Consider the following 55854-nt stretch of genomic DNA (forward strand, 5'->3'; position numbering starts at 1 on the left):
CCTTGCCGACGAAGATCGTCTCCACCGCCGTCTTCATGTTGTCGTAGATGCCGCGGGTGCAGGCGCCCCGGAAGAAGGCGAAGGCCTGGTCGTGGGCGTCGAACACCATCTCCTGGCTCTCGCGCGGATAGGCACGAACGAACATCATCCGGCTGTGGCAGAGCCGGACGTGCGCCACCTTCACCGTCAGCGGCAGACCGTTCATCAGCACGATCTCGTGGCTCCAGTCGAACTGGTAGGCCTCGCCCGGTGCGAAAGAGAGCGGCACGTAGGCGTCGACCTTCGCCGCCGACGTCTCCAGCGACCAGGCCCGCGCGTAGCGGCGCACCGCGTCGTAGCCGCCTTCGTAGCCGCGGCCGCGCAACTCCTCGAAGAGCCGGACCAGCGTCAGCCGCTCTCGTGCCGAGGAGGCTGCGTTCGCCGCGAGCAGCCCGTCCAGCGCCGCCTTCCACGGCCCGAGCTTCGGCAGTGGCTGGTTCCCCCGGCTGTAGGAGAAACTCGTCTCACCCGACCGCAGCACCTTGCGGACCGTGTTGCGGGCGACGTGCAACTCGCGGGCGATCTCCTTGATCGAACGCTCTCGAACGAAGAACTCGCGGCGTATCCGCGCAATCGTATCCACTGATTTCATCCCCCGACCGCCGCCCTCGACAAAAGGAACGGCAGTCTGCTCGCGGTGGCGGTAAGGGGGTCAAAATTGGACGCCGATCACCCCTCGTAGGGGGTCAAAATTCCACGCCGAAACACAGAGAGCCGCCCCATTGCGGTGTCCGGCTTCCCAGCACTCCTCGAGCCACGGAAGATGTGCGTCGAGCGAACTCTGCCGGGTGCGGAACACGTCGTTGCGCTCGCCGCGCAGAATGCGCCGAACGGTTCCTCGACTGATGCCGGTCCGACGCGCGATGGCCTTGAGCGGAACACCGGCCTGGGACAACGCGAGGACCGCGTCGTTGGCTGCGCGCCGCCCCAGCCACCCCTCATATTGCAAGCGTTCTGCGGCCGAGAGGAGCTTCGGATCGATGGGCCGGCAACTGAGGGCCGAGCGGATCTGCTTCATGGAGCCGCGCACGGCATCAAGAAACGCGCTGCTGGCGTTCTCCATGAGATGCCAACGGTCGGCGACCTGCGCGGCGTGAGGGAGAGCGCGAGAGATCGCCTCGCCGTAGACGTTGGCGCGATCCCGCGTGACCGTTGTGATAGACGCGTGAGCGGCCAACCATGCCGTGGCGGTGGCCGGCTCTCGATCCGGCAAGAGCCGCAAAGGCCGACGCTCCTTCAGATCGACGATGATCGTCCCATACCGGCAGTTTCGTCTGAAGGCGAAATCGTCGATCCCGATGACTTCCGGCGCGACGTCACGCGTGACGCGGCCGCGGCGAACCGAGCGAATGAGAGTGTCGTTGCTCACCGAGATCGACAATCGTCGTGCGAACCGGGCAGCCGGCCGACCGCCTAGCGCCAGACCGAGGTGTCTGACGAGGAAGTCGAGGCGTCCCGTCCGCCGTGCCCGAGGGGCGAGCACATCGTCGCCCAAGCGCTCGGCGAAGATCTTCCGAGGGCAGCAGGGATTTTCGCAACGGAACCGCCGAAGACGACGTCGAGTACGACGTTGCGGCGGCCGAGGGGAAGGTCGGCAGCGCGGCGTCGATAGCGGCTGTGGACATGATCGGCCGTCGAGCTGCACAGCGGGCAGCGTGCATGGCAGACGATGGAGCGAAGGACGAACGTGACCTGGGTGGCATCTACGGTCGCGCAATCGACGACGAAGCCGTTCGGTACCGCATCACGAACGCGAAGTTGTTGATCCATGACGCTGATTCCTTCTCGAACCAGAGCCGATCGGACCAGCGAACTTCATCGAAAGTGAGTCAGACCCAAAGTTCCACGCCGAAACACAGGGGAGAACGGTGATGAAGATCTTCGGACTGGCCGGGCGGAGCGGTTCAGGAAAGACGACGCTCTTGGTTCGTCTGCTCCCGGAGCTGCGTGCCCGCGGTTTGACCGTATCGACCCTCAAACACGCCCATCATGGCTTCGACATCGACCGCCCCGGCAAGGACTCGCATCGTCATCGCGAGGCGGGCGCCTCGGAGGTCATGGTCGTCTCCGGCGATCGCTGGGCGCTCCTCCACGAGATCCGCGAGGAGGAACCGTCGCTCGAGGATCTGATCCGTCGGATGACCCCCGTCGATCTCGTCCTGGTCGAGGGCTTCCACACCCATGGGCATCCGATGATCGAGGTCCATCGTCCGTCCGCCGGTCATCGCCTCATGTGGCATGCGGGCTCCGACATCCTCGCCGTCGCCTCCGACGAGCCGCTGGAGGGATGCAGTGTCCCGGTTCTCGATCTGAACGACACGGTGGCAATCGCCGACTTCGTGATGGCGAGAGCGGGCTTACAGCGCGCCAGACCTGGCCGATCGATCGTGGTCTCGTGCAACAACGTAACTCGACGAAATCATAGTTCATCGATCTCGTTCGCGTCGAAGTAACGCGCGCAAGCGTACGAAAGCGGCACCAATTTGATGTATCCGGAGGATCTTGACTAACCGTTCGCATGTTTTGCCGCGCACGCATACAGACGAATTTACCCATATTGAATGCAGTATATCCTCAAATTTTAGCCATAATGTAAAACTATTCACAAGAATTTCAATCTAGTCGACAACTTTCTGGTCGTTATGTTTAGCACACCGAAGGTAATATATATTGGCTGCGCGTTCATCGAGTTTAGCCATCCGCACTGTGGCAATTTTCGCACGACTTAATCGGTGAATATCTAGCAAGTGCAGCACTTGCTCGGCAAATAATTTTGCAATGCACCATATTCCTGATATTCAATCGATTTTTTTTGACCTCATTACGTCATAACGCATTTTAATTTCGGTCGAACGGACCTTGTCGCTACCGTTCGAAATCGATGACGGCAAGCCTTCGGACGAAGCCTGGTGAGAGAGGATGACGAAATGACCAAGCGACACATTCTTCCCGCCGCTCTTGCGTTCGGCCTGGTGTCGACCACGGCCGGAATTGCTCTGGCCGACGGTCAGCTGTCGATCATGAGTTTCGGCGGCGCCTATCAGGCCGCCCAGAAGAAGGCGATGTTCGAGACCTACACCGCCAAATCCGGCGTCAAGATCGTCGAACAGGAGTACGGCGGCGAGATCGCCAAGATCAAGGCGATGATCCAGGCTGGCAACACCACCATCGACGTCGTCGACGTCGATGCGCCGACGCTGCAGCAGGGTTGCGACGAGGGCATCTACGAGAAGATCGACTGGTCGAAGATCGGCCCGATGTCGGAATGGATCGCCGGCACCACGTCCGACTGTGGCGTCGGCACCATCGTCTACTCGACCTCGCTCGCCTACGACGGCGCCAAGTTGGCGAACGGGCCGACCACCATCGGCGATCTCTTCGACACCAAGAAATTCCCCGGCAAGCGCGGTCTGTGGAAGAACCCGGCGACCAATCTCGAGTTCGCGCTGCTCGCCGACGGCGTCAAGACGGCCGATGTCTACAAGGTGCTGTCGACCAAGGAGGGCGTCGACCGCGCCTTCAAGAAGCTCGACTCCATCAAGAAGGACATCGTGTGGTGGGAGGCCGGGGCCCAGGCGCCGCAGCTGCTCGCCTCCGGTGAGGTCACCATGACCACCGCCTGGAACGGCCGCATCCACAACGCCAACAAGGAAGGCCGCAAGTTCCGGATCGTCTGGGACAATCAGATCCTCGATTCGAACTTCTGGGCGATCCCCAAGGGCGCCAAGAACGTCGCCGCCTCGCACCAGTTCATCGCCTTCTCGGTCGAGCCCGCGGTTCTCGCCGGTCTGACCAAGTTCATCCCCTACGGCCCGGTGCGCACCACCGCCGCCAAGTTCGTCGCACCGGACGATGCGGTCAATCTGCCGACCAGCCCGCAGAACATGACCAACGCCCTGACCCTCGACAACGCCTTCTGGGGCGACAAGGGCGACGAGATCCGCAAGCGCTTCACCACCTGGCTGTCGCAGTGAGCCGACGAGACCCGGGTCGCCGCGATGGTTGCGGCGACCCGATCCCGACCGGGCCGGTCGCCGCGTGACCGCCGACGACGGCGGCCGCGCGCCTGCTCGGGTGTAGCGCCCGGCCGGCACCCGGTCGACCCGGCGCCCGCGGCCCCCGACCGAGGGTCGACCGCGACGACGGACGCGGCGGGGCGCGGCGGTTCCGACACGGGATCGCTTTTCGCGGCCGGGGATCCGGGCGATCATTCCGAGCGGACGTCACCGACCTCCGAACGTCGGACCTCGGTGCGCAGACGAGACCGAACGGGCGTCGGCCGATCGGCCGTGACGCTCGGCATGAAACGAGCGCGGATCGCGCCGGCGAAGGATGACCAGCATGAGTCTCGAGGCCCGGAACGACATCGGTCGCGCGGCGGCGGACGGTTCGCCCCCGACGACCGAGGCCCTGGTCCGCTTCGCCGGGGTGCGCAAGTCGTACGACGGCATCCACTTCGTGGTGAAGGACCTCGATCTCGACGTCCCACGCGGTGAGTTCCTCACCATGCTGGGGCCGTCCGGGTCGGGCAAGACGACGACGCTGATGATGCTCGGCGGCTTCGAGCGGCCGACCGTCGGTCAGATCATGCTCGACGGGCGGCCGGTCGAACGGTTGCCGCCGGAGCGGCGCAACATCGGCTTCGTGTTCCAGAACTACGCGCTCTTCCCGCACATGACGGTGGCCGAGAACATCGGCTTCCCGCTGCGCTACCGCGGCATCAAGGGACAGGCGGCGGTCGACAAGATCGGCCGGGCGCTCGGCATGGTGCGGCTCGGCCATCTCGCCGACCGGCGCCCGACCCAGCTCTCCGGCGGCCAGCAGCAGCGCGTCGCGCTCGCCCGCGCCCTGGTCTTCGAACCGTCGCTGGTGCTGATGGACGAACCGCTCGGGGCGCTCGACAAGCAGCTGCGCGAGCGCATGCAGGTGGAGATCAAGCACCTGCAGACCAAGCTCGGCATCACCATGGTCTACGTCACCCACGACTAGTCGGAGGCGCTGACCATGTCGGACCGGATCGCCGTGTTCCACGACGGCCGGATCCAACAGCTCGCCGACCCCAAGAGCCTCTACGACGCCCCCGCCAACCGCTTCGTCGCCGAGTTCATCGGTGAGAACAACACGGTGCCCTGTCGCTGGCTCGGCCGCGACGGGCCGCTCGCCCGGGTCGAGACGGCGGACGGCAGTCGCCTGCTGGCGGTGCCGACCCCCGGTGTCGAGAGCGCCGAGAAGGTGAGCCTGTCGCTGCGCCCCGAACGCCTCGGCCTCGGGCCGGGACGGCCGGGCAGCGACACCATCTCGGGCCGCTTACGCGAGGTCTTCTTCCTCGGCGATCACGTCCGCCTCATCGTCGAGGCGATGGGGCAGGAGATCATCGCCCGCATTCCGGCCCGTGAGGCGCGGCCCTTCCAACCCGGCGAAATGGTGGAACTGAACTTCAGCCCCAACGATTGCCGACTGCTGGGAGATTGATCATGGCCGCCATCGATCCCGCGGTGATGAGCCGGGTGGAGATCTTCCTCGCGGTCAAGAAGGCGGAACGGCCGGGACGGCGAGCGGCGTTCACGCTCGCGCTGCCGCTCCTCGTCTTCCTGCTGCTGACCTTCGTCGCCCCGATCCTGCTCCTCCTGGTGACGGCGGTCGACAACACCGAGCCGCGGGCGGTGCTGCCGCGCACGCTCGCCGCGCTCTCCGACTGGGACGGGGCGTCGACGCCGGGCGAGCCGGTGTTCGCCGCCCTCGCCGCCGACCTGAAGAAGGCGCAGGAGGACCGCACCGCCGCGCTGCTCGGCAAGCGCCTCAACTACGAGATCTCGGGGATGCGGTCGCGGATGGTGGCGGCGGCACGTCTGGCGGCGCGGCTGGACGCCGGCCCCTACCGGCCGGCCTTCGTCGAGGCCGACGCGGAGTGGGGTTCGGTCGCCATCTGGGCGGTGATCGCGCGCAACGATCGCGGCTGGACGCCCTATCACCTGTTGACCGCGGTCGATCTGCAGTGGCGTCCGGTCGGCGGCATCGGTCCGGCCGACGCCGATCAGGCGATCTTCCTCGGCGTACTCGGGCGCACCCTCACGGTGGCGGCGCTGGTGACGCTGGCGACGCTGATCATGGGCTATCCGGTCGCCTATGTGCTGACCATCGCGCCGCCGTCCGTCGCCCGGGTCATGATGCTCCTGGTGCTGTTGCCCTTGTGGACGTCGCTGCTGGTGCGCACCACCGCCTGGGTGGTGCTGCTGCAGACCGACGGCATCATCAACGACCTGCTGATGATGCTCGGTCTGACGACGTCCAAGCTGCAGCTGATCTTCACCCGGATCGGCACGGTGACGGCGATGACCCACATCCAGCTGCCCTTCACCATCCTGCCGATCTACAGCGTGATGCGGGCGATCCCGCCGACGCAACTGCGGGCGGCGCGCTCGCTCGGGGCGCCACCCTTGTCAGCGTTCTGGCGCATCTGGGCGCCGCAGACCCTGCCGGGTGTGGTCGCCGGCTGCCTGATGACCTTCATCCTGTCGCTCGGCTACTACATCACGCCGGCCCTCGTCGGCGGCCCCGGCGATCAGATGGTGTCGAACTTCATCTCCACCTACATCAACCGCGACCTCAACTGGGGCCTCGCCTCGGCACTGGGCGTGGTGTTGCTGACGGTGACGCTCGGCATCTATTGGCTGTTCCTGCGCCTCGTCGGCGCCGACAAGATCCGGTTGGGGTGACGGTCATGTGGCTTCCGTCCTATGCGACCCGTTCCGAACGCGCCGTCCGTCTGGCGGTGGTGAGCTTCGCGGTGGCGGTGCTGATCTTCCTGATCGCTCCGCTGTTCGTGGTGGTGCCGCTGTCGTTCTCGGACGATCCGTTCTTCACCTTCCCGGTTCCGAAATATTCGCTGCGCTGGTACCGGGACTTCTTCGGCAACGAGCGCTGGATCTCGGGCGTCGTCAATTCGTCAATCACCGCGGTGCTGACGACGATCTTCGCCACGGTGCTCGGCACCACGGCGGCCCTCGGTCTGGCGCGGCCTGACTTCCCGTGGCGGCGGCCGGTGATGGCCCTGCTGATCTCGCCGATGATCATCCCGGTCGTCATCGTCGCGGTCGGCGGCTACCTATTCTTCGGCCGGCTCGGGCTCACCGACACTCGGCTCGGGCTGGTGCTCGCCCACACCGCGCTCGCCACGCCGTTCGTGGTCATCACCGTGACGGCGACGCTGTCGACCTACGACACCAACCTGACCCGCGCCGGACTGAGCCTCGGGGCGCCGCCGATCGCGGTGTTCTTCCGGATCACGCTGCCGTCGATCCTGCCGGGCGTGGTGTCGGGGGCGATCTTCGCCTTCGCCACCTCCTTCGACGAGGTGGTGGTGGCGCTGTTCCTGACCGGCGCCGAACAGCGGACCCTACCGGTGCAGATGTTCGCCGGCATCCGCGACCAGATCAATCCGACGATCATGGCGGCGGCGTCCATCCTGCTCGCCCTGTCGATCGTGCTGTTCGTGGTCGCCTCGTGGCTCGGTGGACGCGGCCGGCGCGGGTCGTGATCGGGGCGGGGAGTGAAACTCTCCCCGCGTCTCGACCCCGGACGACGCCGCCCTCACGCGCCGGTGGCGCGGACTCCCTCGACGAACATGTCGGCGAAGCGCGCGGCGAAGCTCTGCGCCACGGTCGAGCGGGCGCGCGGATTGATGTAGATGCCGACCACCGCGTCGGCCAGCCGGGGCAGGCCGGCCTTGGCGCCGTAGACCTTGAGCTTGTCGGGAACGATGCGCCGCGCCAGCACGGTGACGCCGAAGCCGGTCCGCACCGCGGCGTCGATGCCGGCGAGCGACGGGCTCGAATAGACGATCTCGAAGGTGCGGCCCTCGCGCTGGAGGGCGGTCAGCATGTTGCGGCGATAGAGGCAGCCTTCAGGGTAGCAGACGATACGCAGGGGCTCGCCCGGCGTCGGCTGTCCAGCGGCCGACGGCCCGCCGACCCAGGCGAGCGGCTCGCGCCAGGTCATGAAGGCCCCTTCCGCCGGCCCGTCGGGGGTCATGGCGACGACGATGTCGAAGCGGCCCTCGCGGAGCCCCTTGAGCAGTTCGTGCGAGACGTCGCAGACCACGTCGAAGGCGATGCCGGAAAGATCGCGCGGCAGGCCGGCGATGAGCTTGGGCAGGAAATGGTCGGCGTAGTCGTTGGGGATGCCGAGACGCAGCTTGCCGCGGCTGTCGCGGGCCTGGAGGCGCAGCATCATCTCGTCGTTGAGGGTGAGGATCTGGCGGGCGTAACCGGCGACCAACTCGCCCTCCTCGGTCAGCTGCGAGCCGCCGCTGTCCTCGGCGAAGAGCTGGACGCCGAGGAGGTCGCGCAGGCGCTTCATCTGGAGGCTGATCGCCGGCTGGGTGCGGCCGAGCCGCTCACCGGCGCGCGTGAAGCCGCGCAGGTCGATGATGGTGACGAAGGCCCGGAGGAGATCCGTCGGGATCGAACGCATGGGCAGGCCTCGTGTTCTGCGGCGCACCGGTCGAACAAAGCATGCCGGCTCCGGTGGCGGCAAGTGCGACCGGGCGGCTCACCATGGCCGTCGGTCCGGAAACGCCGATCCCGACCGCCACGCGGGGGCGTGGCGATCGGGACACGGCGGAGACCGATCCGGCGATCGGGCGGTGATCGCTCGGGGGAGCGGCGCGCCCCGCGCGTGCGGGTCGGGCGGTCAGGCCGGCACGATGTTGTGCTCGGGGCCGAAGGGGAACCCGGTGATGTTCTCGGCGCCGCTCTCGGTCAGGACGAGGATGTCGTGCTCGCGATAGCCGCCGGCGCCGGGCATGCCCTCCGGGAGCGACAGCATCGGTTCCATCGACACGACCATGCCTGGCTGGAGGACGGTGTTGATGTCCTCACGCAGCTCGACGCCGGCTTCGCGGCCGTAGTAGTGGCTGAGCACGCCGAAGGAGTGGCCGTAGCCGAAGGAGCGGAAGCCGAGAAGACCGTGCGACCGGTAGATCTCGTTGAGCTCGGAGGCGACGTCGCCGCAGCGCGCGCCGGGCTTCAACAGCTCGAGACCGCGCCGGTGGACCTCGCAGTTGATCTCCCAGATGCGCAGATGCGCGTCGGATGCGTGGTCGAGGAAGAGGGTGCGCTCGAGCGCGGTGTAGTAGCCCGAGATCATCGGGAAGCAGTTGAGCGAGAGGATGTCGCCCTTCACCAGACGGCGGGTCGTCACCGGATTGTGGGCGCCATCGGTGTTGATGCCCGACTGGAACCACACCCAGGTGTCCATCAGTTCGACGTGCGGGAAGGTCGCGCCGATGTGGCGGACCATGGCGCCGGTGCCGGCGAGCGCCACCTCGTATTCCGGCACACCCTCGGCGATCGCGGCGCGGACGGCCTCGCCGCCGAGGTCGGCGGTGCGGGCGCCCTCCTTGATGAGGGCGATCTCCTCGGCCGACTTGATGGTGCGCATCCACATGGTGGCCTGGCCGATGTCGACGAACTCGACACCGGGGAAGGCCTCGTCGAGCAGCTTGCGGAACTCGAGGTTGACGTGGTCGAACTCGATGCCGATGCGGCGAGCGCCGGCGAGTTCCTGCTGGAGCGCGTAGAAGTAGTTGTCGCGGCGCCAGTCGGTATAGGTGATGTTGTCGCCGAAGGTGCGGCGCCAGGGCTGGCCGGCGTCGATGCCGGCGGAGACCGACACGGCCCGGGTGTCGGTGACGATGAAGGCGTAACGCCGCCCGAAGTAGCAGAAGAGGAAGTCGGAGTAATAGTTGATGTTGTGATACGACGTCAGCACCGCCGCATCGAGTTTCATGTCCTCAAGAATTCTGCGCAGTCCTTCCTGTCTGCGAGACATCTCGGCGGCCGAAAACGTGCCGACCACCTTCTCGCCATTGTGCATCTTCTGGAGACGAAGAAGTTCGTTTGGCATTTGGGCGTGAATCATTTGATCGATTTCCCCAGATGGACAGAGACAGTTCTTTCCGAGTGTGATCTCCTAGTTAGATCGAGTGGTTGTCGAGGTGAAATAAGAAGTGGTTATATCGCCATTTGCGGGCACTATCCGAGCGGCCGGTATCGGCGACTTCGTCACCTCTCGTCACCTGGGGTCGCGACCGCGTCGGGTCGGGCGAATTCTGGCGGAAACCGTACGATCTCAGAGGCTTCTCCGGATCTTCGGCGCGCCGCGCGACGCCTCGGCGGCGGTCGCGCGACGGGTCCGAGACGGTCGCGGGCGGGACGGGTTCGGGGTGGTCGGCGGCACGGCGCGGTGATTGCGCGGCGAGGGGCATCGGCGCACTGTGCGCGCCATGACCACTCGCTCGCCCGTCAAACCGGATGCTCCCACGGCGCGTCTCCGCGTCGGCTTCGTCCTGGCGCGTCACTTCACGCTGACGGCGTTCGCCAACTTCATCGACACCCTGCGGCTGGCCGCCGACGAGGGCGACCGGTCGCGCCAGATCCTGTGCAGTTGGACGATCATGTCGGCGACCGGGCGGCCGATCGTGTCGAGTTCCGGGGTAGCCGTGGTGCCGGGCGCCGGTCTCGTCGACCCGAAGCAGTTCCACTACATCGTCGTCGTCGGCGGGCTCCTGCATCGCGGCGAGCAGATCGACGCGGAGATCGCGGCCTATCTGCGCCGCGCCGCGGCGCTGCGCACGCCGCTGATCGGCGTCTGCACCGGCTCCTTCGTTCTGGCGCGGCTCGGTCTGCTCGAGGGGCGGAAGACCTGCGTCTCCTGGTACCATCGCCACGACTTCATCGACGAGTTCGGCGTCGCGCCGATCGCCGACCGGCTCTATGTCATCGACGGCGACCGGATCACCTGTTCGGGTGGGGCGGGCGTCGTCGATCTCGCGGCGGCGCTGGTGGAGAAGCACGTCGGGGTACAGGCGGCGAAGAAGAGCCTGCACGTGCTGCTGCTCGACGAACAGCGCGCCGCCGATTCCGCCCAGCCGACGCCGCACGTCGCGCCGGCCGCCGCCGATGCGCGGGTCCGGCGGGCGGTGCTGGCGATGGAACAGGCGATGGCCGAACCGCTCGCCATCGCGACGCTGGCCGAGCAACTGGGCGTGAGCGAGCGCCAGCTCGACCGGCTGTTCCGGCGTGAACTCGGAGCCAGCCCGTCGGAGATCTACCGCGGCATGCGGCTCGACTACGGCTACTGGCTCGTCGCCAACAGCCGCCGCAGCATCGGCGAGGCCGCGGCGCTCGCCGGCTTCTCCGACGGCGCCCATTTCGCCCGCGCCTTCCGCCGGCGGTTCGGCGTGAATCCGGCAGCGCTACGCCAGACGAACGCCGCCGCCGACACCGATGGACCGGTCGATCGTCGCCTGTTTCGGCCTTCGTCGGAGAGCGGAAAAATACCGACGACCTGACGGGTCCGTTCTCGGCGACGGCCGGGTGATGTCGCATTCTCCATCGGCAAATGGAGAACCGCCGACATGAAGTTTTCCGCGCTTTCCGTCTTCACGCAGGGCCTCGGAGGCAACCAGGGTTGGCCGGAACAATGGCGTTCGCCGGAGCCGAAATCCGCCTATGACGCGATCATCGTCGGCGCCGGTGGGCATGGTCTGGCCACCGCCTACTATATGGCCAAGGAGCACGGGATGCGAAACATCGCCGTGCTGGAGAAGGGGTGGCTCGGCGGTGGCAACACCGGTCGCAACACCACCATCGTGCGCTCCAACTACCTCTGGGAGGAATCCGAAGGGATCTACGAACACGCGATGAAGCTGTGGGCCGGCCTCGCCCACGAACTCAACTACAACGTCATGTATTCGCCGCGCGGCGTGATGATGCTGGCGCACAACATCCACGACGTCCAGGTGTTCAAGCGGCACGTGCACGCCAACCGCCTCGCCGGTATCGACAACGAGTGGCTGACGGCGGAACAGGCCAAGGACTTCTGCCCGCTTCTCAACATCGAGAAGAACATCCGTTACCCAGTCATCGGCGCCTCGCTGCAGCGGCGTGGCGGCACCGCTCGCCACGATGCCGTCGCCTGGGGCTACGCCCGCGGCGCCGATCGGCTCGGTGTCGACATCATCCAGAACTGCGAGGTCACCGGCATCCGCCGCGACGCCTCCGGCGCCGTCTCCGGCGTCGAGACCTCGAAGGGCTTCATCGCGACCCGACGGATCGGCGTGGTGGTGGCCGGCAACACCTCCGTCGTCATGGCGATGGCCGGCGTCCGCATGCCGCTCGAGAGCTACCCCCTGCAGGCGCTGGTCTCCGAACCGGTCAAGCCGATGATGCCCTGTGTGGTCATGTCGAACACCGTGCACGCCTACATGTCGCAATCCGACAAGGGCGAGATGGTGATCGGTGCTGGCACCGACGCCTACACCTCCTATTCCCAGACCGGCGGGCTCCACATCGCAACCCACACGCTCGACGCGATCTGTGAACTGTTCCCGGCGGTGCGCCGTCTGCGGATGCTGCGCAGTTGGGGCGGCATCGTCGACGTGACACCCGATCGCTCGCCGATCATCGGCACGACGCCGGTGCCGGGCCTCTTCGTCAACTGCGGCTGGGGCACCGGCGGCTTCAAAGCGACGCCGGGCTCGGGCCACGTCTTCGCCGATCTGGTGGCGCGCGGCGAACCCAATGCCATCGCGGCGCCCTTCACCATGGACCGTTTCCGCACCGGCCGTCTGATCGACGAGGCGGCGGCGGCGGCCGTCGCGCATTGAGGAGCCGATCATGCTGCTGATTCATTGCCCCTATTGCGAGATGGACCGCCCGGAACTGGAGTTCCGCTACGGCGGCGAGGCCCACATCGCCCGCCCGGCCGATCCGATGGCGACGAGCGACGAGACCTGGGCGGAGCATCTCTACTTCCGGTCCAATCCGCGCGGCCTGCACGCCGAGCGCTGGCGCCACATCTCCGGCTGCGGCCGGTTCTTCAACTGCCTCCGCGACACCGTCAGCGACAGGATCGTGACGACCTACAAGGCGGGTGAGGCGCGGCCCGAAATCGACAGAGGTGCGGCATGAGCGAGCATTTTCGTCTCTCGGGCGCCACCGGCCGAGCCGTGCGCTTCGTCTTCGACGGCGTCACCTATCAGGGTCGCGAAGGCGACACCCTGGCCTCGGCGCTGTTGGCCAACGGCGTTCATCTGATCGGCCGTTCCTACAAGTACCACCGTCCGCGCGGGATGCTGACCGCCGGGGCGGAGGAGCCCAACGCGCTGGTCGCGGTCGAACGCGGGCGGGGGCGGATGACGCCCAATCTGCGGGCGACGCAGATCGAGCTCTACGACGGGCTCGTCGCCACCAGCCAGAACCGCTGGCCGTCGCTCGCCTTCGACGTCGGCGTGATCAACGACGTCGCCGGGAAGTTCTATTCGGCCGGCTTCTACTACAAGACCTTCATGGGTCCGAAGTTCGCCGGTACGGCGCTGTGGACCCGGGTGTTCGAGCCGATCGTGCGCTACGCCGCCGGCCTCGGCGCGCGCCCGACGGATCCCGATCCCGATCGCTACGCCCAGTTCTACGCGCACTGCGACGTGCTGGTGTGCGGTGCCGGCCCGGCCGGCCTCGCCGCCGCGCTCGCCGCCGCCCGGTCGGGCAAGGACGTCATTCTCTGTGACGAGCAGTCGGAGCCGGGTGGCAGTCTGCTGCACGAGACGACGGCGACGATCGACGGCCGACCGGCGCGGGTCTGGGCGGAGGAGGGGCTCGCCGAGTTGAAGGCCGCCGCCAACGTCCGCGTCATGGCGCGGACACAGGCCTTCGGCTGGTACGCCCAGAACTTCGTCGCCCTCTCCGAGCGGGTCGCCGACCATCTGGCCGAGCTGCCGCGGGGAGCGCGGGAGCGCCTGTGGCAGGTTCGGGCGAAGCGGGTGGTGATCGCCACCGGCGCCATCGAGCGGCCGATCGTGTTCCCCGGCAACGACCGGCCGGGTGTGATGCTGGCGGAAGCCGGGCGCATCTACCTCAACCGGTTCGGGGTGAAGGTCGGGTCGCGCGTGGTCGTCGTCACCGCGCACGACAGCGCCTATCGCGTCGCGCTCGATCTGGCGGCGGCGGGCGTCACCGTCGCCGCGATCGCCGACGTCCGTTCCATGCCGCTGCGGGCTCGGATGCAGGAAGCGGAGGCGGCGGGGATCCGGGTGATCTCTTCGGCGACCGTGACCGGCACCAAGGGGCGGCGCCGGGTGAGCGGCGTCGGTATCGCCCAGGTCGGCGGCGACGTCGTCGGCGGGACGGACTGGATCGCCTGCGACTGCCTGCTGATGAGCGGCGGCTGGACGCCGAGCGTCCATCTCTATTCGCAGTCGCGCGGCAAGGTGGTGTGGCACGAGGACCGGCAGATGTTCCTGCCCGGCGCCTCGGTGCAGGACGAGCGGTCGGCCGGCGCCTGCCGGGGCTCCTTCACCCTCGAAGCGGCGTTGAGCGAAGGCGATCGAGCCGGGGCCGAGGCCGCGGGCATCGAGACGGCGCGGCCGAGCTTTGCGATCACCGGCGAGGCCGGGACCGAGGGCGGCGTCCTCGGCCGTCTGCCGCGGCGCCCCGGCGCCAAGGGCAAGGCCTTCGTCGACTTCCAGAACGACGTCAAGGCCGACGACATCGAACTCGCGGTGCAGGAGGGCATGCGCTCGATCGAACACGTCAAGCGCTACACCACCACCGGTATGGCGACCGATCAGGGCAAGACCTCGAATCTGAACGCCCTGGCGATCGCCGCGGGCAAGCTCGGTCGCAGCATCCCGCAGGTCGGGCTGACCACCTTCCGTCAGCCCTACACGCCGGTGACCTTCGGCGCCTTCGCCGGTGCCAACCGGGGCGACCTCTTCGATCCGGTGCGACAGACGCCGATCCATTCGTGGGCCGAAGAGAACGGCGCCGCCTTCGAAGACGTCGGGTTGTGGAAGCGCGCCTGGTATTTCCCGAAGCCGGGCGAGGACATGCATCGCGCGGTCCTCAGGGAATGCCGTCAGACGCGGGCGACCGCCGGCATCTTCGACGCATCGACGCTAGGCAAGATCGAGGTGGTCGGGCCGGACGCGGCGGTGTTCATGGAGAAGCTCTACACCAACCCGTGGGCGAAGCTCGAGCCGGGGCGTTGCCGCTACGGCCTGATGCTGAACGAGGCCGGCTTCGTCATGGACGACGGCGTCATCGCCCGCATGGCCGACGATCGCTTCCACGTCACCACCACGACCGGCGGCGCGCCGCGGGTGCTGCACCACATGGAGGACTACCTCCAGACCGAGTTCCCCGACCTGCGGGTCTGGCTGACCTCGACCACCGAACAATGGGCGGTGATCGCGGTGCAGGGGCCGAAGGCGCGGGAGATCGTCGCTCCGCTCGTCGCCGGCTTCGACATCTCCAAGGAGGCGATGCCGCACATGTCGATCCGCGAGGGCACCGTCTGCGGTGTCCCCGCCCGGGTGATGCGCGTCAGCTTCACCGGCGAACTCGGCTTCGAGATCAACGTTCCGGCCGATCACGGCCGGGCGGTGTGGGAGGCGGTGTGGGCGGAGGGCCGCAAGGTCGACGCCGTCGCCTACGGCACCGAGGCGATGCACGTGATGCGCGCCGAGAAGGGCTACATCATCGTCGGTCAGGAGACCGACGGCACCGTCACCCCGGCCGACCTCGGACTCAACTGGGCCGTCGGCAAGGCCAAGAAGGACTTCGTCGGCAAGCGCTCGCTGGTGCGCCCCGACATGATCGTCGACGGCCGCAAGCAGCTCGTCGGCCTCCTCACCGAGGACCCGGCGATCGTCCTCGAAGAGGGCGCGCAGATCACAGCGACGGCGGCGCCGGCGGCGGGCACCCGTGCCCTCGGCCACGTCACCTCGTCCTACGCGAGCCCGGCGCTCGGCCGCTCGATCGCGCTGGCGATGGTCGCCGGCGGCCGTGACCGCTCGGGTGAGCGACTGTATGTGCCGATGCCGGGCGGGGCGATCGCGGTGACGATCGTCGATCCGGTGTTCGTCGATCCCAAGGGAGAGAGGCTCGATGTCTGATCGATCGGTTGCCGTGGCCGCCCGTCGCGGGCCGCTCCATGCCGTGTCTCTGCCCAAGGGCGAGACCTTCGCCGTGACGCGAGCGCCCGATGCCGCGCGCTTCGTCCTGCGCGGCGATCCCGCCGGGGTCGCCGCCTTCGGTCCGGCGGCGCCGGGGATGCTGCGGGCGAGCGAAAGCGGCTCGCGCGCGGCGCTCCGCCTGGGGCCCGACGAGATCCTGCTGCTGGCGCCCGGCGAGGACGCCGAGGCGATCCGCGGAGAGTTGGCGGCGAAGCTGCCCGCCGGGGCCCATTCGCTGGTCGACGTCTCCCATCGCCAGATCGGTCTGGTGGTGGAGGGCAGGTCGGCGGCGCTCTGCCTCGCGGCGGGCTGTCCACTCGATCTGCGGCCGGCCGCCTTCCCGATCGGGATGGCGACCCGGACGATCTTCCTCAAGGCCGAGATCGTGTTGTGGCGGCAGGCGGACGATCGCTTCCACGTCGAGGTCTGGCGCTCGTTCGCGCCCTATCTGGTCGGTCATCTCTCGGACGCCCATGCCGGGAGCAGCGATCCCTGACGTCGCCACGAGGAGCGGGCATGATCAGTATCTTCGACCTCTTCAAGATCGGTATCGGACCCTCCTCCTCCCACACGGTCGGGCCGATGAAGGCCGCCGGTGCCTTCGTGGAGGCGCTCGAGGCGGGGGGGCTCACGGAGCGCGTCGCCCGTGTGGTGACGACGCTCTACGGGTCGCTCGCCTGGACCGGCAAGGGACACGGGACGCGCGATGCGGTGATCCTGGGGCTCTGCGGTGAGCGGCCGGCGACCATCGACCCGGACGCGGCCGGCGGCATCGTCCGGGCGGTCGAGGAGTCGTCGACGCTGGCGCTCGGCGGCCGGCGGTCGATCGGCTTCGTGGCGGAGACCGACATCGTCTCGGACATCGAGACGGTCCCCGCCTTCCATCCCAACACGCTCGCCTTCGAGGCGTTCGACGCGGCGGGCGCGTCGCTGATGATCCAGCGCTGGTGTTCGGTCGGCGGCGGCTTCGTCGTGCTCGAGGGTCACAACGAACCGCCGGTCGAAACCCAGGCGGGGCCGGTGCCCTATCCCTATTGCAGCGCCGCCGATCTGCTGGCGATGGCGAGTGCCTCGGGCGGTTCGATCGCCGACGTCGTGCGCGCCGACGAGGAGGCTCTGCGGCCGGCGGGGGAGGTGGCGGCGTATGTCCGGTCGATCGCCGAGGTGATGCTCGCCTGCGTCGATCGCGGTCTGGCGGCCGAGGGCGAGCTTCCCGGCGGGCTCCACGTCCGGCGGCGGGCCGCGTCGATCTTCCGCAAGCTGACCAAGCAGCAGTCGGAGAACGACTTCGCGGCGCATCAGATCATGGACGTGATCTCGGTCTTCGCGCTGGCGGTGAACGAGGAGAACGCCTCCGGCGGCCGCATCGTCACGGCGCCGACCAACGGTGCGGCGGGGGTGCTGCCGGCGGTGCTGCGCTACTACCGCGACTGCTGGCCGGGGGCGGACGAGGTGGGCATCGAGCGCTTCCTGCTGACGGCGACGGCGATCGGCGCCCTGTTCAAGATGAACGCCTCGATCTCGGGCGCCGAGGTCGGCTGTCAGGGCGAGGTCGGCGTCGCCTCGTCGATGGCGGCGGCGGGGCTGTGCGCCGCGCTCGGCGGCAGCGACGCTCAGGTCGAGAACGCCGCCGAGATCGCCATGGAACACCATCTCGGCCTGACCTGCGACCCGATCGGCGGGCTGGTGCAGATCCCCTGCATCGAGCGCAACGCCTTCGGCGCGGTCAAGGCGGTCAATGCCGCGTCGATGGCGCTCAAGGGTGACGGGACGCACCGGGTCAGCCTCGATCAGGTCATCGTCGCCATGCGCCAGACCGGCGCGGACATGCATCACAAATACAAAGAAACCTCACAGGGCGGCCTCGCCGTCGCCTTCGTGGAATGCTGAGGGGGAAAGACCCGATGTCGGTCGCCAACAGGAACACCGGATTCTTCACGACTGCGCTCGCGGATGTCGATCCGGAGCTGACGCGGGTCCTCGAACTCGAGACCGGTCGCCAGCGCGACGAGATCGAGCTGATCGCTTCGGAGAACCTCGTGTCGCAGGCCGTCCTGGAGGCGCAGGGCTCGGTGCTGACCAACAAATACGCCGAGGGCTATCCGGGCCGGCGCTACTACGGCGGGTGCCAGTACGTCGACCTCGCCGAGCAACTGGCGATCGATCGCGCCTGCCGGCTGTTCGGCTGCCGCTTCGCCAACGTCCAGGCGAATTCGGGCTCGCAGGCCAACCAGGCCGTCTTCCTCGGCCTGTTGAAGCCGGGCGACACCTTCATGGGCCTCGACCTCGCCGCCGGCGGGCATCTCACCCACGGCGCCAAGCCGAACATGAGCGGCAAGTGGTTCAACGTGGTGAGTTACGGGGTGCGGCCGGACGATCACCGCATCGACATGGAGGCGGTCGCCCGCCTCGCCGAGGAGCATCGGCCGCGGCTGATCATCGCCGGCGGCTCGGGCTATTCGCGCCATTGGGATTTCGCCCGCTTCCGTGAGATCTGCGACGCGGTCGGCGCCTATTTCATGGTCGACATTGCGCATTTCGCCGGGCTCGTCGCCGGTGGCGCCCATCCCTCGCCCTTCCCGCACGCCCATGTCGTCACTACGACCACCCACAAGACCCTGCGCGGTCCGCGCGGCGGCATGGTGCTCACCGACGACGAGGACATCGCCAAGAAGATCAATTCGGCGATCTTCCCCGGCCTGCAGGGCGGGCCGTTGATGCACGTGATCGCCGCCAAGGCGGTGGCGTTCCACGAGGCGTTGCAGCCGTCGTTCCGCGCCTATGCCCACGCGGTGGTGGAGAACGCACGCCAGCTCGCCGGGACGCTCGTCGACGCCGGTTTCGCCATCGCTTCGGGCGGCACCGACAATCATCTGATGCTGGTCGACCTGCGCCCGAAGAAGCTGACCGGCAAGGCGGCCGAGGCGTCGCTCGGGCGGGCTCACATCACCTGCAACAAGAACGGCATCCCGTTCGATCCGGAGAAGCCGACGATCACCTCGGGCATTCGGCTCGGCTCACCGGCGGCGACGTCGCGCGGCTTCGGCACGGCGGAGTTCCGCGCCGTCGGCGAGATGATCGTCGAGACGTTGAACGGGCTGTCGGCGCACGGCGAGGAGGGCAACGCGGCGACCGAGCAGGCGGTGAAGGCACGGGTCGCGGCGCTGCTGCGCGACTTCCCGATCTACGCCTGAGCGACCGAGCGCCGGGGCGACGCGCGACCGAGCGCTTCGCGCCCGATGACGGTGCCGACCGGGCCCGATGAAGGCGCGTGCCGTCGTGCGACGGGGGCGGGCTTCGAACCTCGACGGAGAGACGGTTGTCGAGCCTCCCAACGCCCGCGGTCCGCGACCGGATCGCCCTCGCGCGCATCGGCGTGTTCGCCCATCAGGGGCAGTGCGACGACGAGCATCGGCTCGGGGAGCGCTTCTACATCTCCGTGTCGATGGGGCTCGACCTCACCGAGGCGGGCCGTTCGGACGACCTCGGCGCGTCGGTGTCCTACGCCGAGATCGCCGAGTTGGTCCAGGAGATCGCCCTCGGTCGGCGCTTCGGCATCGTCGAGGCGCTGGCGGAGGCGATCGCGACGGCGGTGCTCGACGGCTTCGCCCGTGTCGCCGAGGTCACCGTCACGGTCGACAGGCCGAACGCGGCGGTGGCGGTGCTGCTCGACAGCGTCTCGGTCACCATCACACGCGGGCGATGAGCGAGGCCGATCGCGCCGGAGGGCGACGCGACGACGTCGGCCGACGACGACGATCGACAGACGAGAACCCCTCGAGGGGTCGGAGGAAACGATGAGCCGCCATGTCCTGACCGTCACCTGTCCGTCGAAGCGCGACATCGTCGCGGCGGTCGCCTCGTATCTGGCGCGGATGGGCTGCAACATCACCGATTGCGCCCAGTTCGATGCGCAGGAGACCGGCCGGTTCTTCATGCGCATGAGCTTCGTCAGCGAGGAGGGTCGATCGCTGAGCGAGATCGAACAACGCTTCGCCGACATCGCCGAGCGCTTCGAGATGGACAGCGACTTCCACGACGAAGCGACGCGGATGAAGGTCATCATCATGGTGTCGCGCTTCGGCCACTGCCTCAACGATCTGCTCTATCGCTGGCGGATCGGGGCGCTGCCGATCGACATCGTCGCGGTCATCTCCAACCACCTCGACTACCAGAAGCTCGTGGTCAACCACGACATCCCGTTCCACTACATCAAGGTGACGAAGGAGAACAAAGCCGAGGCGGAGGCGCAGCAGATGCGCATCATCGCCGAGACCGGCGCCGAGCTGATCGTCCTCGCCCGCTACATGCAGGTGCTGTCCGACGAGATGTGCCGGAAGATGTCGGGGCGGATCATCAACATCCACCACTCCTTCCTGCCGAGCTTCAAGGGCGCCAACCCCTACAAGCAGGCGTTCGAGCGGGGCGTCAAACTCATCGGCGCGACGTCGCACTACGTCACCGCCGATCTCGACGAGGGGCCGATTATCGAGCAGGACACGGCGCGGGTCACCCATGCCCAGAGCGTCGACGACTATGTCGCGCTCGGACGCGACGTCGAGAGCGTGGTTCTCGCCCGCGCCATCCATGCGCACATCCACCGGCGGGTGATCCTCAACGGCGACACGACCGTCGTCTTCCCGGCGAGCCCCGGCAGCTTCGCCTCGGCGAAGATCGGGTGATCAGATTCGATTTAGACCCAGGGTCACAGCAATCGACTACGTCGCATTGAAGCGTCGCGAAGGCGTAATGTTGCCAGGATGACTTTCATCGTTGTCAACATTGGATCGCCTTACTGGTCACGAGCGCACTCTGATGTGGGCAACGGTCTTCTCGCCACGCCCAGCGGGCGGCGTCGAGCCGCCCGCCCGATGGATCCCAACAACAGGTCAGACTGACGTCGAACCGACGTCGGAATGACGTCAAAATAACTTTTCTTTGCGAATTCCCATTTCATATCAATTAGTTGTCTATAAAAAATCGAACTTCGGTGCCCATCTCGGAGAATTCGGCGCCCATCGCCTCTGAAGTTCGGCCATCCCGCATTCATCTATTCGGGTCTCCGACCCGTTTCGATCGCGGCACCCCACAGCTGATGAGCTGTGGTATCCAAAGCGGCAGCTCTCGATTTCGTCTGCCTAATATAAACTGCCTAATATAAACCGACTAGGCGTGTTTGTTCCTTGCTTGAATCAGCTCCACGATCACGGAGAAGGAGCTGATCATGACGACGCAATTTCTCCACATCGATGGCTATTCACTATCACGGAAGCGAGGAAAATTCAGTGCTTCTGGCATCCTCGCCGAGGCGGCGCGCGTGCCGAGCGCCTGTCGCCACCTCGACGCGCCCCAGCCGCCGATCATCCGCTTCGGTCGGTCACCGACCGAGATCGAGGCGGTGCTGCGGGATCGCGTCGCCGCAGGACACGACCGTCTCGGACGCGCGGTCTCGGTCGCGAGCCTGGTCCTGATGACCGCCGTCGCATCGTGGCCGGAGCCGACCGATGTGACCTTCGGCTCACCCGAAAGCCGCGCACGGTATGAGGCGTGGCGGTCACTGACCATCGGCTTTTTCCGTCAGCTCTGGGGCGACGCCCTCCTCGGTGTCGTCGAACATGTCGACGAGCCCTACCCGCATCTCCACCTCTTCGCCGTTCCGCCCCTCGATCCGACTGGGGTCCTCACGGTCGAGACGATCTCGGAGCCGCATCGGGTGCAGGCGGAGAAGCGCCGGGCCGGCGGTAGTCGCGCAGAGTATCGCCAGGCCTTTCGTGGCGCCGCGGTCGACCTGCAGGACGCCTACTACGCCGCGGTCGGCGCCCCCTGTGGTCTCGACCGTATCGGACCTCGGCGGCTGCGGCTGACCCGGGCCGAAGTGATGGCACGCCGGCGGGCCCAGGAGGCCGAGCGGAAGGCCGAGGCCGAACGGCAGGCGGAATGGGTGCGGCGCGAGGCGGAGATGCACCGTGAGATGGACGCCTACCGCGCGCGCTGCGCCGCCGAAACCGCCGACCAGATCAATGCCGATCGGGAAGCCTCCGCCGCACTGAGGACGAGGGCGGCCGACGAGATCCGTCGCGTCCAGGCCGAAAACGATTACCTCCGCGAGGAACTGGCACGTCTCGGATGGGAGCCCCCTGGGGAGGCGAAACCGGCGAGGTGATGTTCAGCGCCGGTTCGGCACGACCGACCCAGATATTGGCATCACAGCCTCGATCTTCGTCCAGGCATCGAAGAAGGTCTCGTCGACGGAATGGTTCTTCATTTTCTGGGAAATGAGCACCGATGACGTCGATTTAACAAATTGTTAACCAATTGATCAGCCCCCACCGAGTGGTCCAGTTTGATTGTTAGTTCAGGGTCGGCCTCGGCGCCAGGGCGGGCGTCGAAGCTGGTCGGGGTTGCGTAGGCGTCCTCCCTGGCGCCGTTGGAATGAAGACCTCGGGCGCAGGCGGTTTGTAGCCGAGCGAGCCGTGGGGTCGTTCGGTGTTGTAGTGGCGTCGCCAGCTCTCGACGACGATCTTCGCCTCGGCCAGGGAGTAGAAGATCTCCCCGTCGAGCAGTTCGTCCCGGAGCCGTGCGTTGAAACTCTCGACGAAGCCGTTCTCCCAGGGGCTGCCGGGGGTGATGTAGGCCGTCTTGGCTCCGACCGCGGTGATCCAGTCTCTGACGATCTTGGCGATGAACTCCGGCCCGTTGTCCGAGCGAACGTGCTCCGGGACGCCGCGAAGGATGAACAGGTCCGACAGCACATCGACGACATCGACCGCCTTCAGCCGTCGGGCGATGCGGATCGCCAGGCACTCGTGGGTGAACTCGTCCACGACGTTCAGCATGCGGTACTTTCGCCCCTCGTGGGTTCGGTCTTCGACGAAGTCGTAGGACCAGACGTGGTTCGGCCGCTCTGCTCGCAGGCGGATGCACGATCCGTCGGCGAGCCAGAGCCGGCCCCGCTTCGGTTGCTTCGACGGGACCTTCAGCCCCTCGCGGCGCCAGATCCGTTCGACCCGCTTGTCGTTGACCACCCATCCGGCCGTCGAACGGAGAAGTTCGGCGATCTTCCGGTAGCCATAGCGCCCGTATCGGCGAGCGAGTTCGACGACGTCGGCGGTCAGCCTATCTTCGTCGTCTCGTCCGCGTGGGACTTGGCGCTGGGTCGAACGGTGCTGTCCGAGCACGCGGCAGACCCGCCTCTCGGACACCTTCATCGTCGATCGAACATGATCGATGCAGGCACGGCGACGCGCGGGGCTCAGAAGTTTCCCTTTGCAGCCTCGGCCAAGATGAGCTTGTCGAGGGTCAGATCGGCGACGGCTTTCCGCAGCCGCACGTTCTCCGCCTCCAGGTCCTTGAGTTTGCGGACCTGATCAGACTTCAGGCCGCCGAACTCACGCCGCCAGCGATAGTAGGTGAGCGTGGTGACGCCGATCGCCCGAACCGCGTCCACGACGGGGCTCCCTTGGCCGATCAGAACGTCGACCTGACGCAGCTTCGCGATGATCTCTTCCGGTTGATGACGCTTTCTCGGCATCGGATGGTCCTTCCTCGCTGTCCGTAGACATACATCGGGATGGACCAGTTCGATGGGGGTGGATCACAAGACTGGGACATTCTAACTTTGCGCCTACAAAGTTTATTCGCATAGTCTATATTATGGAATAATATCGCTTTGCATTCTAATATGCACATAGTTTTCTAGCTTCATTACTATCATTTTTCGCCGGAATATGTCATTAATCTCTTAATCCTCGCGGATAACCCACCTTCTATCAGACCGAAGCCGAAATCGGCACCCGGACAGGCGATCGGCACCAGATCCGACCGCGTCCGTCGACCGCCCCATTTGTGAAACGCCATACGCTCGTCATCGAGCGATCACCCGCCGAGCGCCACCCAGGCGGCGTGCGAGTCCATATAGTCGCGCCAGCGGGCGATTTTGCCACCTTCGATCTCAATGATCGAGCAGAACCGATTGTCGTAGGGCGCCCCGCTCGCCAGGATCGTGCCGTGGACGTCGTATTCGATGACCACGACCCGGCCGCCGTCGGCTCTGGTGACGATCGGTCCGTCCGCCGAGCGGATCCGGATGGCTTCGACATAGCCGGCGAAGGCCGCCATGAGCGCGGCCAGCCCCCGGATCACGCGCGGCCAGCCGAGTTCGTAGCGGACCTCGTAGGAGATGTCTTCGGCGACGACGTCGAAGAAGTGCTCACCCTCGACCAGGTCGCCCAAGGAGCCACGGATCAGGGCAAAATAGGGCTCCGCACCTTCGTAGGCGGCATAGCGCTCGCTCGACATTGTGATGTCTCCGGTGACCTTAGGCCTTCGGCCGTGATGCGTTCTCGATCTTCGGCCTCGCCTCATTCGACCGCCTTTACCGTCCACGCGGCGAGGTTGCGCCGAACAAACTCACGAAAATCCGTCGCCGGCCGGCCGGTGACCTTTTCGACGTCGCCGTTCGGGCGAGAGCCGTCGCCGGCGATGATCGTGCCGGTCAGCCACCGCAGCATGACCGCATAGTCGGCGGGCACGAACCCGGCCGCCACCGCGCCGTCGACCCAGGCGTCGCGATCGACGTCGACGTGCCGGATCGGCCGGCCGGCCTCTTCCGAGAGAATAGCCGCCACTTCGGCGACCGTGAGCGCGCGCGGACCGGTCGGCGCATGGATCGCGCCCGCGTGGACCTCCGGCCGGGCGAGCGTCTCGACCGCCACGGCGGCGATGTCGCCGGCGTCGACGAAGGCCTCGGCCCCACCAGCGGTCGGCACGATGATCGCACCATCGACGATCGGGAGATGCTCGTCGGCAAAGTTCTGCATCACCCACGCCGGGCGCAGAATGGAATGGCTGATCGCGCCCCGGCGCGCGAGATCGCGCTCGACCGCGAGGATGTCGACCTCGGGCGGCGCCCGGTCGCTGCCGTACGTGCTGAGGAAGGTCACGTGGCGCACCCCGGCGCCGATTGCGAGGTCGAGGAAGTCGGCGACGGCGCCGGCGAAGCGGGTCCGCGCTACCGGAGTCACCAGATAGAGCCGGTCGACGCCGGCGAGCACGGGGCGATGGGTCGCCGGGTCGTCCCAGTCGAAGGTCACGTCGGCGCCATGCCGGGCGGCCGTGCGCACCGCAAAGCCGCGCTCGGAAAGGCCGCGGGCCACCAATTTTCCGGTTCGCCCGGTTCCGCCGAGCACCAGGGTCGTCTTGTGAGAAGTGATCATCGGTCGTCCTCCGTCATCGGATCGTGGACAGATGATGCGGACGAAGGACGCGCGTCTCAATGTTCGATGCGCTCAAATCGCTATGCAAAACGCTCGTACAGTTGACGGCATCGATCGCTCAGCGCAGTCTCTCCAATCATGGACCTGCTCGCCGACCACCTCACCCGCGCCCGCGCCTCCGGCGCCGTCTTCGCTCGCACCGTCGCGCGGCCGCCGTGGGGGCTGCGGCTCGGCGGTGAGATCCAACTCGCCGTCCATGCCGTCGCGCGCGGGCAGTGCTGGCTGTGGTTCGACGATCCGACGGAGGCGCCGATCCCGCTGTCACCGGGCCGTTTCGCATTGGTGCGGGGCGGCCGCGATCACTTCATCGGGCACGAACCCGGCGCCCTCTGCCTCGAGCCCGAGGCGTTCCGGGCGGCGCACGCAAACGATGCCGTCTCGGACGATGCCCAGGCGACGGTGTTCCTGTGCGGCGCCTACCGGTTTTCCGGCGACATCGGCCAGGGGCTGCTCGCGACCCTGCCGCCGGTGATCTCGCTCACGCCGGAGATCGGCGACCCGATGCGCGAGGTGATAGGTCTCCTGTCGCGTGAGTTGGCAGTCCCCGAGCCAGGTCAGAACACAGTACTGGACCGACTTCTCGACGTCCTGCTGGTGCTCGCGGTCCGCTCCAGCTTTCGCGACAGTACCTCAGCGCCGCGATGGTATCGGGCGTCGGCCGATCGGCGGCTGAAGGCGGCGCTGCAGGCGATCCACGAGGATGCAGCGCATCCGTGGTCGGTGCCGGAACTCGCGAAGATCGGCGGGCTCTCGCGCGCCGCCTTCGCGCGCGCCTTTGGCGAGGCGCTCGGAGAGACGCCGATGCAGTATCTGACCGAGTGGCGGATGACGTTGGCTCGAGACCACCTGCGCGACGGCGCGATGAGCCTCGCCGAGATCGCCGACGCCATCGGTTACGGCTCACCCTACGCCTTCGCCGCGGCGTTCCGGCGTCATCACGGGCTTCCGCCCGGCGCGTGGCGGAGCCAGGTAGCCGAAGCCGGCGACGAACGAGCGACCGACCGGATCCATCTCGGCTGACGATGCGCATGAGCACCGGAGATCGACGCGCCGATCGTCTCCGCCACTGTCGATCCATCACTACGCTCGGATCGCGCTACGACATCCCAGACGACGACATGAAAGGAGAAGTCGTCGGCGAGAACCGGTTCGAGTGGTGGAAGAGGGACGATGCGACAGACGGCACAGCGACGGCTGGGTCTCGTCTTGAGGAGAACTCGGCCGACTCGATCCATCGAAGGCGTGAATCGTTGAGCCCGAACCGATTCACCGAAGTCATTAGACGCGTGGCCGCAGCCGCGCGAGACTCTCTTCATGACGACGCTCGTGCCCGACCCGATCCACCTGCACCGCATCGACCTCGACCGGAACATGCGGCGCTTCTATGAGATCTCCGTGCAGCCGACCCTCTTCGGTGGTGCCTCGCTCGTCCGCACATGGGGCCGCATCGGGACCGCCGGTCAGGCGCTGGTCGAAACCTCCGACCACCCGGACGAAACCGCCGTGGCCTTCACCCGCCTCGAACGCACGAAGCGCCGACGCGGCTATCGCGACGCGACCCGGGCGGCACTTCCCTGAACGCGCTCACGAAGCCGTCGGCGAATGCACGGCGGACATGTGAAGATGCTGCATCGCAGCACCTTGCCGTGAGGGTTCATCCTTACTACCTTGGTCGTATCGCTTTCGAGCGATGGCCCTTCTCGGGCGTTTCCTCCCTGATACCACTTTCACCGCCGGTGCCTCCGCACCGGCGGTTTTTCTCGGCCCGAGGCAGGGCATCGTCGGTGATCGGTTCACGGCGCGGCGTCACCTGATCGCGCCCGAGCGATCGGGACGGCCTTCGTCCACATCCGCTCGAAATAATCGCGAAAGGCCGCGACCACCGACGGCACCGAGATCACCAGACGATCGTTGTCCTGCTGTTTCAGTCCGGACGCCGTCAGGTTCGCCGAACCGGTGCGGAGCCGCTCGCCATCGACCACGTAGGCCTTGAGGTGCATGATCGGCCCCTTCTTCTTCAATCGGATCTCCTCCTCGAGTGGTGCGAGCCGCGCGAAGTCCGATTTCTGAGAGGGATCGAGCAGGATCCGCAGGGTGACACCCCGCTCCTTCGCCAGGATCAACGCATCGATCACCGGACGATCGGTCAGGATGTAGGCCGCGACGTCGAGAGAGGTCTCGGCTTCGTCGATCAGAGCGACATCGAGGCGCTCGAGGTTCTCGACCGGAGAGTGGTGGATCTCGATCGGCTCGGCTGCCATCACGGGTGCCGACGCGACGGCCGCCACCACGGCCAGCAGAAGGAAGCGATGGAACGGGGTTCGAACGCGGGTGAAGTGTGGCATGGTGAGACGACCGAACGGGGAGAGCGGGATCATGGCCGAGAAGTCCGAGTCGGCGGCGCGAGAGATCAGTGTCGCACTGACCGAGCTGATCGGCATCGCCGAAAGCAGTGGGCTGCCGATGCTCGCCTACCTTCTCGACATGGCGCGTGTCGAAGCGCGGGCGCAAGCCGGAGACACCCCACTACGGCCTGCGAACGTCCTCCCGTTCAAACCGAACTGAAGACGGCATGCCTATCGGCGCTGCCGAAATTCGGTGACGGGCCTCGCTCTCGGTCACACTATGACGATCCCGGCCGCTCGGTTGCCCTGCAGCCGGGAGAGTTGTAGCGGTCGCCGCCCTCATTGGGGCGGCGTCTTTCGGCGCCGGTCGCGCTCGGCGACGGCCACCGCCAGTTCCGCGGCGATCTGTTGGCGCTCGGTCCGGTCCTGGCAGCCGCGCAATTCGGCGCGCAGCTCTTCGACGTGTTCATGGATGGAAATCGTCATCGTCGTCTCCTCGACGTTGGTGAAGGACGACGCCGACGGACATGGCGAGACGGATGGGTCGAGGATCGCGGAAGTGACCGGCAGAGCCGGTGGGTGGGGGAGCCGATTTTCTGGCGCCGCCCGCAGGGTGGCGACTGAAAACCGGGGGGACCGCCCGTCCTCGAGGCGTCCGGCTCGCCATGGCAGACTGGGACGGCCCGCGCAGACCCTCGGGTTTCGGAAGCTTCGAGGAGGAGCGCCGCCACCCGCTGGTTCACTCCTTCCGATCGAAGAGAGCCGACCCCGCCGGTGGGCGGGGCCGGAGGTGGGAGCCTCAGTCCCGGTTCGGCCGGGACCAGATCAGCTGCAGGCCCTCCTCGCCGTCGACCTCCGCCAGCGTGGCGTAGATCGGAGCCGGGAAGCTCGGGTCGTCGAGCTTGACCGAGAGGTAGTCCCGGCCGGAGCCCTCGGCGACGCGCTGCCAGGCGGCACCGAGTTCGACGCCGCCCTGGGCGAAGATGCGGAAGTGCGGTCCCTTGTCGGACGGGCTGTCGATGCGACGGAACTGGGCCTTGACGTTGAGAGCGAGGGTGCGGATCGAGCCGCTGAAGCCGTTGCCGGTCGAGGTGAAGGAGCCGATGGTCGCCACGATGATGATCCTTTCGTCTGGTTCGAGCCGCGCCCACCGCGGCCTCGATGGCTGTCACCAGGACCGGGGACGATCGGACCGCACCTCGAAGAGGCCGAAACGACGTGGAGGACGGTGGAACGCGGCTTTGTTGTTCCGCGAGGAATGCGAACCTGTTCGCAGGGGAAGAAAGTCGCGTCGGACCGTTGCGGGAGGACGATCGAGGCGGAGCCGACCCCGGTCGGACATGCCCCATCGAGCCCGCAGGTGGGTCGGCCGGTTGCCGAACGGGAAGGAGCCGATCCTGGCCTCGCCCATCGCCCCACCGTTCTCGGACACCCGACGCTTCCAGCGACCGGACACCTCCTCTCCGCTCGTCAGGACGTGGGGACCGGACAGGACTGGTTTCTGCCGGAGGAGAGCTGACCGCCCTCCTTCGACCAGATCGGAACTCGGAGCGTCACGCCGCCTCTCGCGTGTCGCCGGTCCTTGCCTGCGGCTGGAGACCATGCAGATAGGTCACGGCGCGCTGTGCGTGCGCGGCAGCCGAGAAGATCGCTCGCCGGTCGTCGGCGAGAACGCGCAGCCACGAGTCGAGATAAGATGCGTGATCGGGCCGCGGTTCCAGCTCCGGCGCGATCCCGAGGTCGGCGCAGAGGAAGCACGACCCGAGCTCGGCGATCAGTTCTTCCCTCGCCCTTTCGCTTCGATCCTTGCCGTAACGGGACAGGTCGCGAGCGACACGATGAGGAGCCGCCGTCCAATGGGTCAGCTCATGGCTCAGGGTCGCCGCGTGAGACGCGGCGTCTCGAAACGCAGCGAAGGGCGGCATCTGGATGTGGTCGGTCGACGGTGAATAGAAGGCTCGATCGCCGCCGTGCCGGATCACCGCGCCGGTCTCGGCGAAGAAGCGATCGGCTCGTTCGATCCGCTCGACCGGGTCGACGATGGGTTCGGGAGGGGCATGGTAACGATCAGGCAGCCCGTCGATCTGCGCGACATTGAAGGCCGTATAGGCCTTCAGAAACGGGATGTCGCGCTCGACCTCGCCGCCGCCCGCATCTCTCTCGGTCTTGGTGAAACGGCTGGCGAAGACCACCATCGTACCGGTCTCGCCCTTGCGGACGGCGGCTCCGAGCTGGATCGCCTGTTTGAAGGTCATCCAGAACGGCGAGCCGTAGCCACGCGCCGTCGCCTCCGACCAGAGCAGCAGCACGTTCATGCCCGAATAGGGCTCGCCATTGTGGCGCAGAGGCCGCGTCACCCGGCCGGCCGCATTCCCGGCGCTCCAGGGCCGCATCCACGGCCGGACGCCCTTCTCGAGTTCGGCGACGATCTTCTCCGTGATGCGGGTGTAGATGTCGACGCGCGATCCTTCGGTCTTCCTGGTCATTCTCCGACCCTCCGTTGCGGCGGTCGCGCCGATCGCGACCCCGTCACGCGGTCCCTCCGCCGGGGATCGAAGGGGCGCCGCATCCGAAGGACCGGAACGAAGAGGAGGACGGCGCAGCCGTTGCGGCGATCCCCAGCCCCGGCATGACCGCGGCCGAGACGGGATCGCGTCGGCTTCCGTCCATTCCTCTGCCCTTCCCCCCATGAGAAAAGGTCGGCTCCGATCCGGAGCCGGCCCTGACAGGTCATGAGAAAGGGCGGGGCCGCGGCCCCGCCCGAAGGGCTCAGCCGAAGGCCGCCATCTGCTGTGCGGCCGCCTTGCGATCGAGGCTCTGACCGGGTTGGTCGACTTGGCGCTCGAAGGGCTTCCAGGTCTCGCCGACCACCTGCTCGTAGGCGGCGACGGCGCCCTCGGCGGCCATGCGCAGGGCATGAGCCTGAAGCCCCATGTCGGCGGCGAACTCGCGCTTGCGCTGGGCCGGCCCGTCGAAACCGACGGGTCCATCGACGTCCTCGTCACGGGCGTCGCAGGAGGCCTTCGCGGTCGCGTCGCGCGCCTCGGAAACCGCCCGGCTGTAGAACTGTCCGGCGCCATGAGCGGAGCCGACGAAAGCGCCGACGATGCGCTGCAGGTGGATCTGCATCGCCCGCTCGCCGAGGCCGTCGCCGAGTGCATCCGCCGTCTCGATGACGAGGCGGAGATGGGCCTCGCGGATGCCGTCGCCGTCGAGAACGGGCAGACCGAAGCTCTCGGAGATGCGCGCCGCCTGGGCGGCGTCGGGACAGGCGAGACGAACCATTTCGAGGGTGGTGCCCTTGCGCAGCGGCACGATGCGGGCGGGGGCACGGGAAACGGTGGTGGTCTTGGCCATGATGGTGATCCTTTCTCGGGTTCGCCCTCGGGATCGGACCGGCCCCTGCCGGCCGTCCCTCGGGTGCGGTCGAAGAGAGCCGGCGCCAGCCGAACGCTTCAGGGTCCGCTCCCCGCCCGACGAGCGGAGCCGGTCTGCGGACGCGTGGGGCGCAACGCCCCGACACAGGACGCGGGCCGGCTCTTGCCGAGGAAGCGGGGAGCGGCCGCCACGCGGCGCGCCAGCGGCCTTGAAGCGGACGGCCGCCGGTTCAGACCGCACGCAAACCCGAGGGACCGACCGGCAGGACGAGACCCACCTTCGAGCGATCGAGTAAGGAGCACAGGACCGAGAGCCTCCACACGCTCCGGCGCTCACGACGCATCCCGCCGATGCTGCGACCGGTCACCGGTCGATCCGTCGGAGATCGGTGATCGCCTGCTCCTGCCGTGCGAGCTTGCGCGACAGCGCCTCGATCTCACCGCGTCGCTCGAAGGCGAGGTGATCGGCATGCTCCCGAAACAACCGCTCGTCGACCTGCGTCCAGGTCGAACGACCACGTCCGTGGCAGCGGGCCTTTCGCCGATCGGTGATCGTCCGGCTTTCCGCCCGGCGGGCGATCTGACGCTCGATCAGTCCGAGATGCCGACGGGTCTCGCGACAGGCGGCCTCCATCCGGGCGAGAAGCAGCAACCGTTCGAGGGAGGTCATGGTCCCCTCCCCTCGGTGGAACGGCCGACGAAGCTCGCGACCCCGTCACAGGCGGCGTCACATCCCCCGTTACAGATGGCGTGACGGGCTGGATCGACGACGAAGCCGAACGGTCGCTCGGCCTCATATTCGATTGAGGGCACGAGGAACCGCCGCTCCTCGGCACGCGGATCGCGACGGCCTCCGAGAGTGGCGACGACCTCGACCATGGCGGCGCGGTGAGACGCGCGGATTGCGGAGATCACCACCCAGTCGGCCGCATGTGCGGCGGCGAAGGCGCGGCGGTCCTTCTCATAGGAGTCTCCCGGGCCGAGAACTGCATCGAAAATCGCCTCCCAGGCATCGGGAAACCAGTCCTTCAGCGTCGTCTCGGCGCAGCGCCGTTCGAAGGCGGTGAAGAGGTCGGGAAAGGTGATCGCGACCGCCGCCCAGCCGCAGTCCTCCTCGTACCAACCACCCTCGGACCGCAGTGTCGGGTGGACCGCGGCGTTGCGCTCGGGCGAGAGATGGAAGCCACCATGGCTCGCCGTCGCATATTCGACGATCCCCTCGGCGTAGGCCGTGGCACCCTGCGCCGCTCCCCACGGCGTGTTCGCCGAGGAACGCATCTGGACCCGGCCGAGCCGACGCTTCTCGCGCTGGTGCTCGGCGTTCTCCAGCACCTTCGCGCGGAACTCGGCCTCGCCCGCGAGCCGGCCCGAATGACCGTAGAAGTCGGAACGCCGCCACTCTGCGAGCGGCCGCGTGATGCGCCAGCCGGTCGCCAGGAAGTGAGTGCCGCCCCTTCCGGGCAGCATGGCGAAGGCGTTGTCGCCGACCCGCGCCACCGGGAAACCGTCCATGCTGACGCCGAACTCGACGACTTGCCCTTCGTCGACCTCGGCGACGGCCGTCGTGACAGGTAACTGGTCGTTCATGCCGCCCTCCCCTCGCCTTCGACCACGATGAGATCCGACACTTCCTCGAGTACGGCGTGCGGATAGCCGTGCCGAGAGAGCCACGCCTCGGCCTCGCGGCGGTCTGCCGCGAGATGGACGAGTTCGCGGCCGTCGCCGGGGCGATCGAAGATCCGGATGGAGCCGCCGGGCGGGCGCTCCACCACCTCGAAGCGGAGGTTGCTCGCGACCGAGAATGTCCTGAGCACCTTCATGACGATGACGCCACCGCTGGCGAGATCGGTCTCGTGCAACGTGAAGCCGGCCGGGATCGCCACGGTGCCGAGCCTGCGCTCCGCCTGCTTGGCGATCAGTCGCCCTCGCGCGTTGTTGCTCCGCCAGGCGTCGAACTTCCTCGTGTGGCGCTCGGGCGGACGCGGAGTACCGTCCGACCAGGCGACGATGGAACCGATGGGGGCGAGATCGAAGATGCGTTGCGCGGTCATGGTGCGCTCCTGAGCCGAGAGGACGTGGAAACGAAACCGCCGCCGGGGCGACCGGCGGCGGAGAGATCGTTCGGAAAGAAGAGAAAGACGACCGAGGCCCCGGCCTATTCGGCGGCGGCACGCCAGCCGTCGTCTTCGGTCTCGGTCGGGGACCGCTCAGGGATGTCGGCCATTTCGTCGAGCGGCGCCGGATCGAGGACGTCGGGCTCGCCCTCGCCATCGGGGACGTCGTTCGTCTTCAGATATTCGACGAGCTTCGCCGGGTCGGGTCGGAACAGCGCGGCGGAATGAACGAAGCGTCCCTCCTTGAAATGCTCGACCAGCGCGGCCCGGGTGTCCTTGACCCGCGGTTTCGGCTGCACCGAGGTTTCGGCGCAGGCGGCTTCGAGCGCTTGGCGCGACAGGCACGAGAGAAAGTCCTCGGTGCCCATGTTGGGGAGATGGGCGTCGGCGCCGATCGCCACGCCGGCGACCCGCGCGACCATGCCGCTCTGGGTCCGGTCCTCGCGGGTCGACAGCACATCGACGAGCACCGCGCGGGCGACCTGTTGCAGCGTCTCGCGATCGTAGTCGAGCCTGCCGTCCGGCCCGATCAGCCGCACGGCGTGTCGTGCCATCCGCCCGAAGCCATAGGCGTGACCATCTGCGCCGGAGGCGACCGAGACGTTCTGACCGGCGAAGGCGAGCACCAGCAGCGCGGTCAGCGTGTCGTCCTCGATCGGCGCGTGGGCGAGTGCCTCGTGCAGCGCGTCGGTGCGGAGATCGCCGATCATCTCGATCCCCTTGCGGGTGACGTCCGGACGGGACTTCGGCAACGCGTCGACACCGACGTCGTCGATCTCGTCGGTCTCGGAACTCGACCCTGTGTCCCCCCTCCCCTTCAACGCCGGCTTCTTCACTTCGGGCATCCGATAGACGGCGGTCTGCACCGCGCCCTTCTGATCGAGATAGATCGCGGTGCAGTCGCCCTTGCCGGGCTTGCCGTAGATGCGTTGCGCCTTCGCCGGCAGCTTCGGCTCGCCCCAGTTGGTCGCCTCGACGATCAGACCGCGCTTCGGCAGATGGTTCGACATCCACTCGTGCTGAGCACCGAGAAAGGCCTCGACGTCCGTGGTGTAGCGGCTGTCCTCGCCCGCCGGCGCGAACAGATCCTCGCTCCAGGCGATGCCGTAGGCGCGCGCGAGATCCTCCTCGAACTTCGCATCGCGCGCGAACATCCGGCGCTTCTCGAGCGCCTGGGCGACACTCCACCAGCTCGTCGTGTCGCCCTTCTTCGGCCTGTGCTTTTTCCAGACCTCGGCCTGTTCCTCGACGGGAGCGGCCGCGATGACACGGAGCTGGCGTTCCTCGGGCATGTCACCCTTCGCCATCTGATCGAGCATGGCCGGCAGCACGCCAGCGAGCAGGCGCAGCTTGCGGATCTGGCGGATCGGCAGCGCCAGCGCCGCGGCGATCGCCTCTTCCGTCCAGCGCAGCATGACCAGACGTTCGATCGCCCTCCACTGGTCGACCGGGTTCAGGGCCTCGCGTGCGATGTTCTCGACCATCGAGCGCATCGCGCCCCGAGACACCGGATCGTCGTTCGCCGCTTCGTCGACGAGGACCTCGATCTCCTCGAGGCCGGCAGCGATCGCCTGGGCGACGCGGCGATGCCCGGCGTCGATGACCCAGCCGTTGCCACCGTCCCGCTGCGGCGAGACGATCGGCGGCTGGATGATGCCGACGGCCTTGATGGTCGCGAGCAACAACGCGTCGGCCTGCGGGCTCGACCGGGTTCGGCGCATCCGGTCGGGGTTCTCGACGAGCGCGCGGGGATCGACTTTGACGATCTGCATGGGGGGAAGCTCCTTCATCGGGTTGCCGGGCTCGCGGTCCGCGAACCCTTCCTCGTCTTCTCATCCGAAGACCCCCTCGACCCCGCAGAGCGGACGGAGCGGGGCAACTGCGGCGGAGCGGCCCTGCCCGGCGGGCCGAGCGGGGCGTGAAGCGCCCTGCGACGAACGACGGGCCGGGAACGCGATCGCGGCGGTTGAGCGCCAGCGGCGCCGAACCGGCCGATCTGCGAGGAGGGTTCCCTTCTCCCTCCCTTCTTCCCCTCTTGAATTTCGTGTATATCATGGGAATATACGGCATGATCGATTGGGAACGGATCACGGGCTTTGATTGGGACGCTGGCAACGCCCGCAAGAACGCGGACAAGCACGACGTCGGTCAGTCCGAAGCCGAGCAGGTGTTCTTCAACGACCCTCTGCTGATGGTTCCCGATCTCGCCCATAGTGCTGCCGAGCAGCGCATTCATGCCCTGGGGCAGACCGACGACGGCAGATTGCTGCACGTCACGTTCACGCTCCGGGATGACGAGAGCAAGATCCGCGTGGTCTCGGCGCGAGACATGAGCCGACGAGAGAGGGTCGTCTATGGCCAGGAAACATGAGCCTGCGCCCGAGTTCCGCTCCGAAGCGGAAGAAAGGGCCTATTGGGAAAGCCACGATTCCGTCGACCACATCGACTGGAGCAAGGCTGCACGTGTGCGTCTTCCGAACCTGAAGCCGTCTTCGACTTCGATCTCGTTGAGATTGCCGAATGCGCTTCTGGAGCGGATCAAGATCGCTGCCAACAAGCGTGACGTGCCGTATCAGTCGCTCATCAAGACGTGGTTGGCCGAAAAAATCGACACTCCAGCGAAGTGATGTGACGCCGATGCCACCGCCGTACGAACCGGCGCCGAAGACCATCGTTTTTCCGGAAACCGGCCAACTCCTCCGCCGAGGTACGCGACCCTTCGTCGTCTCCTACGGGGGACACAGCCGGACCGTCGAATTGGCCGGATATTACCCGGAAGAGGGGGACGACGGCATTCACGTCGGCGACGACATGGCCGTCACCGACGCGGCGCTGCGGCAGTTGAAGGAAGAAGTCGAAATGATCCCGTCGCACGGACAGGGGAAACAGTGAGGATCGGCGTTGCGGGTATCTGTTGCTCAACCAACTATTTCACCTGGAAGCTGCGGCAGCTCGCTCCGATCCATGCGCCCGAGACCGTCGAGCTCGACCGCATCGTCTCTGCCATGGGCCGGAGGATACCATGGCTGAGCCGACCCTCCCGACGATCAAGCGGCTCTTCATCGAGTCAGGACGTCGATGCGCCTTTCCGGGGTGCGAAACGCCGCTCGTCCTCGAGAGCGGGGAGATCATCGGCGAGATCTGTCACATCAGGGCCCGCAATGCGCGCGGGCCGCGCCATGATCCCAACCAGAGCGAAGCGCAGCGGCAAGGCTATGACAATCTATTGCTGCTTTGCCCTACGCATCACCGCGTCATCGACGCCCAGCCTGCAGCCTACACCGTCGAGGTGTTGCAGGAGATGAAAGCACAGGCCATAGCGAACCTCGACGGGACCGAGCGCCCTTCGGACAGGATTTTCGCAGGCGGACTGCTGGGGAAGCTGCGCGATGTGGTCATCAACGACAACCAAGGCAATATCGCGATCAACAGCCCGGGGGCCATTCAGGCGGGAACTCTGGTCGTCAAGTCCACGCGGGGCACGACCAAGATCAATCCGCCACCCGGATCGATCGGCGCCGATGGCGATGCGCGGCGATATGTGAAGCATCTCATAGATCGCTATATCGAGTTCGCGAGAAGCGATACCTCCCGGACCGGTCAGTTCAAGCCTGCGGTCATCTACGCGACCATCAAACGGGAGTTCGGATCGCAATGGGAACTAGTCAGCCGTGACCGCTTCTCGGGCCTCTGCGCTTATCTCCAGCAGCGCATCGCGAAGACACGCCTCGGCAGGAGCAATGCGGCGAAAGGTCATGCGCTCTATTCGAGCTTTGAAGCATTCAAGCTCAAGCACCGGACGTAGGACCGCAGGGCAACCATTTGCATCACTCTTCTTTTGTGATAAGGGGTTGTTTTGGCGCCTCCGGCCAGACCTGTCGCCGGGTCAAAGAGGAGCAAAGTTTCAGACCTCACTATGCGACTGGCCTTGTGGCCGCTTTGTAATCGGCGATAAGCGGCTTTCCAGCAGGGACGGTTTGCCGTGTTTCCGATCATTTTGTCCGATGAAAATTGGCGCGCAGGAAAAGCCACACTGCACGCTGCATTACCCGCTGTGCGCTCCGGCCATTTGACCGAAGCGATCGCGGCCGGATTAGGCGCTCGCCAGCACGCCAGCATCGTTGCCAAAATCCAAATGGATGGCAGACGGCACGCTGAGCTGGCACTTGGTCACGATACGCTCTTCGTTCAGCGCCTTGCCCAGCTGGGCTATCCGGACATAGCGCTTGGGCATTTCGATGCCGCATTCTCCGCAAGTGCGGTGCCGCATCCCATTTATGCGTCGTTCAAGCGTGGCGATAGACTCGCGAATGACAGCCATTATCAACATTGCAAGCGCCTTGGACGACCGATGATGATGGTGAGGATGGCTCGCACATACGCTGAACTCGAGTGGGACTGCATAACAGTAGATCCAAGCGAAGAGACTTACCTTCACAATGATCGTGGCCGCGACCTGGTCGGTGTCATGTTCAATCTGTTCCAAGCGCGCGCGAAGGGCGCCCCAGGCAAGCCGCTTTTCTTTGGATCGGCATTTACAGGGACGATCAAGAAGCTTCTTCCCGAAACTGCGCGCAGACTAGCGGAGGATTATTTTAGGTTGCTGTATTTGCCACTTCTTGAGCAGCAAGTTCGGTAAGGGCGAGTCAACCAATACTTACATCTTCGACGCGCTACTGATGCACCTCCGCTGCCAACGCCCTCTCTATGTCGGCGAGCTGCCGCCGCTTGTCGGCGAGATCCTCGGCGAAGGCGAACGTGCCGTCCTGGCGTGACCGGTAGGAGGCGAGACGGCCCCTCGCTTCGTCACTCCGGCGACGCTGCCGCTCCCGCTCCTCCTCGAAGCCAGAAATCGCATGCTCGAGCCGGGCGATGGCGCCGAGCGGCGTGACGGTCAGCGGCAGTTCGATCTCGTGATCGGCGCCGGTCCTGAGCAACATGATCGTGGTGCGGAAACCATCCCCACCGAACCGCTCGCCACGGAACTCCACATCGAAGCCGCCGATCGAGGCGATGACGGTGTCGCCCTCCTGCCGAAGCTGGACGAGGGTGAGGATCTCCTTCATCAGCGCGCGGCCGGCGGCCTTGCGCTCGGTGAAGGCCTCTCCCGTCACCATCATGGCGAACGCATCACCGGCAGTCGGCACCAGACGAGCAATGTCCTCGCCGATGTCTTTGATGCGGCGGGTCGCGTGCTCGACGTCGCGCTCGGCATCGCGGATCTGACGACGGACGGAGAAGAGGTCGTCGTCGTGGGCGGCGCGCAGACGCTCCAGCCGGGCGATGTCCGCCTCGAGCCCGGCCTTCTGCATCAGGCGCTGGTCGCCGGAGGCAATCGCCTTGGCCATGGCAAACTGATTGGCCTGCCCTTCGCCGAGGTCCTCGAGCCGACGGATCGAGGTATCGCCCGAGAGTGCTGCGCCGATGAAGCGGGCCTTGCGCTCGTTGTTCTGCCACATGGTGGCGTCGAGTGATCCCTCGGTCGCGTAAGCGTAGATGTCGATGTCGTCGTGCTGATTGCCCTGCCGGACGATCCGCCCCTCGCGCTGCTCGATCTCGGAGGGGAGCCAAGGCACGTCGAGATGATGCAGCGCCTTCAGCCGGAGCTGGGCGTTGACCCCGGTCCCCATCGTCTCCGAACTGCCGATCAGGAAACGGACCTTGCCGGCGCGCACGTCGCCGAACAGGCGCTGCTTCGCCTCCGACTTCTTGTGGTCCTGCATGAAGGCGATCTCGGCGGCCGGCACGCCGAGACGAACGAGTTCATCACGGATCCAGCGGTAGGCCGAGAAGCCACGGGTCTTCTCGACATTGATCGTGCCGAGGTCGGAGAAGATCATCTGCGCGGCGCCGGCGAGCTCGTAGGGTTTGCCGTCGGGGCGGACGTAGGCATTCTCCCCCGTCTCCCGCCAGATGCGGAAGGCGTTGGCGACGAGGAGGTTGAGCTTGTTCTCCGGCTCGTCGTCGTTGTCGGGATCGACGAGGCGCAGATCGATCGCCGCGTGCCGACCATCGGTGATGACCGAGAGCAGGATGTCGTCGCCGGGCTCCGCCGGACGGTCGCGCTCTTCGATCGCCTTGATCCGAACATCGAGCACGGTCTGGTAACGCTTGAAAGCCGCCGTCGGCTTGGCGGTCAGGATCTGCCGCTTGCCCGTCGCGATCGCCGGCACCTTCACGTACCGGCGCAGGTCTTCCGGCAGCACGACGTCGGCGAAGCTGCGGAACATCGCGATCAGTTCGGGCACGTTGACGAAGCTCGCGAAGCGGCTCACCGGCTTGTACCTGCCGGAGGGCTGGAGTTCGAGTTCCGTGGTGGTGTCGCCGAAGGTCGAGGCCCAGGCGTCGAACTCGTGGAGACCGCGTGCCATCAACGCCTGATGGTCCATCAGCCGCTGCACCGAGAACATCTCGCCGAGGGTGTTGGTGATCGGCGTGCCCGAAGCGAGGATCAACGCCCGGCCCGGGTTCTTGGTCTCGATGAAGCGCGACTTCACCCAGAGATCCCAGGCGCGCTGCGACCCGTTCGGATCAACGCCCTTCAGTGTCGACATGTTGGTGGCGAAGGAGAGTTTGCGGAACTCTTGCGCCTCGTCGACGATGATCTGGTCGACACCGATCTCCGAGATCGTGAGGAGGTCGTCCTTGCGGGTCGCGAGCGCCTCGAGCCGTTCCTTCAACCCCTCCTTCAGCCGTTCGAGGCGCTTGCGCGAGACGCGATCCTCGCCGTCGACCTTTGTGACGAGGTCCTCGTAGAGTTCGAGCTCGTCTCGGATCATCTGCTGCTCGAACGCCGAGGGCACGCCGATGAAGCGGAAGGCGGAATGCGTGATCAGGATCGCATCCCAGGTCGCCGTCGCCGCCCGGGCGAGGAACCGCTGCCGTTTCTCCTTCACGAAATTGGTCTCGTCGGCGACGAGGATGCGGGCGCTCGGATAGAGCGCCAGGAACTCGCGCGCCGCCTGCGCCAGGCAATGGCCGGGGACGACCAGCATCGCCTTGGCGATCAGGCCGAGACGACGCTGCTCCATGACGGCGGCGGCCATCGTCATGGTCTTGCCGGCGCCGACGGCATGGGCGAGGTAGGTCGAACCGGCGGCGACGATCCGCCAGATGCCACGCTTCTGGTGGGAATAGAGCGTGAAGGCACCAGAGGCTCCCGGCAGTTTCAGGTGCGATCCGTCGAAGCGGCGCGGCGCGAGGTCGTTGAAGCGGTCGTTGTAGATCCGCGCCAGCCGATCGGTGCGGTCGGGATCGGTCCAGACCCAGGTCTGGAACGCGATCTTGATCTTGGCGAGCTTCTCCTTCGCCGCTTCGGTATCGACGACATTGAGGATGCGGCGCTCCCTGCCGTCCTCCTCCACCGTGTCGAAGATCTGCGGCACGCGAGAGTTCAGCGCATCGGCCAGCAGTTCGCCGGCATGGCGGCGCTCGGTGCCCCATTCCGAGGTGCCGGTAGCCAACCAACCGAGCTGACGCGCCTCGACGGTCCACGAGGCGAGTTCCGGCATGTGGTGGATGCGGATGGCGGCGCCCATCGTCTCCTGCACGAAGGTGACGATGTCGGAAGCCGGGATCCACGGCGCGCCGAGGCGAGCGGTGATCTCGGAAGGGCGGAGATCTGCCGGCTGCACGGCTTCGAGGGCTCGGACGTTCCTCTCGAAGACGGGATCGAGCGCGGCCGCGGCCGTCGCCACCTCGAGCTTCTTGCGCACGGGACCGGAGAGATAGGCATCCGCCGTCTGCCAAGCGCCATCGACGGGATCGCGGAAGATCGCCTCGCCGAGTTCGACCAGCACGTCGTCGACGTCCCGGTGGAGCAGTTCGGCGATGTGGTCGAGATCGACGCGACCGCGCTCGTTCAGCACCACGGCGAGCGCGTCGGCGGCGGACGTGATCACCGGTGGGGCGGGCGGCGCGATCACGCGAGCCGAAAAGATCGGCCCCGGCTTCGCCGTGTCGGTATCGAGATCGTAGTCCTCGATCGAGGCGACCAACCAACAGTCGGGATCGTCCCGGAACGGCGCGAGGTTCGGCTGACGATGGCTCTCGCGCGCCTCGCCGGTCTCGACATCCTCGGTGACCGAGACCGTGGTGTGGTTGATCGGGCCGAAGGTTCGAACGAAGGCGCCCCAGGCGATCCGCAGCCGTACCTGCGCCGGCTGCCACGGCCGGTCGGCCTCCTGGCACGCGAGGATCTCGCGCACGGCATCGCGGATCGGGATCAGCTTGCCGATGATCCGGATGTGCGTCTCGGAAGCCCCCTCGCCGCCCCTACCCTTGCGGACCGTGACCGGCACCGGCACGCCGGCGACGATCTGCATGAGACCTCGGCGCCGGTCCATCAGATAGCTGCCCTCGCGAACATGGGATCCGGCATCGATGGGAGTGACGGCCGGCGCCTCGTCGTCTTCGGCATCGACCGGCTCAGGTTCGCCGTCGTAGATCGCTTCCGGCAGACCCGAGACGGCACGGCCGAGGGCGGTCTCGAGAGCCTCGTCGCCGGCGAGGCAGGTGTAGGTCTCACCGAACGGACCGGAGGTCAGCGCGTGGGTGCCGAGCACCTGCTCCGGGTGGCGAGCGAACCAGGCGTTGACGCGGATCGCGCCGTCCTCGTCGCCGGCCGGGCGCTCCTCGGCGAGATCGAGCCAGGTCGTATCGCCTCGCGGCTCGCCCGCCTTGCGCTTACGGAAGAAGAGGATGTCCACCACCACGTCGGTGCCGGCATCGGCGCGGAAGCTGCCCTCGGGCAGACGGATGGCGGCGACGAGATCGGCCGACTTCGCGATGTGTTCGCGCGCCGTGCCGTCGGCCTTGTCGAGCGTGCCGGAACTCGTGACGAAGGCAGCGAGGCCGCCGGGTTTCAGGAGATCGATCGACCGGGCGATGAAGTAGTCGTGGAGACGCAGACCGAGCGAGCGATAGGCACGGTCGGAGCGAACCGTGCGATCGGAGAAGGGCGGATTGCCGATCGCCAGATCGAAGTTCGCCGCCAGCTCGGTTCGCGCGAAATCCCCCGCGAGGATCCGCGCCCACGGCTGCAACAGCCGGGCGATCCGCGCCGTCACCGGGTCGAGCTCGACCCCGGTGACGTGCGAGACGGATCGAAAGGCTTCGGGCATCAGCGCCGGGAAGAGCCCGGAGCCGATCCCGGGCTCCAACACGTGGCCACCGCGCCAACCGAGGCGTTCGAGACCGGCCCAGATCGCGCGGACGATCACCTCGGGCGTGAAGTGAGCATACTGAGTGCAGCGGGCGAGCGAGGTATGCTCCCCCTCCCCGACCGCGTCCTCGAGGTCGGCGCCGATCTCTTCCCAACCGGTACGGAATGCCGTCTCTCCGGGGCGGCGGAAGACACCGTTCGCGAGCTCCGATGCACCGAAGCCGATGAAGCGGATGAGGCGCTCCTGTTCCTCAGCCGTCGCCGGACGGTTCTCGCGTTCGATCGCGGCCGCCAGTCGAATGGCCTCGATGTTGTCGCATGCCCTCGCCTTCCAACCGGCGGCGAGCCCGCGGGTCTCTTCGAGATGGAAGTTCTCCCCGAGATCCCTCTCGGAAGCGACCGGCCGAACGAAGACGGCCCCCGTCGAGGCGGGGGCCGGCGTCGATGGCGGCGGATCGTCGGGATCGTCGTCGGGCGGCGGCGACAAGGCGCCGAGGCCGAAGCCCAGACCAGAGGAAAGACCGGTCGTCCCGAAGAGATCGAGGGTGAAGGGATCGATGGAACTCATGAGAGCTTGCTCCTCATGTGAAGGCGCGCGGCACCGCTCCGCCCGAACGGATCGGCAGAGGCGGTGCCTCGGATGGGGTCTGAAGGATGGGCTTACCGGTCTCGGCCGACGGTTCCGGATCGAGATGAGCGGCGGCGACCGCGCACGATCGTTGCCGTCGGCCCCTCGGCGGATCGGCCGTGGGTGATGGTCGTCCGGCCGTCTGAGTTCACGCCGCCGCGGCGTCGGTGACGGCGAGCAGTCGGCCCGGCAACTTGGCCGCGATCTCTTGGATCGTCAGTTCCTCGAGCAGTCTCGTTCGAGCGCCGAGCCCCGGCCCATAGACCACGACGAAGCGTCGGCCCCTCGCCTCGACCGGCCAATCGGCGCCGGCATGGCCGCGGTAGGCGTCATGGGCCTCGCTCCAGATGTGTTCGAGGCACTCCGCGCGGGTCATCCCGCGACCGGGAAGGGCCTCGCGCTCGAGGATCGCTCGGCGCATCCGCTCCGGCGAACCACGGTCGGCGAGATCGCAATAACCGTGGAACCAGCGCACCCGACCCCGGACCCTGAGCGCGAAGAAGATGCTGGTGACGGAGCCGGTCAGATATTCGGCGAGCGCGAACATGCCGCCGCGCATCCACAGCGGCGGCAGGAGGTCGAGCATGTGATCGTAGTCGGCCTCGGCGATCTCGAACCACTCGCCGGCATGAAGACCACCGGCATCGGACGATCGGAACGGGTGCCCGACGTGGCGGTCGAACAGACGGTACATCTGGCGTCGATCGACGACACCCTCGAACACCTTGCGAATGGGGGAAGACGGGATCATGGCGGTTCTCCGACTCATGGACCGCAGCACGGCCATCCCCTCGGGACGCCCTCCTCTCCGATCCTTCCTGACCCCTCCCCCGACGCCGCCTCGCCGGCCGGCCGGGTCGAGGGCCGGCGGAGCCGGGCGAAGCTTCACCCTCGAGGCGGTCGACGGTCAGGCGGCAGGGCTTCCTCCGCCCTTTCCTCCCACCGTTCCCTTCGTCTCCTGCAACATCAGGTTCCAGTCCCGCTGCACCGGTGACAGGCGCAGTCGACGGCAACCGGTCTCTTCGGCCATCGTCCGAAGCCGCTCGGCATAGATCTCGCCCTGAGCGTCGGCGTCGGTCGCGGCGACGAGCAACGTCTCCGGCCGAGAGGCGAGCCGGCGCAACGCGACCTCGGTCGCCGGAGACCAACCGCCGCCGGTCGCGACATAGAGGCTGTCCGGTCTCGCCCCTTCCAGATCGGCGAGGCTCATCGCGTCGATCGCCGCCTCGGTGACGCAGATCCGTGACGCTCCAGCCGACCCGAACCGGAACAGCACTTTCTCCCCGCCGGTCGAGAAGCCTCGCCACCGGGAGCCACGCTCTTCCCAGCCGACGAGAGCACCGTCGTCGTCGGAATAGGCCGCCCACATGCTTCCCTTCGGCCCCTCGCGCAGCAGATCCTGCCGGATCGCCGCGCGGAGGACGAGCTCCGAAAGCCCCCGCTCGTCGCGGAGATAGCGCCAGGTCGTCGAACCGGCCCGAGGTGCGCGTCGCCCCCTCCAGCGTTCGGCGATCGAGACATCGGTCGCGACGTCTCTCCGCGGGCGACGCCACGCCGGCGCGTTCGTCGTCACGCCGACGAGGCCGGCGACCCGATCGAGCGCCTCGGGGAAACTCTCTCCATGGAGATGGGCGACGAGAGCGAAGACATCGCCCTTCGCATCGGAGAGCGGATCGAACCATCCCCTCCCCTCGTGGGTCACGATGACGATCTCGGCGGCGCGACGATACTTGAGCGCTCGTCGCGTGCTCTCGCGCGGATCGAGCGCGCAGCCTGCCGCCTCCAGCACGGCGGCGCAGGTCACCCGCCCTCGCAGGTCTTCAATTTGGTGCTTCTCCATTGGCTTTCTGCCGGCGCGCGGCGCCAGGCCTCCTCTCTTGTCGGACCAATCTTCCCGGGAGACTCCCCGGTCCCGATCCAACGGCCGCAACGCGGGAAGGCCGGCAAGGGCGCGGACGGCAAGAAAACATCAATGGGATGCGCCGGCTCGCCGGCGCGTCCACCCCATCGTCCGCGGCGAAGCCTCCCTTGCGGCCACGCACGCGCTCGCGGCACTCGGAGGAAAATGCGGGCTCATTGAGCCCGCCACGGATCGAACTCGTGGATCACCTCGACGTCGTCTTCGTCGTCGATCTCGTCGGCCGGCAGCACGCCGTATTCGTCTCCGGACAGGAAGAGAACGACCGGGACCATCAGGGTGCGGGCGAGATCGAGAGCATGAGACCGAGCGAGCGAGAGGTCGTGGGACATGGGGAAGGGCTCCATCGCGGAGCGGGGCCGATCCCCGCTCGATGGCTCCCCCGGGGTCACGCCCCGGCCGCGATCACCGCGCAGGCGCAGCCGGAAGCGGCGGCACGCTCGCGTAGCCGACCCCGAAGCGGGTTGATCGTGGAAGGTCGGGGTGTGACGGGATGCCGTCGATCAGAGCGGGGGTCGGACCGGCTCTCCCGGAGGACCGGGCAATTTCCATTCACGACGGCGGTTGGTCGGTGGCCGCAAGATGCCCATTGCGACATTTGGTGACGATTCCTGCGATCACCTCCAATTCGAAGCAATCGGCGTTGTTGTCGAGTGTTCAGCCCAGCAGTGCCACGGCCTTGATCTGCACGAACAACGGCATACCGAGCCGTAGACCGAGGTATTCGCTCGATCGGCGTGTAACCCGGGCAACCAAGCGCTCTCCGCCCGAAAGGCTCGTCTCCACGAGCACATGGCCCGATGTCGGTGCATCCCCGATCGCCGTCACCATCGCCGGCAGGATGTTCATTATGCTCATGTCGGTATGCAGGCTCAAGCTGAGGCTCACGTCGCGGGCGTGAACCCGGCACCGCAGGCGTCGTCCGACGTCGTCTGATCTCCGCCCGACGAAGATCGCTCCGCCGTCGATGTCGAGACGTGTCAGATCATCGTCGTGCGCGCCGATGGTCGCCGAAAGGACGACCGAGGCGTCGTCGTCGAAACGCGAGGCCAGATCGATGCGTCCCATGGTCTGGGACAGTGGCCCCTCGGCGACGACCCGCCCTTCCTCCATGACCACCAGATGGTCGGCGAGCCGGGCGACCTCGTCGGGCGAATGGCTGACGTAGAGGATCGGGATCTCCGACGTCTCGTGAAGCCGCTCGAGATAGGGCAGTATCTCCGACTTCCGCTTCAAGTCGAGCGCCGCCAGTGGTTCGTCCATCAGGAGAAGGCGTGGTCGACGCAGCAACGCGCGGGCGATCGCCACGCGCTGCCGTTCGCCACCGGACAGACGCGTCGTGCTCCGCTCCAGGAGATGGGCGATCCCGAGCAGACCGAGAACGTCGTCGAAGCCCGCCTGCTCGGCCGTGAGCCCCGCCCGCGTCATGCCGTAGCGAAGATTGCCCATCACCGAGAGATGGGGAAAGAGGCTCGCCTCCTGGAACACCACCCCGATCGGACGACGATGGCTCGGCACGAAGAGGCCTCGGCTCTCGTCCTGCCAGACATCATCGCCGACGCTCAAGAACCCTCCGGGTGCCCGCACCAAGCCGGCGACACACCGAAGAACGGTGGTCTTGCCGGAGCCGGAATGCCCGAAGAGCGCCGTGACGCCTGACAGAGGCAGCCCGAGGTCGACGCTCAGAGCGAAAGGCGTGTAGTCCAGCTCGAACCGCGCCCTGATTTCGGCGTCAGACATCGATGCGATCCTTGCGGCGGGAATAGAGGGCGAGCAGGACGAGAAAGCTGAAGATCAGCATGCCTGCCGCCAGCCAGTGCGCCCGCCCGTATTCCATGGCCTCGACGTGATCGTAGATCTGCACCGAGATCAACCGTGTCTTGCCGGGAATGTTGCCGCCGATCATCAGCACGACGCCGAACTCGCCGATGGTGTGAGCGAACCCCAGAATGGCGGCGGTGACGAAGCCCGAGCGCGCGAGAGGAACCGCCACCGTGAAGAATGCCGCGAGAGGGGGTGCACCCAAGGTGGCGGCCACCTCCATGGGTCGGTCCCCCATGGCCTCGAAGGCGTTCTGGATGGGTTGGACCACGAAGGGCATGGAGTAGAAGACCGAGGCCACGACGATGCCGGTGAAGGTGAACGGCAAGGTCCCCCACCCCAGGGTGTTGAACAGTCTGCCGATCGGCCCCCATGGCCCCATGGCGAGCAGCATGTAGAAGCCGATCACCGTCGGCGGCAGGACCAGCGGGAGCGAGACCAAGGCTCCCACCGGCCCTTTGAGCCAGGACCTCGTTCGCGCCAACCACCATGCGATCGGCGTGCCGATCAGCAGCAGCAGCACGGTGACGGTCGCGGCCAGCCTGAGGGTGAGCAGAACGGCCTGGAGGTCTTCGGCGTTTGGCATCGCACCCTCACTTCGACGCGATTTCGCCGGGGAGCACGAAGCCGTAACGCGTCATGATGTGACGGGCGTCGGGTGTCGCCATGTAAGCGGCGAAGGTGGAAGCCAACGCATTGCCCTCGCCGTGCTTGGTCACGACATAAGCCTGCTCCAACGGCGAGTGCTTCTCGGCTGGAATGAGGGCGTATCCCCCCTTGCTCGTCAGTTCCTCATTGACGGCGAGCGACAGGGCGATGATGCCGATGTCGGCCGCGCCGCTCTGGACGTACTGGGCCGTCTGCGCGATGTTCTCGCCGAAGACCAGTTTGTCCTGGAGGGTGTCCCACAGCCCGACGGCGCGCAGGGCTTCCTCGGCGCGCTTGCCGTAAGGGGCGTGCTGCGGATTGGCGATGGCGATCTTCTTGATCGACGGATCGGTCAGATCGGCGAGCGTCAGCTTGCTGGCGTCGCGGGCGGCGCTCCACAGCACGATGCGGCCGATGGCATAGAGCTTCGGCTCGGTGATCGCCTGACCGGCGGCCTTCAACTCGCGTGCGAACCCGACGTCGGCGGAGAAGAAGATGTCGAACGGAGCGCCCTGCTGGATCTGGGTGTGGAACTTGCCGGACGAGCCGTAGATCACATCGACGTCGTCACCGGGGTGGGCCTTGCGGAAGGTGGCGGCGATCTCGTCCATGGCGAACTTGAGGTCGGCCGCCGCCGCGATGGTGACCTTCTCGGTGGCCTGAGCCGGTGCCAGCGACACGAACGCGGCCACCAGACCGGCGGCGAGGGACTTGATGAACGACATGGGTCGCACCTTTCAGTTGGGGAGGTCGTAGCCATAGGAACGGATGATCGCGCGGGCCTTGTCCGACCGGAGATGGTCGACGAGGTCCTTGGCCGCCGCGCTGTCCTTGCCGGGAGCGAGCAGGATCACGTCTTGGGCGAGCTGCGGGTAGAGGTCGGCCGGGACCATCCATGTCGACCCATTGGCGACCTTGCCGTCCGGCCCGACGATCTGGGAGAAGGCCACGAAGCCGAGTTCGGCATTGCCGCTGGCGACGAACTGGTAGGCCTGGGAGATGTTCTCGGCGGTCACGAGCTTCGGTTCGATCGCTTCCCAGACCCCGAGCTTCTTCATCACGACCTGTCCTGCGGCGCCGTAGACCGCGAGCTTGGGGTTGGCGAGCGCGAGGTGCCGATAGGAGCCGGTCCGAAGAACCTCGCCCTTGTCGTCGACGACGCCGGGCGTGGCGCTCCACAGGGTGAGCTTGCCGATGGCATAGGTGAAGCGTGTCTCGCCGATCGCGAGACCGTCTCGCACCAACGCGTCCGGTGTCTCGCGATCGGAGGAGACGAGCACCTCGAACGGCGCACCGGCCTTCATCTGCGAGTAGAACTTGCCGACGGTTCCGAAGGCGAGGACGGCCTTGTGGCCGGTCTCCGCCTCGAACTCGGCGGCGATCTTCTGCATCGGCGCAGTGAAGTTGGCAGCGACGGCGACCTGGATCTCGGCCGCACGAGTGCTCTGAGGTATACCGAGGAGCATGGCCCCCACCAGCATGCCGTAAAGGGCAACAACCGAACGTCGTTCTTGAAACATGGAGCCTCCAGCAAAGTGGTGTGAAGATCGTTGGGCGGTTGGGGGAAGTAGGAACCTCACCCGTGCCGCCAGACCTTCACCGAGGAGAGGACGAGGATCAGCGCCAGGACCGGCAGCAGCACGGACGAAGACACGAGGCCGAGCAGACGCCCACCGATGAAACTGCCGACGATCGAGCCGATCGCCATGACGATGACGAAGCGCTTGTTGCGGGCGAGCGTGGCGAAGGCGCTGTCGCGGCTGTAGCGAGCGAAGCCGACGACCATCGTCGGCAGGCTGACGGCGAGCGACAGGGAGCCCGCGAGCTTGATGTCGACACCGAAGAGAAGAACCAGCGTCGGGATCAACAGCTCCCCGCCGGCCACCCCCATCAGCGCCGCGACGACGCCGATGCCGAACCCCGCCAGGACGCCGGCGATCATCTGCCACGAGCCGGTCAGGGCGGCGTGCGCCCCGCCCGTCTCGTGCCCGAACAGCAACGCCCCGGCGATCAGGACCAACAACACGGCGATGATGCGGTAGAGCGCCTTCGATCCGAGCTTCGTCGCCCACCCCGCACCGAGCCAGGCACCGGCGAGGCTCCCGGCGAGCAGGTTGACGATGACCGGCCAATGATCGGCGACGGTCGCGAAGGGTACGGCAACGGCGCGGAACGGCAGCGCCGAGGCGACGACGATCAGGCTCATCGCCTTGTTGAGGATCACCGCCTCGAGCGCCCGGAAGCGATAGGGCCCGATCAGCAGCGGCAGGCGGAACTCCGCCCCGCCGAGCCCGATCAGCCCGCCGAGCGAGCCGATGAGTGCGCCACCGGCGAAGGCCGGCGCGGCCGACCGCATCGCCACGGGCGCGACGTCCGAGGGACCTCCTTCGGTATTCGATACGGCTACGGTCGGCGCTTCGCTCATCTCGTTTCCTCGAGGTCTCCAGCGCCGTCTCGGCGCCATGCATGAAAGAATATGAAAGTGCATGGAATGAGATATTTCGCGCACTTCCCTCTTCTTTTGAGCAGGGAAGCCGTGTCTCTTCGCGCTGTAAAGACGAACGAGATGGACGAACGATGCAATTTTCGGCAATCTGCGCGAACGAATATGAATGAAAATGAAAAGAGACGAACCCGCCATGCCCCCCAGCGATGCCCTGACGGTCGAGGATGTCGCCGAGCGACTGAACATCAGTCGGAGCGGCGTCTACACGCTGATCAAGAACGGTGGCATCGGCCACTACAAGGTCGGCCGAAAGATCCGCTTCACCGAGGCCGACGTGCTCGCCTGCATCGAGGCGTCGAAGACGGCGCCGCTCCCACCGGCCCTACCGAAGCCCACCGCGCTCGACGAGACGCGCTATTTCGACTTGTCGGCGGAGCACCGGAAGAACGCCGGCTTCGTCATCTGCGGCCAGGATCTGGTGCTCGACATCCTGTCGAACTTCATGCGCCACCACGGCGTCATGGCGCTGAGGGCCTATATCGGCAGCTACGACAGCCTCGTCTCGCTCTATCACGACAAGGTCGCCGTCGCGACGGCGCACCTGTGGGACAGCACGAGCGACGACTACAACACGCCCCACGTCCGGGCTCTGCTGCCGGGCGTCCGCTGCACAATCGTCAACATCACCTACCGGACACAGGGGCTCTACGTCGCCAAGGGCAACCCGAAGGGCATCACCTCTTGGGCCGATTTCGGTCGCGACGACATCTGTATGATCAACCGCGAGAAGGGTGCCGGCTCACGCGTCCTGCTCGACGAGAACCTCAAGCTCCTGGGGCTGTGGGGCAGTCGGATCGCCGGCTGGAGTGACGAGAACCAGTCTCATCTCGCCGTGGCCAGCGCGGTCGGGCGCGCCGAGGCCGATGTGGCGGTGGGAACGGAGAAGATCGCCCGACAGGTCGACAATCTCGACTTCGTGCCGATGAAACGGGAGCGCTACGACCTCGTCGTCAAGACCGAGCATCTCGACCGCCCCGAGATCCGCACCATGCTCGAAATCCTGCGCTCGACGAAGTTCCAGAACGAGTTCCGCAGTATCGGCGGCTACGACATCACCGACATGGGGCGGGTCGTCGCCGAGACGTGACGGCTACTTCGCACTCCGGACCGAGAAGGCCCCCGCAGCCGAAATACTTCGTCGACGGGGGCGTTTCCATCAGGCAAACGGCGAACCGAACTCCGCCGTTTTGCCGAGTTCGCTCTCGATCTCCAGCAGTCGGTTGTATTTGGCGATGCGCTCGCTGCGGCACGCCGAACCGGTCTTGATCTGACCCCCGCCCATCGCCACCGCGAAGTCGGCCATGAACGTGTCCTCGGTCTCGCCGGAGCGATGCGAGATGACGTAGGCCCAGCCGGCTTTGCGGCAGAGCGCGATGGTGCGAACCGTCTCGGTCACCGTGCCGATCTGGTTGAGCTTGATCAGAACCGCATTGGCCGCCTTCTTCTCGATGCCGCGGGCGACGAAGGCCGGGTTGGTGACGAAGATGTCGTCACCGACGATCTGGATGCGGTCGCCCTGCGCCGCCGTCTGGGCGGCGAAGCCGTCCCAGTCGTTCTCGTCGAGGCCGTCCTCGATCGAGGCAATCGGGTAGGTGTCGATCCACTTCTCATAGAGCGCGATCATCTCGGCGCTCGACTTACGGCCGGAACCGGACTTCGAAAGATCGTAGCCGCCGTTCGAGAAGAACGAACTCGCTGCCGGATCGAGCGCAATGACGGCGTCCCGGCCCGGCTCATAGCCCGCCGCGGTGATCGCCTCGACGATCAGCTCGCACGCCTCCTCGTTGCTCTTCAGATTGGGCGCGAAGCCACCTTCGTCGCCGACGGCGGTCGAGTAACCCTTCTTCGCCAGGATTTTCGCCAGCGCATGAAAGGTCTCGGCCCCACAGCGCAGTGCCTCGGCGAACGTCGGCCGACCGACCGGCATCACCATGAACTCCTGGAAGTCGACGCTGTTGTCGGCGTGTTTCCCACCGTTGAGGATGTTCATCATCGGCACCGGCAGACGCGTCGCCCCCACGCCGCCGAGATAGGCGTAGAGGGGCAGCTTCGCGCTCGTCGCGGCGGCTCGGGCCACGGCCATCGATACGCCGAGAATGGCATTCGCACCGAGCTTCGCCTTGTTGGACGTGCCGTCGAGATCGAGCATCAGCTCGTCGATCACGGCCTGGGCCATCGGGTCGCGGCCGACGAGCGCCGGGGCGATCACGTCGGCGACGTTGGCGACGGCCTTCAATACCCCCTTGCCGCCGTACCGCGCCTTGTCGCTGTCGCGCAGCTCGACCGCCTCGTGCTCACCGGTCGACGCACCGGAAGGCACCGACGCCGAGACTCGCGTTCCGTCGTCGAGCCCGACGAAGACGCGAACCGTCGGATTGCCGCGCGAATCGAGGATTTCGTGAGCCGAGACCGAAGTGATGGTCGACATGGTGTTCTCCTTTTCGAATTCGAGGACCCGGGACACCCGAGAGTTTTCGTCGCCGTTCACCGGCGCATGAAGACGGGAAGATCAAGTTGGGCGAGGACATCGCGCGTCACGCCGCCGAGCACCGCTTCCCAGAGTGGACCGTGGTGGTAAGCGCCGATCAACAGGCAGTCGCCGTCGAGCCTGTGCGCCTCGACGAGCAATTGCTCGCCGACGCTACGCCCCTCACGGCACAGCGTGACGAAGCGTGCGTCGATCCCGAGCCGACCGAACAGGCCACGTGCGCTCGGCTCGTAAGGGGGCGTACCCGGCTTGTCGACAGAGACGACGGTCACCTCGTTCGCCGCTTTCAACCACGGGGTAGCCGTCTCCACGGCACGCCTAGCCTGATCCGTCGGCTTCCAACCAACGACGATCCGCCGTCCCAAGCTCGCGACACCTGCCGCCGTCACCGGCACGACGAGAACCAGACGCTCGGTTCGAAACAGTGCCGCATGCAGAGCATCGCGCGCGTCGAGGTTGGATGGACGGCCGATCACGATCATATCGACCGATCGGGCCTCCATCTCTACATAGCCTTCGACGACGCCGACGTCGGCACGCAGGTCGACCACCTTCCCAGCCGGCGTCCTGGACTTCCAAGCATCGAACTCGCCTGTCACTCGCGCACGGCGATCGGCGGCGCTTCCCTCGAAGGCCGCGCGGATCTGCTGGATGTCGAGTTCTTCGGCGGAGACGATCCCCTTTTCCGGGTCAAAGCCGATCTGGACGGCTTCGACGCGAGCGTCGCGCCCGCGAGAGGCCGCGATTGCGCAGTCCAGCGCTGCCGCCACGGTTTCCGGCTCGGGCAGGAGCACCAGAATGCGCAGACCATCGACGACCCTAGGCTCCGTGATGTGCGTCATGATCTTGTCCTCCTCCCGATCGATTTGCTGTTCATCGCGCGTCGCCTGCACCGGCGGCCCGCCAAAAGGCCCGGTCCATCGCCCCGGTTTCACTCGTCAGCCAGGGAAAATGGCCGTAGCGGAAGGAAAGTTGCCCGGCCGCTTCGTCGACACCGACCTTCTTCACGGCGAGCCCGTAGAGCGCGGCCGCCAAGCCTGTGCGATCCGATCCCCAGTTGCAGTGGATCAGGATGGGGCGCTTCGCCGACTTCAGGATGTCGGTCAACGTAGTGAGGAGTTGATCGTCCGGCTCTCGGGTGGCGGACAATGCCAAGCTCACATGGCTCGCCCCAACCTTCTCGGCGGCCAATACCTCGCCATCGAACCAATCGTCGCCGGGATTCGCACCCCTGAGATTGATGACGGTGCGGATCCGATACTGTTCGAGGACCTTCGCCATCGTCGCCGGATCGAGTTGTGCGCTGCGTACCAAATCTCCGCCGAATTCGACGGAAACATTGCCGAAGGCTTGGATCCATCCGACCCAAGCGCCACACACGGCAGCGATGAGCAGAACACTCCCAACAGTGACGGCGATCGAGCGGCCCCAAAAGGTCCCGAGCAGACGTTTCACGACAACACCCCGCGAACGGCATGAAGACCGATCATGAGCCCCGCCACGGAAGCGACGAGCGACACGACTGCGTAGATGGCGAGAAGCGCGATCTCGTTGCGTTCCCACAGCGCCACCATGTCCAACGAAAACGACGAGAAGGTCGTGAAACCGCCGAGAATGCCGGTCGCGAGGAACAGGCGCCAAGGCTGTGACACGGTGCCCTTGAACGCGAAATACCCAGCCAGCAGGCCCATCACCAGCGATCCGACCACGTTGACGGTCAAGGTTCCGTAAGGGAAGTCGACACCGAACCACTTCGCGGTCGCGAGATTGGTTCCGTGGCGGAGCGAGCCGCCGATCCCGGCCCCCAAGAACACGATCAGATAGGAGAGCATGTCATCAATCATCCTTGTCTTTCGAAAGCTCGACACCCACCAGAGCAGTCATGCAGCCGAGGCCGACTACGGCGAGAACCGTTGGCAGGCTGGCCAGGAACACGAATTGGAGGACGCCCGCGAGGCCGAACACCGCCAGCAGCGACGCTGCAAAACCTCGATCCACGAAAAAGAGCGTCCAGAGATCTCGGAGCAGCTTCATGCAGCCTTCCCTCTCTGGTTCGCTCGGACGACGAGAAGCCCGACCATCGCGACGGCCGCGAACGCCGCTCCCGCCAGGAAGGTGCCGGCCGGCCCGACTCCGTCCCACAAGGCACCCGCGATGATGCTCGCGGCGAGCATCGCGAGACCTGATACGAAGTTGAACGCGCCGAAGGCCGTGCCGCGTAGTTCCGGCGGTACGGTGTCGGCGACCAGCGTCGTCAGAAGCCCTTGCGTGAGCCCCATATGGAGGCCCCACGCCGCGACACCCATGGCGAGGCCTGGAAGTGACGGCACGAGCGCGAGAACGACGTCGGCAACGATCAGCATGCCGAAGCCGAAGAACAGGATCCCCGAGCGACCGAGGCGATCCGAAACCATACCGGCCGGGGTCGCAGCAGCCGCATAGACGATGTTCATCACCACCATGACGGCCGGAACGAGCGCGATCGGAACGCCGACGTTCTGCGCTCGTAGGACCAGAAAGGCCTCACTGAAGCGGGCGAGTGTGAAGACGGCCGAGACCGCGACCACCATCCAATAGGCACGCCCGAGACGCCGCAGTTCGACGACGGCGAGCGGATTCCGCACGCGGCGCAGTGTCTCCGGTCGCTCCGGTTCGTGGACGGCGAAAAGAATGAGGCCGAGCGCCATAAAGCCGGGCACGACGGACCACCAGAAGACGGCGTGGAAGCTGTTCGCCGTAGCCCACATCAAGACGATCGCCAACAACGGGCCGACGAAGGCGCCGACCGTGTCGAGCGATTGCCGCAGGCCGAATGCGGCTCCTCTCGTATCAGGAGACGAAAGGTCGGCGACGAGCGCGTCGCGCGGTGCCCCCCTGATCCCCTTGCCCACCCGGTCGACGAAGCGGGCACCGATCAGCCAACCGACCGTCGGCGCCAGTGGGAACACCGGTTTGGTGAAGGCCGCGAGCCCGTAGCCGAACGCGGCCAGAGCCTTCCGCTTGCCCAGTCGGTCGGAGAGCGCACCGGAGAAGATCTTGGTGATGGCCGCCGTCGCCTCGGCGATCCCCTCGATGAACCCGACCGTCACCATCGACGTGCCCAGCACGGTGACGAGGTAGACGGGAAGCAGGGCGTGGATCATCTCCGAGGAGACGTCCATCAAGAGAGACACGAACCCCAGCGCCCAGATCCCCCGGGGCAGGCGCCGCAAGACCGATCGACGTCCTTCGATGGTTTCGTCCATGTCATGCCCGATCTTTGTTTCGGGCAAGAAAAAACCCGCCGACGGCGGGTCTCGCAACATACGCTCCCACCTCGACGGGCCCTCGCAGGCCCATCCAAGCAGGAGTCATCAGCCCACGACGGGCGGGTATCGGGGGACTCCATCCCCATCTGATGAATTCGAGACTAACCCCTTCGAGGCGAGTTGGTCAATTTGGCCAGACCCCTTCATGTCGTGAGCGATCGCGGGTCACCACCATGATGCTCCTCATCCACCGAAGGACTCCCCCGATG

General features: G+C 66.5%; 55 protein-coding genes, 1 pseudogene and 1 riboswitch. Of the genes and pseudogenes, 24 read left to right on the forward strand and 32 right to left on the reverse strand.

Going from position 1 to position 55854, the window contains the following annotated elements:
• The 3 genes from istA to V7Q42_RS13495 form a co-directional block, all read right to left on the reverse strand.
• Nucleotides 1-631 (reverse strand): IS21 family transposase (gene istA / locus V7Q42_RS13485; protein WP_333824611.1); only part of this gene is annotated, 631 nt, incomplete at its 3' end.
• A 60-nt stretch (nucleotides 632-691) separates the two neighbouring features.
• Nucleotides 692-1408: a transposase gene (locus V7Q42_RS13490; RefSeq protein ID WP_333824612.1), complete on the reverse strand. Its 717-nt coding sequence runs from the start codon at nucleotides 1406-1408 to the stop codon at nucleotides 692-694.
• 44 nt (nucleotides 1409-1452) lie between these two features.
• Nucleotides 1453-1809: a transposase family protein gene (locus V7Q42_RS13495; protein WP_333824613.1), complete on the reverse strand. Its 357-nt coding sequence runs from the start codon at nucleotides 1807-1809 to the stop codon at nucleotides 1453-1455.
• A gap of 101 nt (nucleotides 1810-1910) precedes the next feature.
• Between V7Q42_RS13495 and mobB the strand changes: the two genes are divergently transcribed.
• The 5 genes and pseudogenes from mobB (at nucleotide 1911) to V7Q42_RS13525 (ending at nucleotide 7576) form a co-directional block, all read left to right on the forward strand.
• On the forward strand, nucleotides 1911-2492 hold the full coding sequence (gene mobB / locus V7Q42_RS13500; protein WP_333824614.1) for a molybdopterin-guanine dinucleotide biosynthesis protein B: 582 nt from the start codon (nucleotides 1911-1913) through the stop codon (nucleotides 2490-2492).
• Nucleotides 2493-2966: 474 nt separating this feature from the next.
• Entirely contained in the window at nucleotides 2967-4013 is a 1047-nt protein-coding gene (locus V7Q42_RS13505; RefSeq protein ID WP_333824615.1) for an ABC transporter substrate-binding protein, read from the forward strand.
• Nucleotides 4014-4380: 367 nt separating this feature from the next.
• A pseudogene (locus V7Q42_RS21455) lies at nucleotides 4381-5511 on the forward strand (ABC transporter ATP-binding protein).
• A gap of 2 nt (nucleotides 5512-5513) precedes the next feature.
• On the forward strand, nucleotides 5514-6755 hold the full coding sequence (locus V7Q42_RS13520) for an ABC transporter permease (protein WP_333824618.1): 1242 nt from the start codon (nucleotides 5514-5516) through the stop codon (nucleotides 6753-6755).
• Between the two features lie 5 nt (nucleotides 6756-6760).
• Entirely contained in the window at nucleotides 6761-7576 is an 816-nt protein-coding gene (locus V7Q42_RS13525; RefSeq protein ID WP_333824619.1) for an ABC transporter permease, read from the forward strand.
• A 53-nt stretch (nucleotides 7577-7629) separates the two neighbouring features.
• Here V7Q42_RS13525 and V7Q42_RS13530 read toward each other — a convergent pair whose 3' ends face one another.
• Together V7Q42_RS13530 and V7Q42_RS13535 are read right to left on the reverse strand one after the other, a co-directional pair.
• Nucleotides 7630-8511, reverse strand: a complete 882-nt coding sequence (locus V7Q42_RS13530) for a LysR substrate-binding domain-containing protein (RefSeq protein WP_333824620.1) — start codon at nucleotides 8509-8511, stop codon at nucleotides 7630-7632.
• Between the two features lie 219 nt (nucleotides 8512-8730).
• On the reverse strand, nucleotides 8731-9945 hold the full coding sequence (locus tag V7Q42_RS13535) for a M24 family metallopeptidase (RefSeq protein ID WP_333824621.1): 1215 nt from the start codon (nucleotides 9943-9945) through the stop codon (nucleotides 8731-8733).
• Between the two features lie 379 nt (nucleotides 9946-10324).
• Between V7Q42_RS13535 and V7Q42_RS13540 the strand changes: the two genes are divergently transcribed.
• The 10 genes from V7Q42_RS13540 to V7Q42_RS13585 all read left to right on the forward strand — a co-directional run bounded on the left by V7Q42_RS13540 (nucleotide 10325) and on the right by V7Q42_RS13585 (nucleotide 22217).
• Nucleotides 10325-11392, forward strand: coding sequence for a GlxA family transcriptional regulator (locus V7Q42_RS13540; protein ID WP_333824622.1), 1068 nt, complete (start codon nucleotides 10325-10327; stop codon nucleotides 11390-11392).
• A 66-nt stretch (nucleotides 11393-11458) separates the two neighbouring features.
• Nucleotides 11459-12709 carry a sarcosine oxidase subunit beta family protein gene (locus tag V7Q42_RS13545; RefSeq protein WP_333824623.1) on the forward strand — a complete coding sequence of 417 codons (1251 nt, stop codon included), beginning with the start codon at nucleotides 11459-11461 and terminating at the stop codon, nucleotides 12707-12709.
• A gap of 10 nt (nucleotides 12710-12719) precedes the next feature.
• Entirely contained in the window at nucleotides 12720-13013 is a 294-nt protein-coding gene (locus V7Q42_RS13550) for a sarcosine oxidase subunit delta (RefSeq protein ID WP_333824624.1), read from the forward strand.
• A complete protein-coding gene (locus V7Q42_RS13555) occupies nucleotides 13010-15994 on the forward strand; it encodes a sarcosine oxidase subunit alpha family protein (RefSeq protein WP_333824625.1) in 2985 nt (994 codons plus the stop codon). The genes V7Q42_RS13550 and V7Q42_RS13555 overlap by 4 nt, the downstream gene beginning before the upstream one ends.
• On the forward strand, nucleotides 15987-16550 hold the full coding sequence (locus V7Q42_RS13560; protein ID WP_333824626.1) for a sarcosine oxidase subunit gamma: 564 nt from the start codon (nucleotides 15987-15989) through the stop codon (nucleotides 16548-16550). The genes V7Q42_RS13555 and V7Q42_RS13560 overlap by 8 nt, the downstream gene beginning before the upstream one ends.
• Nucleotides 16551-16570: 20 nt before the next feature.
• The gene (locus tag V7Q42_RS13565) at nucleotides 16571-17944 is read left to right on the forward strand and encodes an L-serine ammonia-lyase (RefSeq protein WP_333824627.1); all 1374 of its coding nucleotides are present in this window, start codon (nucleotides 16571-16573) and stop codon (nucleotides 17942-17944) included.
• A gap of 14 nt (nucleotides 17945-17958) precedes the next feature.
• A complete protein-coding gene (glyA, locus tag V7Q42_RS13570) occupies nucleotides 17959-19248 on the forward strand; it encodes a serine hydroxymethyltransferase (RefSeq protein WP_333824628.1) in 1290 nt (429 codons plus the stop codon).
• 125 nt (nucleotides 19249-19373) lie between these two features.
• The gene (folB, locus tag V7Q42_RS13575) at nucleotides 19374-19760 is read left to right on the forward strand and encodes a dihydroneopterin aldolase (RefSeq protein ID WP_333824629.1); all 387 of its coding nucleotides are present in this window, start codon (nucleotides 19374-19376) and stop codon (nucleotides 19758-19760) included.
• A gap of 91 nt (nucleotides 19761-19851) precedes the next feature.
• Complete coding sequence (gene purU / locus V7Q42_RS13580) at nucleotides 19852-20736, forward strand: formyltetrahydrofolate deformylase (protein ID WP_333824630.1); 885 nt, start codon at nucleotides 19852-19854, stop codon at nucleotides 20734-20736.
• A 542-nt stretch (nucleotides 20737-21278) separates the two neighbouring features.
• Nucleotides 21279-22217 (forward strand): hypothetical protein, encoded by a 939-nt coding sequence (locus V7Q42_RS13585; RefSeq protein ID WP_333824631.1) that lies wholly within the window; start codon nucleotides 21279-21281, stop codon nucleotides 22215-22217.
• Nucleotides 22218-22404: 187 nt separating this feature from the next.
• Here V7Q42_RS13585 and V7Q42_RS13590 read toward each other — a convergent pair.
• From V7Q42_RS13590 to V7Q42_RS13600, 3 genes are all read right to left on the reverse strand, one after another.
• Nucleotides 22405-23585, reverse strand: a protein-coding gene (locus V7Q42_RS13590) for an IS3 family transposase (protein WP_333824632.1) whose coding sequence is annotated in 2 segments (ribosomal slippage) — nucleotides 22405-23321 and nucleotides 23321-23585 — 1182 coding nt in all. Because the reading frame shifts where the segments join, the coding sequence is not laid out codon by codon here.
• A gap of 344 nt (nucleotides 23586-23929) precedes the next feature.
• A complete protein-coding gene (locus V7Q42_RS13595) occupies nucleotides 23930-24352 on the reverse strand; it encodes a nuclear transport factor 2 family protein (RefSeq protein ID WP_333824633.1) in 423 nt (140 codons plus the stop codon).
• A gap of 62 nt (nucleotides 24353-24414) precedes the next feature.
• Entirely contained in the window at nucleotides 24415-25269 is an 855-nt protein-coding gene (locus tag V7Q42_RS13600; protein WP_442958202.1) for an NmrA family NAD(P)-binding protein, read from the reverse strand.
• Between the two features lie 138 nt (nucleotides 25270-25407).
• Between V7Q42_RS13600 and V7Q42_RS13605 the strand changes: the two genes are divergently transcribed.
• Together V7Q42_RS13605 and V7Q42_RS13610 are read left to right on the forward strand one after the other, a co-directional pair.
• Complete coding sequence (locus tag V7Q42_RS13605; protein ID WP_333824635.1) at nucleotides 25408-26349, forward strand: AraC family transcriptional regulator; 942 nt, start codon at nucleotides 25408-25410, stop codon at nucleotides 26347-26349.
• A 294-nt stretch (nucleotides 26350-26643) separates the two neighbouring features.
• Entirely contained in the window at nucleotides 26644-26907 is a 264-nt protein-coding gene (locus tag V7Q42_RS13610) for a WGR domain-containing protein (RefSeq protein WP_333824636.1), read from the forward strand.
• A gap of 215 nt (nucleotides 26908-27122) precedes the next feature.
• Here V7Q42_RS13610 and V7Q42_RS13615 read toward each other — a convergent pair whose 3' ends face one another.
• Nucleotides 27123-27707: a phospholipase D-like domain-containing protein gene (locus V7Q42_RS13615; RefSeq protein WP_333824637.1), complete on the reverse strand. Its 585-nt coding sequence runs from the start codon at nucleotides 27705-27707 to the stop codon at nucleotides 27123-27125.
• Between V7Q42_RS13615 and V7Q42_RS13620 the strand changes: the two genes are divergently transcribed.
• Nucleotides 27706-27894 carry a hypothetical protein gene (locus tag V7Q42_RS13620; RefSeq protein WP_333824638.1) on the forward strand — a complete coding sequence of 63 codons (189 nt, stop codon included), beginning with the start codon at nucleotides 27706-27708 and terminating at the stop codon, nucleotides 27892-27894. The genes V7Q42_RS13615 and V7Q42_RS13620 overlap by 2 nt on opposite strands.
• 119 nt (nucleotides 27895-28013) lie before the next feature.
• Here V7Q42_RS13620 and V7Q42_RS13625 read toward each other — a convergent pair whose 3' ends face one another.
• The 8 genes from V7Q42_RS13625 to V7Q42_RS13660 form a co-directional block, all read right to left on the reverse strand.
• A complete protein-coding gene (locus V7Q42_RS13625; protein ID WP_333824671.1) occupies nucleotides 28014-28160 on the reverse strand; it encodes a hypothetical protein in 147 nt (48 codons plus the stop codon).
• A gap of 313 nt (nucleotides 28161-28473) precedes the next feature.
• Nucleotides 28474-28788, reverse strand: a complete 315-nt coding sequence (locus tag V7Q42_RS13630; RefSeq protein WP_217925617.1) for a DUF736 domain-containing protein — start codon at nucleotides 28786-28788, stop codon at nucleotides 28474-28476.
• A gap of 439 nt (nucleotides 28789-29227) precedes the next feature.
• Nucleotides 29228-30160: an ArdC family protein gene (locus V7Q42_RS13635; RefSeq protein ID WP_333824639.1), complete on the reverse strand. Its 933-nt coding sequence runs from the start codon at nucleotides 30158-30160 to the stop codon at nucleotides 29228-29230.
• A 283-nt stretch (nucleotides 30161-30443) separates the two neighbouring features.
• A complete protein-coding gene (locus tag V7Q42_RS13640; RefSeq protein WP_333824640.1) occupies nucleotides 30444-31031 on the reverse strand; it encodes a hypothetical protein in 588 nt (195 codons plus the stop codon).
• Between the two features lie 384 nt (nucleotides 31032-31415).
• Nucleotides 31416-31721, reverse strand: a complete 306-nt coding sequence (locus V7Q42_RS13645; RefSeq protein WP_333824641.1) for a hypothetical protein — start codon at nucleotides 31719-31721, stop codon at nucleotides 31416-31418.
• Nucleotides 31718-32638 carry a DUF7007 domain-containing protein gene (locus tag V7Q42_RS13650; protein WP_333824642.1) on the reverse strand — a complete coding sequence of 307 codons (921 nt, stop codon included), beginning with the start codon at nucleotides 32636-32638 and terminating at the stop codon, nucleotides 31718-31720. Before V7Q42_RS13650 ends, V7Q42_RS13645 begins: the two co-directional genes overlap by 4 nt.
• A complete protein-coding gene (locus V7Q42_RS13655; RefSeq protein WP_333824643.1) occupies nucleotides 32635-33102 on the reverse strand; it encodes a hypothetical protein in 468 nt (155 codons plus the stop codon). The genes V7Q42_RS13650 and V7Q42_RS13655 overlap by 4 nt, the downstream gene beginning before the upstream one ends.
• Nucleotides 33103-33206: 104 nt before the next feature.
• On the reverse strand, nucleotides 33207-34937 hold the full coding sequence (locus tag V7Q42_RS13660; RefSeq protein WP_333824644.1) for a ParB N-terminal domain-containing protein: 1731 nt from the start codon (nucleotides 34935-34937) through the stop codon (nucleotides 33207-33209).
• A gap of 296 nt (nucleotides 34938-35233) precedes the next feature.
• Here V7Q42_RS13660 and V7Q42_RS13665 point away from each other — a divergent pair, with 296 nt between their 5' ends.
• From V7Q42_RS13665 to V7Q42_RS13685, 5 genes are all read left to right on the forward strand, one after another.
• Nucleotides 35234-35536 (forward strand): BrnT family toxin, encoded by a 303-nt coding sequence (locus tag V7Q42_RS13665; RefSeq protein WP_333824645.1) that lies wholly within the window; start codon nucleotides 35234-35236, stop codon nucleotides 35534-35536.
• Nucleotides 35520-35792, forward strand: a complete 273-nt coding sequence (locus V7Q42_RS13670) for a BrnA antitoxin family protein (protein WP_333824646.1) — start codon at nucleotides 35520-35522, stop codon at nucleotides 35790-35792. Before V7Q42_RS13665 ends, V7Q42_RS13670 begins: the two co-directional genes overlap by 17 nt.
• Nucleotides 35793-35922: 130 nt before the next feature.
• Complete coding sequence (locus V7Q42_RS13675) at nucleotides 35923-36057, forward strand: XRE family transcriptional regulator (RefSeq protein WP_333824647.1); 135 nt, start codon at nucleotides 35923-35925, stop codon at nucleotides 36055-36057.
• A gap of 130 nt (nucleotides 36058-36187) precedes the next feature.
• Nucleotides 36188-36970, forward strand: a complete 783-nt coding sequence (locus V7Q42_RS13680) for an HNH endonuclease signature motif containing protein (protein WP_333824648.1) — start codon at nucleotides 36188-36190, stop codon at nucleotides 36968-36970.
• Nucleotides 36971-37147: 177 nt separating this feature from the next.
• The gene (locus V7Q42_RS13685) at nucleotides 37148-37804 is read left to right on the forward strand and encodes a hypothetical protein (RefSeq protein WP_333824649.1); all 657 of its coding nucleotides are present in this window, start codon (nucleotides 37148-37150) and stop codon (nucleotides 37802-37804) included.
• Between the two features lie 34 nt (nucleotides 37805-37838).
• Here V7Q42_RS13685 and V7Q42_RS13690 read toward each other — a convergent pair whose 3' ends face one another.
• The 9 genes from V7Q42_RS13690 to V7Q42_RS13730 all read right to left on the reverse strand — a co-directional run bounded on the left by V7Q42_RS13690 (nucleotide 37839) and on the right by V7Q42_RS13730 (nucleotide 49699).
• A complete protein-coding gene (locus tag V7Q42_RS13690; protein ID WP_333824650.1) occupies nucleotides 37839-42896 on the reverse strand; it encodes an N-6 DNA methylase in 5058 nt (1685 codons plus the stop codon).
• A 208-nt stretch (nucleotides 42897-43104) separates the two neighbouring features.
• On the reverse strand, nucleotides 43105-43707 hold the full coding sequence (locus V7Q42_RS13695; RefSeq protein WP_333824651.1) for a DUF1419 domain-containing protein: 603 nt from the start codon (nucleotides 43705-43707) through the stop codon (nucleotides 43105-43107).
• A gap of 156 nt (nucleotides 43708-43863) precedes the next feature.
• Nucleotides 43864-44760 (reverse strand): DUF3991 and toprim domain-containing protein, encoded by an 897-nt coding sequence (locus V7Q42_RS13700; protein WP_333824652.1) that lies wholly within the window; start codon nucleotides 44758-44760, stop codon nucleotides 43864-43866.
• A 269-nt stretch (nucleotides 44761-45029) separates the two neighbouring features.
• Nucleotides 45030-45206, reverse strand: a complete 177-nt coding sequence (locus V7Q42_RS13705; protein ID WP_333824653.1) for a hypothetical protein — start codon at nucleotides 45204-45206, stop codon at nucleotides 45030-45032.
• 325 nt (nucleotides 45207-45531) lie between these two features.
• A complete protein-coding gene (modC, locus tag V7Q42_RS13710) occupies nucleotides 45532-46614 on the reverse strand; it encodes a molybdenum ABC transporter ATP-binding protein (protein WP_333824654.1) in 1083 nt (360 codons plus the stop codon).
• Entirely contained in the window at nucleotides 46607-47281 is a 675-nt protein-coding gene (gene modB, locus V7Q42_RS13715; RefSeq protein ID WP_333824655.1) for a molybdate ABC transporter permease subunit, read from the reverse strand. Before modB ends, modC begins: the two co-directional genes overlap by 8 nt.
• A gap of 7 nt (nucleotides 47282-47288) precedes the next feature.
• The gene (gene modA, locus V7Q42_RS13720) at nucleotides 47289-48068 is read right to left on the reverse strand and encodes a molybdate ABC transporter substrate-binding protein (protein WP_333824656.1); all 780 of its coding nucleotides are present in this window, start codon (nucleotides 48066-48068) and stop codon (nucleotides 47289-47291) included.
• 12 nt (nucleotides 48069-48080) lie between these two features.
• Nucleotides 48081-48863: a molybdate ABC transporter substrate-binding protein gene (gene modA, locus V7Q42_RS13725; protein ID WP_333824657.1), complete on the reverse strand. Its 783-nt coding sequence runs from the start codon at nucleotides 48861-48863 to the stop codon at nucleotides 48081-48083.
• Between the two features lie 56 nt (nucleotides 48864-48919).
• On the reverse strand, nucleotides 48920-49699 hold the full coding sequence (locus V7Q42_RS13730) for a sulfite exporter TauE/SafE family protein (protein WP_333824669.1): 780 nt from the start codon (nucleotides 49697-49699) through the stop codon (nucleotides 48920-48922).
• 283 nt (nucleotides 49700-49982) lie between these two features.
• Between V7Q42_RS13730 and V7Q42_RS13735 the strand changes: the two genes are divergently transcribed.
• Nucleotides 49983-50936, forward strand: coding sequence for a helix-turn-helix transcriptional regulator (locus tag V7Q42_RS13735; protein ID WP_333824658.1), 954 nt, complete (start codon nucleotides 49983-49985; stop codon nucleotides 50934-50936).
• A 69-nt stretch (nucleotides 50937-51005) separates the two neighbouring features.
• On the opposite strand, the gene eno is transcribed toward V7Q42_RS13735, so the two are convergent.
• From eno to V7Q42_RS13765, 6 genes are read right to left on the reverse strand one after another with little or no spacing between them, the layout of a single operon-like run.
• Nucleotides 51006-52277 (reverse strand): phosphopyruvate hydratase, encoded by a 1272-nt coding sequence (gene eno, locus V7Q42_RS13740; RefSeq protein ID WP_333824659.1) that lies wholly within the window; start codon nucleotides 52275-52277, stop codon nucleotides 51006-51008.
• Nucleotides 52278-52333: 56 nt separating this feature from the next.
• Nucleotides 52334-53179, reverse strand: coding sequence for a universal stress protein (locus V7Q42_RS13745; protein WP_333824660.1), 846 nt, complete (start codon nucleotides 53177-53179; stop codon nucleotides 52334-52336).
• 31 nt (nucleotides 53180-53210) lie between these two features.
• A complete protein-coding gene (locus V7Q42_RS13750) occupies nucleotides 53211-53792 on the reverse strand; it encodes a tyrosine-protein phosphatase (protein WP_333824661.1) in 582 nt (193 codons plus the stop codon).
• Entirely contained in the window at nucleotides 53789-54169 is a 381-nt protein-coding gene (gene crcB, locus V7Q42_RS13755; protein WP_333824662.1) for a fluoride efflux transporter CrcB, read from the reverse strand. The genes V7Q42_RS13750 and crcB overlap by 4 nt, the downstream gene beginning before the upstream one ends.
• A 4-nt stretch (nucleotides 54170-54173) precedes the next feature.
• Nucleotides 54174-54371, reverse strand: a complete 198-nt coding sequence (locus V7Q42_RS13760; protein ID WP_333824663.1) for a hypothetical protein — start codon at nucleotides 54369-54371, stop codon at nucleotides 54174-54176.
• Nucleotides 54368-55582, reverse strand: a complete 1215-nt coding sequence (locus V7Q42_RS13765; protein WP_333824670.1) for an MFS transporter — start codon at nucleotides 55580-55582, stop codon at nucleotides 54368-54370. Before V7Q42_RS13765 ends, V7Q42_RS13760 begins: the two co-directional genes overlap by 4 nt.
• Nucleotides 55583-55674: 92 nt before the next feature.
• Nucleotides 55675-55738, reverse strand: a riboswitch (Fluoride riboswitch).
• Nucleotides 55739-55854: the final 116 nt, after the last annotated feature.

Source organism: Pinisolibacter sp., assembly GCF_036782435.1.
In the GTDB taxonomy this organism is placed as follows: Bacteria; Pseudomonadota; Alphaproteobacteria; order Rhizobiales; family Ancalomicrobiaceae; genus CALBKH01.

Excerpts from the sequence above, each read along its gene's own strand:
- V7Q42_RS13535 (WP_333824621.1), bottom strand. The coding sequence starts at position 9,945 with ATGCCAAACGAACTTCTTCGTCTCCAGAAGATGCACAATGGCGAGAAG.
- eno (WP_333824659.1), bottom strand. The coding sequence starts at position 52,277 with ATGTCGACCATCACTTCGGTCTCGGCTCACGAAATCCTCGATTCGCGC.
- V7Q42_RS13680 (WP_333824648.1), top strand. The coding sequence starts at position 36,188 with ATGGCTGAGCCGACCCTCCCGACGATCAAGCGGCTCTTCATCGAGTCA.
- V7Q42_RS13540 (WP_333824622.1), top strand. The coding sequence starts at position 10,325 with ATGACCACTCGCTCGCCCGTCAAACCGGATGCTCCCACGGCGCGTCTC.
- V7Q42_RS13695 (WP_333824651.1), bottom strand. The coding sequence starts at position 43,707 with ATGATCCCGTCTTCCCCCATTCGCAAGGTGTTCGAGGGTGTCGTCGAT.
- V7Q42_RS13640 (WP_333824640.1), bottom strand. The coding sequence starts at position 31,031 with ATGGCCAAGACCACCACCGTTTCCCGTGCCCCCGCCCGCATCGTGCCG.
- V7Q42_RS13555 (WP_333824625.1), top strand. The coding sequence starts at position 13,010 with ATGAGCGAGCATTTTCGTCTCTCGGGCGCCACCGGCCGAGCCGTGCGC.
- V7Q42_RS13605 (WP_333824635.1), top strand. The coding sequence starts at position 25,408 with ATGGACCTGCTCGCCGACCACCTCACCCGCGCCCGCGCCTCCGGCGCC.
- V7Q42_RS13495 (WP_333824613.1), bottom strand. The coding sequence starts at position 1,809 with ATGGATCAACAACTTCGCGTTCGTGATGCGGTACCGAACGGCTTCGTC.
- V7Q42_RS13650 (WP_333824642.1), bottom strand. The coding sequence starts at position 32,638 with ATGAACGACCAGTTACCTGTCACGACGGCCGTCGCCGAGGTCGACGAA.
- V7Q42_RS13705 (WP_333824653.1), bottom strand. The coding sequence starts at position 45,206 with ATGTCCCACGACCTCTCGCTCGCTCGGTCTCATGCTCTCGATCTCGCC.
- V7Q42_RS13550 (WP_333824624.1), top strand. The coding sequence starts at position 12,720 with ATGCTGCTGATTCATTGCCCCTATTGCGAGATGGACCGCCCGGAACTG.
- purU (WP_333824630.1), top strand. The coding sequence starts at position 19,852 with ATGAGCCGCCATGTCCTGACCGTCACCTGTCCGTCGAAGCGCGACATC.
- V7Q42_RS13730 (WP_333824669.1), bottom strand. The coding sequence starts at position 49,699 with ATGCGGTCGGCCGCGCCGGCCTTCGCCGGTGGCGCACTCATCGGCTCG.
- V7Q42_RS13655 (WP_333824643.1), bottom strand. The coding sequence starts at position 33,102 with ATGACCGCGCAACGCATCTTCGATCTCGCCCCCATCGGTTCCATCGTC.
- modB (WP_333824655.1), bottom strand. The coding sequence starts at position 47,281 with ATGCCAAACGCCGAAGACCTCCAGGCCGTTCTGCTCACCCTCAGGCTG.
- crcB (WP_333824662.1), bottom strand. The coding sequence starts at position 54,169 with ATGCTCTCCTATCTGATCGTGTTCTTGGGGGCCGGGATCGGCGGCTCG.
- V7Q42_RS13735 (WP_333824658.1), top strand. The coding sequence starts at position 49,983 with ATGCCCCCCAGCGATGCCCTGACGGTCGAGGATGTCGCCGAGCGACTG.
- V7Q42_RS13660 (WP_333824644.1), bottom strand. The coding sequence starts at position 34,937 with ATGCAGATCGTCAAAGTCGATCCCCGCGCGCTCGTCGAGAACCCCGAC.
- V7Q42_RS13670 (WP_333824646.1), top strand. The coding sequence starts at position 35,520 with ATGGCCAGGAAACATGAGCCTGCGCCCGAGTTCCGCTCCGAAGCGGAA.
- modA (WP_333824656.1), bottom strand. The coding sequence starts at position 48,068 with ATGTCGTTCATCAAGTCCCTCGCCGCCGGTCTGGTGGCCGCGTTCGTG.
- V7Q42_RS13530 (WP_333824620.1), bottom strand. The coding sequence starts at position 8,511 with ATGCGTTCGATCCCGACGGATCTCCTCCGGGCCTTCGTCACCATCATC.
- V7Q42_RS13565 (WP_333824627.1), top strand. The coding sequence starts at position 16,571 with ATGATCAGTATCTTCGACCTCTTCAAGATCGGTATCGGACCCTCCTCC.
- V7Q42_RS13690 (WP_333824650.1), bottom strand. The coding sequence starts at position 42,896 with ATGAGTTCCATCGATCCCTTCACCCTCGATCTCTTCGGGACGACCGGT.
- V7Q42_RS13505 (WP_333824615.1), top strand. The coding sequence starts at position 2,967 with ATGACCAAGCGACACATTCTTCCCGCCGCTCTTGCGTTCGGCCTGGTG.
- V7Q42_RS13520 (WP_333824618.1), top strand. The coding sequence starts at position 5,514 with ATGGCCGCCATCGATCCCGCGGTGATGAGCCGGGTGGAGATCTTCCTC.
- V7Q42_RS13665 (WP_333824645.1), top strand. The coding sequence starts at position 35,234 with ATGATCGATTGGGAACGGATCACGGGCTTTGATTGGGACGCTGGCAAC.
- V7Q42_RS13760 (WP_333824663.1), bottom strand. The coding sequence starts at position 54,371 with ATGAAGCTGCTCCGAGATCTCTGGACGCTCTTTTTCGTGGATCGAGGT.
- V7Q42_RS13615 (WP_333824637.1), bottom strand. The coding sequence starts at position 27,707 with ATGATCCCGCTCTCCCCGTTCGGTCGTCTCACCATGCCACACTTCACC.
- glyA (WP_333824628.1), top strand. The coding sequence starts at position 17,959 with ATGTCGGTCGCCAACAGGAACACCGGATTCTTCACGACTGCGCTCGCG.
- modA (WP_333824657.1), bottom strand. The coding sequence starts at position 48,863 with ATGTTTCAAGAACGACGTTCGGTTGTTGCCCTTTACGGCATGCTGGTG.
- V7Q42_RS13610 (WP_333824636.1), top strand. The coding sequence starts at position 26,644 with ATGACGACGCTCGTGCCCGACCCGATCCACCTGCACCGCATCGACCTC.
- V7Q42_RS13745 (WP_333824660.1), bottom strand. The coding sequence starts at position 53,179 with ATGACGCACATCACGGAGCCTAGGGTCGTCGATGGTCTGCGCATTCTG.
- V7Q42_RS13625 (WP_333824671.1), bottom strand. The coding sequence starts at position 28,160 with ATGACGATTTCCATCCATGAACACGTCGAAGAGCTGCGCGCCGAATTG.
- V7Q42_RS13525 (WP_333824619.1), top strand. The coding sequence starts at position 6,761 with ATGTGGCTTCCGTCCTATGCGACCCGTTCCGAACGCGCCGTCCGTCTG.
- modC (WP_333824654.1), bottom strand. The coding sequence starts at position 46,614 with ATGTCTGACGCCGAAATCAGGGCGCGGTTCGAGCTGGACTACACGCCT.
- V7Q42_RS13635 (WP_333824639.1), bottom strand. The coding sequence starts at position 30,160 with ATGACCAGGAAGACCGAAGGATCGCGCGTCGACATCTACACCCGCATC.
- V7Q42_RS13545 (WP_333824623.1), top strand. The coding sequence starts at position 11,459 with ATGAAGTTTTCCGCGCTTTCCGTCTTCACGCAGGGCCTCGGAGGCAAC.
- V7Q42_RS13645 (WP_333824641.1), bottom strand. The coding sequence starts at position 31,721 with ATGACCTCCCTCGAACGGTTGCTGCTTCTCGCCCGGATGGAGGCCGCC.
- V7Q42_RS13560 (WP_333824626.1), top strand. The coding sequence starts at position 15,987 with ATGTCTGATCGATCGGTTGCCGTGGCCGCCCGTCGCGGGCCGCTCCAT.
- V7Q42_RS13765 (WP_333824670.1), bottom strand. The coding sequence starts at position 55,582 with ATGGACGAAACCATCGAAGGACGTCGATCGGTCTTGCGGCGCCTGCCC.
- V7Q42_RS13595 (WP_333824633.1), bottom strand. The coding sequence starts at position 24,352 with ATGTCGAGCGAGCGCTATGCCGCCTACGAAGGTGCGGAGCCCTATTTT.
- V7Q42_RS13600 (WP_442958202.1), bottom strand. The coding sequence starts at position 25,269 with ATGATCACTTCTCACAAGACGACCCTGGTGCTCGGCGGAACCGGGCGA.
- V7Q42_RS13620 (WP_333824638.1), top strand. The coding sequence starts at position 27,706 with ATGGCCGAGAAGTCCGAGTCGGCGGCGCGAGAGATCAGTGTCGCACTG.
- V7Q42_RS13585 (WP_333824631.1), top strand. The coding sequence starts at position 21,279 with ATGACGACGCAATTTCTCCACATCGATGGCTATTCACTATCACGGAAG.
- mobB (WP_333824614.1), top strand. The coding sequence starts at position 1,911 with ATGAAGATCTTCGGACTGGCCGGGCGGAGCGGTTCAGGAAAGACGACG.